This window comes from Methylobacterium sp. Leaf111 (assembly GCF_001423285.1).
Lineage (GTDB): Bacteria > Pseudomonadota > Alphaproteobacteria > Rhizobiales > Beijerinckiaceae > Methylobacterium.
In genome coordinates this window covers 60,110-115,715 of the sequence record NZ_LMNE01000023.1, presented here as the reverse complement: position 1 = coordinate 115,715, position 55,606 = coordinate 60,110, and the positions used below count along the sequence as shown (strand labels likewise).

Here is a 55,606-nt window from a genome sequence, read left to right as displayed (position 1 = left end):
TCGTCCTGCTGGTGCTGGTGGCGACGGGCCTCGCCGTGGTCTTCGCGACCCGCGGCGCCATGGCGGGCAACCGGGAGGTGGTGGAGGTCCTGCACTTCGTCGGCGCCAACGACGACTTCATCGCCCGGGCCTTCCAGCGCCGGTTCTTCGGCCTCGGCCTGCGCGGCGGCATCATCGGCTCGGGGGCGGCCATCGCGGCCTTCGCGCTGGCCGGGCTGGTGGCGCGCAACTGGCGCTCCGGCCCGGCCGGCGAGGAGATCGAGGCCCTGTTCGGCACCTTCCATATCGGCTGGCGCGGCTACGCCGCCGTGCTCCTCATCGGCGTGATCGCATCGGTGGTGACCGGTATCGTCTCGCGTCTCACCGTGCGACGGTTCCTGGCCTGAGGGGCGTGGGCCGGCGACAGGCGCGCACGCCCTGTCACCGAAGCCGACGATCCCGTTAACCCTCCATGAACCTTTCCGGGCGGAGATACTTGCCTCGTGAACGCCCCAATCGGGGCTACTCTCTGGGGGAATGACGAGGCGGATGTCAGCCAGCGGCACCATGAGGCCCTCCGAGGCTTTCGGATGGGCCTGGACCGACGCCGCATCCCGCGCGCCCGCCCCGGCACGCCGGCAGCCGGATTCGGCCGCTCCTGGAACCAGGGCGCGAAGCGGGCTCGGCCCGACCGCCAAGGCCACCCTCGGCCTCGCGGCCACCGGCGCCGTCGCACTCTTCTGCGGCTTCCTGACCTTCGTGGCCTGCCTGGAGCGGGACGAGCGCGTGCCGCAGGGTCGGGCCGACGGCATCGTGGCGCTCACGGGCGGGGCGCAGCGCATTGGCGACGCCATCGACCTCCTGGCCAACGGCTATGGCCGGCGCCTGCTGATCACCGGCGTCAACGAGCGCACCAGTCGCGACGAGATCGCCCGCCTCAACCCGACGCAGCGGCACTGGATCGACTGCTGCGTCGACCTCGACTATCGGGCGCGCAACACCATCGGCAACGCCATCGAGACCCGGCGCTGGATGCGCCAGCACCGCTTCAGCACGGTGACGGTGGTGACCTCGAACTACCACATGCCCCGCACGATGGTGGAACTCGACCACGCCCTCATGGGTGCCGACCGCGTCGTGCCCCATCCGGTGATCGCGGAGGGCTTCGATGCCGACCGCTGGTGGCATCACCCCTCCTCCGCCAAGCTGCTCGCCTCGGAATACCTGAAATTCCTCGTGGCCTGGGTCCGGACCCGCTTCGAGCACGATCCGGAGCGTTCACGGGCCGCCATCCTGATCGGACGCGGCAAGCCGATCAAGATGGTCGCCGAACCGCTGCTGCTGCGCGGGCAGGAATAGGTCGAGCCCCGCCTGGAGCCCAAGGCCTCACAGCCCCTTGCACTGGCTCCGGATCATCCCGGCGAATTCCTTCTCGGATATCTGGACCTGGTTGAGACGATCCGTGCGCTCGGCCCCCGAGAGGCAGCGGCCATAGACGCTGGCCACTCGGCGCATGGTCTCCACGTGCCGGCGCCAGACGCGACACTGGTCGGCCGCCTCGCTGCCGGCCTGTTCGAGCTGGTCGATCGCCTGTCGCTGCATGGAATTCGCCACGAGGACATCGCGGGCGCAAGCGGTATCGGTGGCGCCACGCTGTTGTGCGCGCGCAGGCGGGGCGGCGAGCAGGAGCGCGACCACCACGGGCGCGCAGGGCAGGATCCGCATGATCATGCGGCCTGCGAGGCCGAGGTGTGGGTGAGCAGCGCGTAGAGGGCACTGGCGTCGCGGGCGGCGCGGATGCGCTCGAGGATGCCGGGCTCGCGCAGGAGGCGTGCGACCTGGGCCAGGGCCTTCAGGTGGTCAGCACCGGCGCCCTCGGGCGCCAGGAGCAGGAAGGCGATGTCGACAGGTTGGCCGTCGAGGGCATCGAAATCCACCGGCTTCTCCAGCCGGGCGACGAGGCCGAACAGCCGGTCGAGGCCGGGCAGCTTGCCATGCGGGATGGCGACGCCGTCGCCGATGCCGGTGGACCCCAGGCGCTCGCGCTGCAGCAGGGTCTCGAACACCTCGCGCTCGTCCAGGGCCGGAAGCTGACGCACCGCGTGCGCGCTGAGCTCCTGCAGCATCGATTTCTTGGCGCGGACACGCAGGGACGGCACCACGGAATCCGGAGAGAGGAATTCCAGCACTGGCATGAAGGACCGTCGCCCCGTCGGCGGCGGCCGATCCGGCCGCCACTCCATGAAAGGTCGGGCCACCCAGGCGGCCCTTGAACTCAATCGAGCGGGTTCAGGCTCTGTTCCCGACCCGCGCCTACGAGGCTGTCTCGGCCGGATCGACCCAGCCGATGGCCCCGTCCGTGCGGCGGTATACGACGTTGATGCGTCCGGTGCCAGCGTGAACGAACACGATGACCGGCGCGCCCGTGAGGTCGAGGGCGGTGACCGCCTCGCTGACCGAGTGGCGCTTCAGGGTCTTGGTGCTCTCCGCCACCACCGGCGGGTGCGCCGCCTCCCCGTCGTCGCCATCCTCGTCGAGGTCGATGGCGTCGGCCTCGCTCGGGGCGGCGAACACCGCGTAGGCCGCTTGCACCGTCGCGCCGTCATGGCCGGCCGCGCCATGGTCCTTCAGCCTGTGCTTGTAGCGCCGAAGGCGCTTTTCCAGGCGGTCCGCCGTCTGCTCGAAGCTCGCATGGGCGTCGTGGGCGGCGCCGGAGGCCTCCAGGGTCAGGCCGGAGACGAGGTGGAGCACGCAATCGGTGCGGTAGGCGGTCCCGTCCCGCCGGAGGGTGACGTGGCCGGAGCAGGTCCCGCTCATGTGGCTGTCGAGATATTTCGAGAGCGTAGCAGCCATTCGCTCCTCGACCCGCCCCCGAAGGGCTTCGCCAAGGTCCAGGCCGTGGCCCGTCACGCGCAATGACCCCATGATCCCTCCGATTTTCGTTGTGGACACGCCCTGGGTAAGGCGCAACCTGAGTTAAGAAGCCTCTCTCGGAGAAGTCAACGCGAGGCCGGACCGAGGCGTTGTCCCGGCCGCGGATCCGTCATTCGCGGCCCGGACCCCGGCCTCGCGCGAGCCCCCGGGGCTGCGGAAGGCGGGCCGCTGTGGATCTTGCCGGCCCGCCCCGTTCGTCGCCGAAGGGGACGCCCCGCCGAGGGGTCTCACCGCCCCGCATAGGCGAAATGCTCGCGACGGCGCTCGATCGAGGAGGGAATGCGGAGGGATTCCCGGTACTTGGCGACGGTGCGGCGTGCGATGTCGATGCCCTCGTCACGCAGGCGCTGCACCAGGGCGTCGTCGGAGAGCACATCGCTTGGCGCCTCGCCGTCGACGAGCTGCTTGATGCGGTGGCGGACGGCCTCGGACGAATGCGAGGCGGTGCCGGCGGCGCCCGGGATCGCGGCGGTGAAGAAGTACTTCATCTCCAGCGTGCCGCGGCTGGTGCCGATCGACTTGTTCGAGGTGACCCGCGAGACGGTGGATTCATGCATGCCGATCGCCTCGGCCACGGTCTTCAGGTTGAGCGGGCGCAGGTGAGCGACGCCGTGCAGGAAGAAGGCGTCCTGCTGGCGCACGATCTCGGAGGCGACCTTGAGGATGGTGCGGGCCCGCTGCTCTAGGCTGCGGGTGAGCCAGTTGGCGGTCTGCAGGCATTCCGACAGGAAGGCCTTGTCGCCCTCGGCCGCCGCGCCGCGGGAGACGCGGGCATAGTAGCTCTGGTTGACCAGCACCCGCGGCAGGGCCTCGGCGTTGAGCTCCACCAGCCACGAGCCGTCGGGCGCCGCGCGCACGAACACATCGGGGATCAGCACCTCGACGGCACGGGTTCCGAAGGCGCGGCCGGGTTTCGGATCGAGCCGGCGCAGCTCGGCCAGCATGTCGACGAGATCCTCGTCGTCGACGCCGCAGAGCCGGCGCAGCGCCGCGAAATCGCGCTTGGCCACGAGGTCGAGGCGCGACACCAGGGCCTGCATGGCCGGATCGAACCGGTCTCGGTCGCGCAGCTGCAGGGCGAGGCACTCGGCGAGGTCGCGCGCGGCGATGCCGGCGGGCTCGAAGCTCTGGACAAGCTTCAGCACCCGGGCGACCCGGTCGAGGGAGGCGCCGAGGCGCTCGGCCACCGCGTCGATCGATTCGCGCAGGTAACCGGCATCGTCGACGGCATCGATGAGGAAGCCGCCGATCAGCCGGTCCAGGGGATCGCGGGTGGCGAGGTCGAGCTGGGCGCCGAGATGCTCGCGCAGGGAAACCTCGGCGGTGAGGCTCGCCTCGAAGTCCGGGGCCTCGCCGTCGAAGCTGCCGCCGGTATTGCCGTAGGGCGCCGGCGTCAGCGAGAGCATGTCCCCGGAAGCCGCCTCGCGGGCATGGGTCGGGTTCTCGTCCGAGAACACGTTGTCGAGGCGCGTGTCGAGGGCGCTCTCCATGTCGGCGCCGCTCGCCGTCAGCGTGGTGGCGATCCAGGGCTCGTCGCTCCCGTCGTAATCGCCCCCCTCGCCGTCCCCGTCGCGATCGACCGAGGATTCGGAAGGTGTCTCGGCCGGCGCGCGTTCGATCTCGCTCTCGCCGTCGGCGCGCTCCAGCAACGGATTGCGCTCGAGTTCGGCATCGACGTATGCGGCGAGGTCGAGCTGGGAGAGCTGGAGGAGCTTGATCGCCTGGAGAAGCTGAGGCGTCATCACCAGGGCTTGGCCCTGGCGCATTTCCAGCCGTTGCAGCAGACTCATGGTTGTCGCCCCGGGTGAGTCGCACCTCGGATCAGCGGCCCACGTCGCCGTGAACCGACCCTCGGCACAAATCTTGCTTCCTGTCGTCTGCCCCCAGGTCTAACGCCAACCCGATCCCGCGTCAAAGCGTGGCGGACCGGGCTTGCACGCAAATTGAGCAGGCCATGAAAGCAGCACGGGGGCGGGCACTCCAGCGGAGACCCCTGCGTCGCATCTTGGACGCTAACAAAAGCTTGGAAAATCAGCCGAAATTCCCGCATTGCACCATTGGCGTGCGGTTCGGATCGTACTGGACGCCGGCTGAAAAAATCCGTGGGCTGTGACCCGGATGCAGAGCTGACGCTGCAGGGTTCGGACGAGACCGGCCCCTAGAGGCGGAAATCCTCGCCGAGATAGAGGCGGCGGGCCTCCGGATTGGCCACGATCTCCTCGGGCGTTCCCTCGGTGAGGATGCGACCCGAATGGGCGATGTAGGCGCGATCGATGAGCCCAAGGGTCTCGCGCACGTTGTGGTCGGTGATGAGCACGCCGATCCCGCGCTGCTTCAGGTGCTTCACCAGGTCCTGGATGTCGCCGACCGCGATGGGGTCGATCCCCGCGAAGGGCTCGTCGAGAAGCATGAAGCTCGGCGAGGAAGCGAGCGCCCGGGCGATCTCGCAGCGACGGCGCTCGCCTCCGGAGAGGGCGATGGACGGCGACTTGCGCAGGCGCGCGATATCGAACTCCTCGAGCAGCGATTCGAGCTTGCGGGCGCGCTCCTTGCGGTCGGGCTCGGCCACCTCGAGCACCGCACGGATGTTGTCCTCCACGGTGAGGCCACGGAAGATCGAGGCCTCCTGCGGCAGATAGCCGATGCCGAGGCGGGCCCGCTGGTACATCGGCAGTTGGGTGATCGGCAGGCCGTCGAGGGTGATGGTGCCGCGATCGGCCGTGACGAGGCCGGTGATCATGTAGAAGATGGTGGTCTTGCCGGCGCCGTTGGGGCCGAGGAGACCGACTGCCTCGCCGTTGCGCACGGTGAGGCCGGCCTCGTGCACGACGGTGCGGGCGCCGTAGCTCTTGCGTAGGCCGCGCACGCAGAGGATGCCCGGCCCGCCGCCCTCCTCGACGATGGCGGCCGCCTCGGCCGCGCGACGACGGGCGCGCCCTCCGAACAACCGCCGGAGCAGGGAGGGCGCAGGCGGCGCGCCGGCACGATCGGAGGAGCGCTCCGCCAGGGCGGGCGCCGGCGCTGCGGCACTCAATTCGTCTGGGCCCGGGTCTTGCCGGCAGGCTTCTCGGCGGAGGCTTCGATGGGCTTGTCCGCTGCGGGCTTGTCGGCCGGCGGCTTGGCCGCGCGTCCGGCGATGGACGCCGGCGTGCAGCCCTTGCCCTTGGCCCCGTCCTCCTTCTGCGGCACGAGGAGGGCGGAGACGCGCCCGCCCGCCACCGGGTCCATGTTCGCCCGGCCGGTGTTCATGTCGTAGACGAGGCGGGAGCCGCGGGTGACGTTCTGGCACTGGCTCAGGATGACGTTGCCGGTGACCACGATGCGCTTGGCCTCCTGATCGAACACGGCGTTGTCGCCGGTGGCGATCTGGTCCTTCTGCACCACGGTCACCGGGCCGGCACATTCCACGCGCTGGATGCCGTTCTCGTTCAGGCCGGCGGCCCGCTCCGCCTGGCTGGCCGGCTCGCCGCCCGCCGCTGGCTCTTTCTTGTCCTTGCCGCGCTTGTAGCGCACCGTCATGCTGGAGCAGCGGATCGTGCTGTCGCCCTGCACGGCGACGACGTTGCCGGCGAAGACGGCCTTGTTCTCGCGGTCGAACACGTCGAGACGATCGGCGTCGATCTTGATCGGCTCCTTGCCGCCGCCGCCGAGGTTGCCCAGGGGCGAAGCGGCCTTCTCCTTGCGCGGGGCCGCGGGCGCCGTCTGTGCCGCGGCGGGCCCGGCCGCGATCACGCTCGCCAGCGCGAGCACGAGGGCCGTCAGGCACCGATGCGGGACGACGTCCTTCACCGTGGGCCGCGTCACCGGCGGCGCTCCCCGTCCTCGGGCTCGGCCGCCGTGGTCCGGATGCGCGTCGGCTTGTCGCTCAGCCCGGCGACCTGAGCCTTGTCGGCCCCGGCCTCGGACTTGTCCTGCGGATCCCCTCCCGACGGATCCCGACCGTGCAGGACCGTATGGACGTTGCCGACGAAGGAGATGACGTGGCCGCTGTCGATCACCTCCAGGGTGTCGGCCACGATGGTGCCGCTCGGCATGGAGACGGCGACGGTCTCGCTCGACCGGACGCTGCCGGCCTTGAAGTCGACGGCGGCCGTCTTCAGGCGGACCTCCTCCCCCTTGTCCGTCCAGAGCCGGATGTCGCGGTCGAGGTTCAGGGATTCGCGCGCGGAATCGAACACGCCGGAGGCAGCTTCGAGGTGGACGAGGCCGCCCTTGTCGTCGGTGTTGAGCTGGCCCTTCATGGCCTGCAATTCGATCACGCTCGGCTTGCGAACGTCCTGGAAAGCGGCGATGGCGGTGACCTCGTAGCCCCGGTCGCCCTTCCGAAAGCCGGACAGGCGGGGATTCTCCATCTTCACCTTGCTGCCCGACAGGCTGAGCTGGCCCACCGACACGTCGGGGAGGCCGGCTCCGAAGGGATTGAACAGGGTCACGACCGCGAGTGCGATGACGGCGGTTCCGGCGGCGAGGGGGATCAGCCGGCGCAGGGCGCGCACGTGGCTGCTGTGGTTGCGCGCCCGCGCATGGGCGCGGGTCCGGCGCGCATCGACGCGGCCGTCGCTCGTCTGCCCCGTCTCGATCGCCGCGCCCAGGTGCATGATCTTTCCAACATCGTGCCCCGGCGGCGGCGGCGCACGCGAGGAGCGCGCCACGGCTGGGTCGACCGCCGGATGGCCGGGGGCAGTGGCGAAGTTATGACGGGAAGCTTGAGAAAGCATCAAGCCTCCGGTTCACCCGAGGGCGGAATGGCGCAGGCGCGGGCGCGGGGATGTGCGACGGCGCACGGAGGCCGGGGACAGGAAGGCTGGCGTGACGGGGGCCCATGCGAGGGAGGCCGCCCCTAGGCATGCGCGAAGATGTCGGTGTCCGGCCAGCCGGCGAGGTCGAGCCGGGCGCGGGTCGGAAGGAAGTCGAAGCAGTTCCGCGCGAGATCCGCACGGCCCTCCCGCTCCAGCATCGCGTCGAGCCGCGCGCGCGCGGCATGCAGGTAGAGCACATCGGAGGCGGCGTAATCGACCTGGGCCTGGCTCAGGGTATCGGCGCCCCAATCCGAGGATTGCTGCTGCTTGGAAAGGTCGATGCCCACGAGTTCCCGGACCACGTCCTTCAGCCCGTGCCGGTCGGTGTAGGTGCGAGCCAGCTTCGAGGCCACCTTGGTGCAGTAGACCGGCGCCGGCATGACCCCGAGGCCCTGGAACAGCACCGCGAGGTCGAAGCGCGCGAAGTGGAAGATCTTCAGGGTGGCCGGATCGGCCAGCACGCGCATCAGCGTCTCGGGAGCCGGTCCGCCAGGGATGATCTGGACCACGTCGGCAGCGCCGTCGCCACGCGAGATCTGCACGACGCAGAGGCGGTCGCGATGCGGGTTGAGCCCGAGGGTCTCGGTGTCGATGGCGATGGCCGGGCCGGCGACGTAATCGGCGGGCAGGTCGCCGCGATGCAGGCGGATGGCGGGGGGCGGCGGCATGGACGGGGAGTTTTCGCGCTGGGATCGACGACGGGCCACGAACGGCGTTTCTCGTGTGATCCCCGGCGCCTATCACCCGGCCCGGCCCCCCGCAAGGGTGGCAGACCGCGCGGCGCGCAGGGACACCCCGCGCGCCGCGCCAGACCTTACATGTCCGTTTGGCCAGCCTCACTTCTGCTTGGCGATGACCTTGTCCTTGATGCCGTCATAGGCGTTCTGCGGGATGATCTTCTTGGACAGAAGCTCGTCCTTGCCTCGATAGGGGCGCCCCTTGATGATCGCGGCGGCGCGTGCGGCACCGATGCCCGGCAGGGCGTCGAGCTCGGCGGCGGTGGCGCTGTTGATGTCGACCAGGGCCGTCTTCGCGGCCGGCTCGACCGTCGGCGCCTTGGGCGCCGCGGGCGCGGTCGGCGCCACGGTCTTGGGAGCCGTCGAGGGCGTGGGGGCGGCCGGGCTCGGCGCCTGGGCCAGGGCGGGGCCGGCGGCGATGCAGGTCAGAACGGCGAGGGTACGCAGCAGGGATGAGGACATGGATGTCTCCCGAAAGCATCGCCCTCCGCGTAATGCGGCGGCGAGCCTGTCCCCTGAGTAGAAGTTCCAACTTGAACCGCAGATTAAAGTCCTCGCGCGTCTCCGCGCCGGGATTGATGCCGTTCGGCGGGGAGCGAATCCTCCGCGGGTCCAGGGCGGGATCCTGGCCGGCACGGCGAGGGCCGGGGATCCTTGCCGCGCCGAGGTCCGATCCGCGCCGGACCTGTCGGCCCTGCCTCTTCGAACCTCCTGCGCGGGACGCTCTAGCCAGAACCTGCGGGTGGCGTTATAGACCCGCCAGCGAATCTCCGTTTGACCACGGTACCGAGGCGGCCTTCCCCTGGAAGTCGCGCCCACGGTGCCTTTTTTGCCGTAGCAGGACTCTTCCGATGGCCGTTCCGAAGCGAAAGACCTCCCCCTCGCGTCGCGGCATGCGCCGCTCCGCCGACGCCCTCAAGGCCCCGACCTACGTCACCGACAAGGATTCGGGCGAGCTGCGTCGTCCCCATCACATCGATCTCAAGACCGGCATGTACCGGGGCCGCCAGGTCCTCAAGGTGAAGTCGACCGAGGCCTGAGTCCTCGCGGGGGCGCCGTACGGCCGCCCCGGACCGCACCGCACGCCCGAGATTCCGAGCCGAGGCCCCGCAGGGGCCCGGCTTTTTTCGTTGGCCGATCGCCACCATCCGAGGGTGATGTCAGCGTCCGTCAGGCGCGGCGCGCAGCCTCGGCGTAGCGCGCCGCGGCCGAGCGCGTGCGCTCGATGCGGGACGGCCGCAGGGTCGGCTCGGTGCTGACGATGAGCTGGGCCAGGAAGCCGGATAGGGGACGGGCCGGAACTGGCCGAAACCCGGACGCCTCGCTGCCGGAAATGACCACGAGGTCATGGCGCGCGAGGGGAACCGCTTCAGGCGGTGCACCTCCTCGGTCGTCCCGCCCCGTCTCGGCACGCTCCATGCCCTCGCTCCCAGCGCCCGGATGGCCCGTGGGAACAGAATTGGCCCGCGTTAACGGTTCGTCAACCTTTGATCCGGCGCCTCTCGCGCAGCAAGGTTACCCGTTGAGGGTCTCGGGCGATTCCCGCACACGGGAGATTTCCACCGACGCCGCGGGCCTACTTCTTGGCCAGGTCCTCGAGGCGGGACTGCATCTCGGCCATCTGGCGCTTGAGGTCGTCGAGGTCGCTTCCGGCCGGGCCGTGCTGGACCGGGGCGGGAACGCCGGCGGACTTGCCCGCCGAAGAGGGATGCGCCCCCATGCCGGAGAGCGGGCCGGTGCCGAAGGTGGTGAACATCTTCATCGCGTCGCCGAAGAAGCTCATGTTCGCCCGGACCTGCTCCTCCATCGCACTCTGGAACGCGGTGGGCGCGAAGCTCTGCGTCATCTTCTCGCGCAGGCCCTCCTGGTCCCGGGCGAAGTTCGCCATCGAGAATTCCAGGAAGCTCGGAACCATGGTGCGCATGCTGTCACCGTAGAAGCGGATCAGCTGGCGCAGGAAAGCCACCGGCAGCAGGTTGTCCTCGCCGGCCTTGTTCTCCTGCTCGAAGATGATCTGCGTCAGCACCGACCGGGTGATGTCGTCGCCCGAGCGCGCGTCGTAGACGAGGAAGTCCTCGCCGTTCTGCACCATCGTCGCCAAGTCCTCGAGGGTGACGTAGGTCGACGTCCCGGTGTGATAGAGGCGCCGGTTGGCGTATTTCTTGATGACGGTGTGGGTGGACTTACCGTTATCCGCCATTTCTGGGGGCCTCTCCCGGCGCGTTCGTAGCCGCGCGATCTTCTTACCGCGGCGCCAAGGACCGCTGCTCGATCCCGCGCCGCACAAGTGCACCTTAAGACGTTCCCGTGCCGACGAAAACAGCAATTTATCGCCCATCCCGCGGAATACCACGCAAGGGAGCGCGTCCTGTCACGGGCGGGGCCGCAAACAACCTTCGGATGCCTTGACTTCGCAGGGTCGACGGCTTTCATCCGAGGGAACGGCACAAAGGCGCCCACGCTCGATTGCATTCAGAGCGTCAAGGGAGCGCCCGCCGGAATGAGGAGAACGTCACCATGGCAGCAGAAGATATCGTCATCGTCGGTGCGGCGCGCACCGCGGTGGGTTCGTTCGGCGGCGTATTCAACACCGTCCCCGCGCACGATCTCGGCGCCGTGGCGATCAAGGCCGCCCTCGAGCGCGCCGGCGTCCCGGCCGACGACGTGGACGAGGTGATCTTCGGCCAGGTCCTCACCGCCGGCGCCGGCCAGAACCCCGCCCGCCAAGCCGCCATCAAGGCTGGCATCCCCGAGAAGGCCACCGCCTGGGGCGTCAATCAGGTCTGCGGCTCGGGCCTGCGCACGGTCGCCATCGGCATGCAGCAGATTGCCAACGGCGACGCCACCGTGATCGTGGCCGGCGGCCAGGAATCGATGTCGCTCTCCCCCCACGCGCAGTACCTGCGCGGCGGCCAGAAGATGGGCGACGTCAAGCTCGTCGACACCATGATCAAGGACGGCCTCTGGGACGCCTTCAACGGCTACCACATGGGCCAGACGGCCGAGAACGTGGCGCAGGCCTTCCAGCTGACCCGCGAGCAGCAGGACCAGTTCGCCACCGCCTCGCAGAACAAGGCCGAGGCCGCCCGCAAGGAGGGCCGCTTCAAGGAGGAGATCGCCGCCGTCACCGTGCCGGGCCGCAAGGGCGACGTCGTGGTCGATACCGACGAGTACATCCGCGACGGTGCCACCGTCGAGGCCATGGCCAAGCTCAAGCCCGCCTTCGCCAAGGACGGCACCGTCACCGCCGCCAACGCCTCCGGCCTCAACGACGGCGCGGCCGCCATCGTGCTGATGTCGGCTTCCGAGGCCGAGCGCCGGGGCATCAAGCCCCTGGCCCGGATCGTCTCCTGGGCCACGGCCGGCGTCGACCCCAAGGTGATGGGCACCGGCCCGATCCCGGCCTCGCGCAAGGCCCTGGACAAGGCCGGCTGGAAGGCGTCCGACCTCGACCTGATCGAGGCCAACGAGGCCTTCGCCGCCCAGGCGCTCGCCGTGAACAAGGACATGGGCTGGGACACCGACAAGGTGAACGTCAATGGCGGCGCCATCGCCATCGGCCACCCGATCGGGGCCTCGGGCGCCCGCGTCCTCGTCACCCTCCTGCACGAGCTGAAGCGCCGTGACGCCAAGCGCGGCCTCGCCACCCTGTGCATCGGCGGCGGCATGGGCGTCGCCCTCTGCGTCGAGCGCGTCTGAGCCCGAGCCCTGAGGGGCGCCGCATGAATTCTTGACGGCGCCGCAAATTTAAATCGGTCGCGCCCGACGTGGACCCTCCGCTAAAGCGCGACCGGCCAAAGACAATCACAAGAAACCAGATCTCGGAGGAAACCATGGCTCAGGAACGCGTCGCCCTCGTCACCGGCGGCACCCGCGGCATCGGCGCCGCCATCGCGAAGGGCCTGAAGGCCAAGGGCTACAAGGTCGCGGCCAATTACGGTGGCAACGACGAGGCGGCCAATGCCTTCAAGGACGAGACCGGCATCCCGGTCTTCAAGTTCGACGTCGGGGACTACGCGGCCTGCGAGGCCGGCATCAAGGCGGTCGAGGCCGAGGTCGGCCCGGTCGACATCCTGGTCAACAATGCCGGCATCACCCGTGACGGCCTGTTCCACAAGATGACCTTCGAGAAGTGGCAGGCGGTCATCAAGACCAACCTCGACTCCGCCTTCACGGTCACCCGGCCGGTGATCGAGGGCATGCGCAACCGGGGCTTCGGCCGCATCATCCTGATCTCGTCGATCAACGGCCAGAAGGGCCAGGTCGGCCAGACCAACTACTCGGCCGCCAAGGCCGGCGTGATCGGCTTCGCCAAGGCCCTGGCCCAGGAGAGCGCCTCCAAGGGCATCACCGTCAACGTGATCGCGCCGGGCTACATCGCCACCGACATGGTCATGGCGGTGCCGGAGGAGGTGCGCAACAAGATCATCTCGACGATCCCGGTGGGTCGCCTCGGTGAGGCCGAGGAGATCGCCCGCGCGGTGGAGTATCTCGCCGCCGACGATTCCGGTTTCATCACCGGCTCGACCCTGACGATCAACGGCGCCCAGTACATCGCCTGATCTCTAGAACCAGCGAGGGCGGCGCGCGTCGCCCCCGCTGCGGCGGGATTGGGTCCCTCTCGGGGGATACCGCTCCATCCGAGGATGCGCTTCAGCCCATGCAGGCGTCCTCGCGCTTCTTGAACGATTCGGATTTCGGTTCGTGCTCGGCCGGCCGGCCGCGACCGATGACGCCGTCTGCCCGCGCCCGCAGGTAGACGTAGATGTCGTCGATGTAGCACATCACGTTCCGGTTGTCGCCGAAGGCCGGCATCACCAGCTGCTGCGCGGAATTGACGTCCTTCTTGCCGCCCGCGACGATGCCCACGAAGGTCGCGTAATCGTCGCGCTTCAGGGCCTCAACCAGCGATGGCGCATAGGTCGAACCGGCCCCGTCGGGGCCGTGGCAGACGATGCAGTTGGCATTGTAGCGCACGTAACCGGACATGGCCGGCCAATCGACCATCTTGCCGCCCTGGGTCACGTGGTAGGTCGGCGTGCCGTCCTTGTCGACGTAACTTCCGTCGTCGACCTTGGCCGGTTGGGTCGGCCCCTCGCTCTTCAGGGTCGGATCGGGCGCGGGCGGGGTCGGATCCGCCCGGCCGGGACTGGCACCGAGGACGAGCAGGGTCGAGGCGAACAGCGTAGCAGTGGACGAACGGGACCGACGCATCCTGAAGACTCCGGGTCTGGGGCGACGAGGGTAGAAACGCCCGGAAACAACCGTCCGCAAGGGAAAACATCCTACAGTTGTGAGATCATGCGCGCCAGCGCCTCGCCATCGGGTGCGTCGCGCCGCGATACCGGTCCGTATCGCCCCTGGTCCGCGCGTCGGTGCGCCTCGTGTCGGATCCGGGATCGTCCCCGGTTGCCATCCGGCGGGTCTCCGTGGGACAGGAGCCCCCTGCCATCCGCTTCGGTCCTGCCATGCCCACCCCGACCCTCCTCGGTTTCGGCGCGATCCTGCTGTGGTCGCAACTCACGCTGCTGACCGCATTGTCCGGCGCGATACCCCCGTTCCAGCTCGCCGCCATGACCTTCGCGGTGGGCGGCCTGGTGGGCTGCGCGAGTTGGCCCCTGAGGCGCGAGGGGCTCCGAACCCTGCGCCAGCCCTGGCCGGTCTGGCTCCTCGGCGTCGGCGGCCTGTTCGGATACCACGCCCTGTACTTCGCCGCCCTGCGCCTCGCCCCACCGGCGGAGGCGGGCCTGCTCAATTATCTTTGGCCCCTCCTGATCGTGCTGCTGTCGGCCCGGCTTCCCGGGGCGGCGGGCCTGCACGCCGGCCATCTCGGCGGGGCCGCCCTCGGACTCGCCGGCGTCATGGTGCTGTTCGCCGGCCGCGGCGGGATCGACTTCGCCGCCGGAGCCCTGCCCGGCTATCTCGCGGCCCTGGCGGCCGCCTTCGTCTGGTCGGGCTATTCCGTACTCTCGTCCCGGGTCGGGGCGGTGCCGACCGATGCGGTGGCGGGCTTCTGCCTCGCCACAGCGGCTCTCAGCTTCGCCTGCCATCGCGCCTTCGAGACGACGCTGTGGCCGGCGGGCACGGTGCAGTGGGGGGCGGTCGTCGCCCTCGGCCTGGGGCCGGTAGGCGCCGCGTTCTATCTCTGGGACATTGGGGTGAAGCGGGGCGACCTGCGCCTTCTCGGGGTCGCGGCCTACGCCGCCCCGATCCTGTCGACCCTGACCCTGGTGCTCGCCGGCTATGCCGAGCCGAGCCCGGCCCTGGCGTTCGCCTGCCTCCTCATCGTCCTCGGCGCCGGGGTGGCGGTGCGGGCCTCCCGGGCCGGGGCGCGCGAGCGCCTCCGCGACAGGACCTGAACCTCACGACCTGGGCATCGGGCGCCAGTCCGGCGGCGCCATCTCGAAGCCGGCGAATTCGAAGGCCGGTGAGACCGTGCAGCCCACCAGCGTCCAGGCCCCGAGGCTGGTGGCGGTCTGCCAGTGGCCGGCCGGGACGACGATCTGCGGCTGCTGACCCCGCGCGAGGTCGGGGCCGAGATAGGCCGCGCTGGCATCGTGACCGTTGGGGCTCACCGTCAGGACGAGGGGGGCGCCCGCGTGCCAGTGCCAGATCTCAGCCGCATCCACCCGGTGCCATTCGGAGACCTCACTGAGATCGAGGAGGTAGTAGATCGCGCTGCCCACCGAGCGCCCCTCGACGGTGCGGGGATCCCGGAAGGTCTCGCGGTAATGCCCGCCCTCCGGGTGCGGCGCGAGGCCGAGGCGGGCGATCACCTCGGCGGCGGTCGGTCCCTGGGATCCGGCACTCATGGGCGAACTCCTGCAGATGGCGTCACTCGATGGCACCCTGCGGCAGGCTGAGGCCGGGGGGGGCCTTGGCGCCGGACGATCCGCTCCCCGACTCCTTGGCCACCTTCGGCCGGACCTTCTTCACCGGGGTCTTGCTCGGCTTGGCCGCCTCGTTCCCGGCGGCCACCGGCGCACGCGTCACGGCTGGAGCCTCCCCGCATTCCCGAAACCCGAGCTGCGCCAGACTCTTTCCGGTGTCGGAGACGATGTTGAGCGTGTCGGGCAGGGGCGCCGGCACGGCATCCCAGCGGACCGGGGCGCCGAGCAGCGCCCCGAGGGCCGCCGGGCTGCCGCCGCGCCGCAGGGCGAACAGGTCAGGGCCGTATGCCGTGGCGGCCTTGCCGGCGATGACGACCTCCAGGACCCGGGTCGTCTCCGGCGTGAGCGGGCGCAGCGGATTCTCGACGACGACGGCCCCCGTGCGGGTCACCCAGACCACAAAGTCCTTCTGTCCCTCGTAGACCGCCGCCCGGGCCTCGCACTGCACGGTCAGGCCGGGCAGGTTAGCGGCTGGCATCGGCGCGGGAGCGGCGACGGGCGCGGGAGTGGCGACGGGCTCGGGGTCGGTGGGGGTGGTCGCGGGGGCCTCGGCCGCCGGTTTCACCGCAGGTTTGGGCGCGGGCTTGGGTTTGGGCTTCGGGGCAAGCCGGCGCGGGGTCGGCGCCGCGGCCGGCCGCTCGGTTTCGGGAGCCGGCTCGGACACCTGAGCCTGGGCCGCTCCCGCCACGATCAGGGCAACCAGGGACAGGGAGGCCAGCGACAGGAAGGCCGCGGGCTGGAGGGTCGGCCACCGGCGCGTGCGGGAGCACACCATCAGCGAAGCTCTCGTTCTCGATGCGGGTCTGGACGGGGCAGCGACGGCAACTTACGGGCCGGGTCCTCGTCCGAAACCCCGAGCGGCCGCTCCGGCTCGATGTCCAGAACGGTCGCGCTGCGATCGATGGGACTGGGGCGCAGCGGCTCGAGGCTGCGGATCAGCAGATCCTCGCCATCGGCCTCATCCACGAGGTCTTCCTCGCGCGCCATGCGCAGTTCGGGCCGACGCCCCCTTCTGAGCTGAAGGGCCACGAGGAAGCCGGAGAACAGGAGGACGCCCAGGGCCCCCAGGATCAGGAGTGTTTCCATGCCGGGTCCAGCGTTAGCCCAGGACGCGCCGCGTTGCATCCTCTCCCGGCACGTTCGCGGACCGCCGCCCCACGCCGGAACGGTCCTTGCGTCGTCGGGCGACGATGTCAGAAGGAACGGCTCGACCCCGGCTCGATATCCCCGGTTCCGGGGCGGTCAGGCATGAGCCGTGCAGACAGGGACTGCGCAGGGATGGACCATGCGACCCCGGGGATGGCCCTCTTTCCGTGTCGATGGCCGGGGATTTCGCGCAGTTCCGACGCATCGGCGGCGTCCGCATGCCGTATGACGCCCTAGCCCGCTCCCGAACCTCAAGGTCGATCGATGCGCATGCATGACCTCAATCCGGCCGATGCCGCCCACGACCCCGGCCCTGATCCGCAGGGGGCGGAGAGCCTGGAGCGCGACCTCCTGCGGCTGATCGAGGAATCCCGCGAGCAGGCGGCGGAGGATCCGTTCCGCAATCCCGTGCTCGCGGTCACGCTCGCCATCACCCGGCGCTTCGACCGGGGTGAGATCGGCGAGGACGACCTGGACGACCTGTTTCCCCGGCTGCGATCCCAGTCCCTGGCGTCCCGCGCCGAGCGCCTGCGCGCCTATGTGGGGCTGGACCGGGACGCGGTGTCGGCGCCCGACAGCCGGATGGCCGCCCGTCTCGTGGCGGCGGTCCCCGCGCGCCAGGGCGATTTCGAGACCTTCCGGGACCTCGTGGGCCGCACGGGCTTCGCCGTGGTCTTCACCGCCCATCCGACCTTCGGGATGCCGCGCGCCGTCGCCGCCCTGATCGCCCAGGCGGCGAGCCAGGCCGAGGGCGCCGCCCGCGCGCCGCTGGTCGCGCGCGCGGCCGCCCTCTCGACCCGGCCCGACCCGAACATCAGCCTCGACGACGAGTTCGAGCAGGCCTGCATCGCGGCCAATCACGGCCGCACCGCCGTCGACGGCTTCAACGCCATGCTCCTCGATGCGGCCCGGGCGCGCTGGCCCGACCGCTGGACGGAGCTCGTCCCGAAACCCTTCTCGATCGCGAGCTGGGTCGGGTGCGACACCGACGGGCGCACCGATATCGGCTGGTGGGACACCCTGCGCTATCGCCTCGAATCCAAGCGGATGCAGCTCGATCGGGTCATGCGCCACCTCCCCCAGGTGCCCGCGACCCAGGTGGTGCGCGACCTCACGGGGAACGCCCTCGCCGCCGTGAACCGCCAGCTCGCCGTCGCGCCCCGGCTCGGAACCAAGCCGTCCCTGGAGGCGGTGCATCGCTTCGCCCTCGCCCTGATCATCGAGCGCGAACGGGCCCAGACCGATGCCAGCGCGATCCTGGCCGGACTCGCGGGCGCCCTCGGGGCGGCCGAATCCGAGGCCGACCAGCGCAGCATCGCCCTGCTGCGGTCCGGCATCGCCACCCACGGTCTCTCGAACGCCCTGCCGCATTTCCGGCTGAACGCCAGCCAGATCCACAACGCGGTGCGGCGCGTCACCGATCTCGAGGGTGAACCCACGGACGCCGCCCAGCGCCGTTCGCACCTCGCCACCATCCACGCGCTGCTCAACGACGTGCAGGCGGTGGACGTGGATTTCGGCGCGCTCGCCGCCGAGCGGGCCTCGGCCGCCCGGCTGATGATGACGATCACCCAGATCCTCAAGCACGTGGACGGCACCCACCCGGTCCGCTTCCTGATCGCCGAGACCGAGACCGGCTACACGCTGCTGGCCGCCCTCTGGCTGGCGCGGCACTACGGCATCGCCGACAGGGTCGAGATCACGCCGCTGTTCGAGACGGCCAGCGCCCTCGAACAGGGCATCCGGGTCCTCGACGATGCGCTCCGCAACCCGCATTGGCGGCAATATCTCAAGCGCATCGGCCGACTGACGGTACAGTTCGGCTACTCCGATTCCGGGCGCTATGTCGGCCAGCTCGCGGCGAGCTTCTGGATCGAGCGCCTGCGCCTGCGCATCACCGAGCTGATGGTGCAGAACGATCTCACGGGCGTGGAACTCGCGATCTTCGACACCCACGGCGAATCCATCGGCCGGGGCGCGCATCCCAGCTCCCTGCGCGACCGCCTCGCCTATCTCGCCCCGGAGGATTCGCGTCGGCGCAACCGGAATGCCGGGATCCGGGTACGCCTCGAATCGAGCTTCCAGGGCTCGGACGGCTACCTGATGTTCGGCACCCTGCCCCTGGCCGAGGCCACGGTGGAGCGCATCGCCGAGCACGTCTTCGCCTTCGACACCGACGACGACGACAGCTTCGCCGACTATGTCCTCTCCGATCCCGCCAACGGGGCCGACGAGACCGACGACCCGATCTACGCCGAGCCGGATTTCGCCGCCGAGTTCTTCACCGTGGTGCGCCAGGACATGGAGGCGCTGGTGGACGATCCCGGCTACGCCGCCCTGCTGGGGACCTTCGGTCCGAGCCTCCTCGACCGCACGGGCTCCCGGCCCGTCGCCCGCCAGACCGATGGCGGCGGCCCGACCATGATCACCCATCCGCGCCAGATGCGGGCGATTCCCAACAACGCGATCCTGCAGCAGCTCGGCTTCCTGGCCAATTCCCTGCACGGCGTCGGCCGGGCGGCCGGCCGGACCCCGGACCTATTCCGTGACATGCGCCGGGATTCCGTACGCTTCTCCCGGGCCTTCCGACTCGTGCAGCACGCGGCCAGCGTCTCCGACCTCGACGTGCTGCGCGCGTATATCGACACGCTCGACCCGGCGGTGTGGCTGGAGCGGGCCCGGCGCACCCAGCGCGACGGCCGGCGCGAGGAACTCGTGGTGATCGCCAACGCCCTCGACCGGCTGCGGCTCGCCCCCGACCTGCGCCACCTCTTCGGCCGCCTCACCTGCGACTGGCTCAACCTGCAGGTCGCCGCTCCCGACCTCGGCCGGATGTCGGCCCGCCTGACCCTGCTGCACGCGATCCGCCTCGCGCTGATCCACCGGATCTGGTTCCTGGCCGTGCACATTCCGGGTTTCCGACCGCAATCGGGCGTGAGCCGCGAAGCGCTGATCGAGCGCTTCCTGCGCCTCGACATCGACGGCTGCCTCACGCTGCTGGAGGACATCTTCCCGATCACCCCGGATCCGACCCTCGGCCTGAACTTCGGCGAACCGGCGGGCCCGCGCGACGTCGGTACCTACGAGGCCGAGCACAAGACGCTGTTCGAGCCGATCCGGCGCAGCTTCCAGCGGGTGCGCGAGATCTCGGGCCTGATCCAGCACGAGGTGGGCGCGTTCGGATGAGGCCGAGCCTCGCGGCCCCGGCGCGCCGAGGCCGCCGGGTTACGCCGGCGGCTCCTCAAGTTCAGGGGCCGAACGCCGATCCGTCCGGCGCGGCGTCCGAGCCCGGCGCGCCCATCGTCATCGCGGCCGCCGCGGCCGCCAATCCCCAGCGGACTAGGTCCTCCGCCTCTCCGGCCGTTCCCGCCTCGGCGTAGCAGCGCAGTTCGGGCGCGTTGCCGGAGGCGCGGAAGTGGATGGTGCGTCCGCCATCGAGCTCCATCCTCACGCCGTCCTGCTCGTCGATGGCGCGCGGCTCACCGATCGGCCGAACGAAATCCCGCCGATACGTCTCCTCGCAGAGTTGCCGCAGGAAGGCGCCGCTCTTCTCGGCCGGCGTATTGGGCAGGCGGTCGCTGGCGGTCTCGCCCACGGAGAGGGATGCGACGAGGTCCGCGAGCGACAGTCCGGCTTTGCGCGCCGCGGCCAGGGTCGCCAGAATCGGCAGCATCGCATCGCGGGTCGGCAGCGCGGGCAGGGTTCGGCCATCGAGGGTCACGTCCGAACCGAGCAGGAAGCCACCATTCGCCTCAAAGCCGACAACGGCGTCGGCGCCCTCCGTCTCCGCCTGGGCCATGCCGGCGATGACGTAGGGCGAGCCGACCCTGGTGCGCAGCACCTGCCGGAACCCGCCCGCATGCTCGATGGCCGAGCCCGCCGTGACCGGCACGACGACGGTATCGACGCCGAGATACCGCGCCGTGATCAGCCCGAGAACATCCCCCCGCAGGATTCGTCCGGCGGCATCCGCGACCAGTGGCCGGTCCGCGTCGCCATCCGTCGTCACCAGGGCGTCGAAATCGCCCGACGCCGTGGCATCGCGGATGAAGGCGATGTCCTCAGGGCGATGGGCCTCCGTGTCGATGGGAACGAAGCGGTCCGCGCGCCCGATCGAGGTCACGTCCGCGCCCAACGCCGTCAGCAGTTCCACGAGCAGGTCGCGCGCCACGGAGCTCTGCTGGTAGACCGCGATCCTGAGGCCGGCCAGGATATCGGACGGGAACGTTCCGCAATAGCGCTGACGGTAACGGTCCGTCGCGCCGGGCTCCGGCGCAGCGGGATCGGCCGCCGCCATGGCGCCTTCCGTGGTGATGTCGCCGAGGGCCGCCAGGATCGCAGCCTCATCGGTCTTGGTGATCTCACCGTCGGGCCGGTAGAATTTCAGACCGTTCCGGTCCTCCGGAATGTGGCTGCCGGTGACCATCACGGCACAGACGCCGCGCCGAAGCGCTTCCAGAGCCAGGGCCGGCGTCGGCAGCGCGCCGCAATCGATGGCCGTGAAGCCGGCGCCCGTGGCGGCGGCCGCCACCGTGGCGGCGATGCCGGGGCTGCTGTCGCGCAGGTCTCGCCCGATCACGACGGTGCGACCGGTGCCGGTCGTCTCGGCGACGGAGCGGAAGAAGGCCCTCGCATAGGCGTAGCTCGGCCAGCCCACCAGGTCGGTGACCAGCCCACGCAGACCGCTCGTCCCGAACTTCAAGCTGCTCATGAGAACTCCCATCACAGGGGCGCGACGCGGCGCCGGCAAGACGACAGCGCTGCTTCTAGGAGAAGTGGTTCCCCGTCTCAATCGCGTGCCGATTCGTGGAGGCCAGGGGCGCGATCCCCGAGGGGGTGCCGGTGTCTATACCGGCACGACCGTGAGCAGCGTGCCTTCCACCCCCGTCACCCGCACCCGGGCGCCCATGGGCGCATCCGGGCCGGTGACGCGCCAGAGGGTGTCGTTGACGCGGATCCGACCCTCGCCGGCGACGATCGGTGCCACGAGGGAATAGTCCCGCCCGACGAGGCCCTGGGCGCCCTGGTTCAGGGCGCTCGGACCGTCCTTGTTCCGGCGGCTTGCGACCACCGCGAAGGCCACCGACAGGACGGCGAACAGCAGCAGCTGTCCCTGCCAGGGCATCGGCACGAGGAGACTTTGCAGCCCCGTGACCACGGCTGCGAGACCGAGCCAGAGCAGGAACACTCCCGAGGCGACGAGTTCGGTTCCCATCAGCACGAGGCCGACCAGGATCCAGGTCCAGGCCGGGCCGATCGCGTCGACGAACGACGCGATCATCGCGCCGACCCGCCGACATTCGGAGGCAGGCCCGCGCTCTTCCGGGCAGGAGCCCCCTCGCCAAAGACGCTGCGGGTGATCTCGGCGATGCCGCCCAGGGTGCCCGCGAGGGCCGCCGCCTCGATCGGGACCACCACCACGCGCTGGTTCGGCGCGGTGGCGATGGCCTTGACCGCCTCGACATACTTCTCGGCCACGAGGAAATTCGCTGCCGCGAGGTCGCCCTTGGCGATGGCCTCGCTGACGAGCTGGGTCGCCCGCGCGTCGGCCTCCGCTCCGCGCTCCCGCGCCTCCGCATCGCGAAAGGCCGCCTCCTTGCGCCCTTCAGCCTCCAGGATCGCCGATTGCTTGCGCCCCTCCGCACGCAGGATCTCGGCTTGCCGGTGCCCCTCCGCCTCCAGCACAGAGGCGCGCTTCTCGCGCTCGGCCTTCATCTGCCGCGCCATCGCGCCGGCGAGGTCGGCGGGCGGCACGATGTCCTTGATCTCGATGCGGGTCATCTTCACGCCCCAGGGTGAGGCGGCGGCATCCATCACCCGCAGCAGGCGCTCGTTGATCTCGTCGCGGTGGGACAGGAGCTGGTCGAGATCCATGGAGCCGACCACCGTGCGGATGTTGGTCCTCGTCAGAGTCATCATCGCGACCTCGAGGTTGGAGACCTCGTAGGAGGCCCGGGCTGCATCGAGCACCTGGTAGAACACCACGGCATCGATCCGCACCCCGGCATTGTCGCGGGTGAAGGCCTCTTGGCTCGGCACGTCGATGACCTGCTCCATCACGTTCACCCGCCGGCCGATTCGCTCGACGTAGGGGGCGATGAGGCCGAGGCCGGATTCCAGGCTGCGGTGGTACTTGCCGAACCGCTCCACGGTGTAGACGTGCCCCTGCGGGACGATGTTGATGCCGATCCCGAGGGTCACGACGACGAGCGCCACGAGCACCACCGCCGCGACGCTCACGCCCACAGAGAAATCCATGCCCCGTTCCCCTGACGATCCCGCCGGCATTGAGACCGGCCGGATCGTGCGACGCAAGGGTGTCCGGTGCGTCCTGGGCGCGGAGGCGACCAAGGTCAGGGTGTCAGCGTCCCCAGACTCCGAGGCGCTCGGCGCGGGCATGGTCCTCGGCGGCCACGAGGTCGGGCGTCGCCTCGGGTGAGGCGCGGCCGCCGCCGTTGAATAGCACCACCTCGGAGAGGTCGCGCCCGTCCACCGCGCACAGGCGGGCCTCGCTGCCGGCCACCGGCTGGCAGGTCACGGTACGGCCGGCCAGGTAGCGGGTGAGTTCGTCAGCCTGTCCGCCGCGCACCCACTCCACCCCGAAGAGGCGCACGAGCTTGCCGCCGACCCGCAGGGTCGCGGTATCGATGACCTCCACCGGACCACGGATCTCGTTGGCCGAGGCCGGTTTCGGAGGCGTTTCCTCCGGCAGAGCGGGACTCATGTCGGGCGCGCTCTGCGGCGCCGCTGTGGACGAGGCCTGCGGCGGGGATTGAGCCGGTCCCCCCGTATCGGGCGAAGCGGTCTCCTGCGGCGTCCGCCCTCCGAAGACGGCGAGGAGGGCCACGAGCGCAGCGGCGCCGAGTCCGATCGGGAGGGCGCGCCGGGATAGGGCATCGCGCATCACGTTGCGGTCGCGGGCGACTTCGCCAAGACGCGAGGCGCTGTCGGCGAGGCGACCGCGGGCATAGCCGCCGACGCGCTGCGCCCCCTCTCGGACGCGGCCGGCGACGAGGCCGGCCCGGCTCGGTTCCGCGGGGTCGGCCGCGGGTCCCGGCGCGACCGCCTCAGCCGGCGAAGACGCGACCCGGCTGCGCCGGAGCGTCGCGAAGCGACTGGACAGGGAGGTGGCAAGGGCACGGCTTCGGGTGGCCGAGCGCGTGACCAGGGACCGTGCCAGAACCGACTGCGCCTCGACGAACCGCGCCGTCGCCATTCGGAAATCCTCCGTCGGAACGGGTTCCGGCGCGGACTCGGGTTCCTGCGCGGGAATCGGCCGGAACAGGGCGGGGTGCCGGTCTCGGAGCTCCGCGAGGAGGGCCGGCAAATCCATCGGAACCAGGGCCCCGTCCGCCTCGGTGACGTGACGCGGTGCGCCCGTCCGATCGATCACGCGGTAGCCGGGCGGCTCCAGGCTCGGCGCGAGGGCCGCTTCCGCCAGGAGCGCGAGCGTGCGCTCTGCCACCGGATAGGCGCCTGCCTGCGTGACGGCTCGGGCGATACGCAGGCGCAAGGCTTCACGCTCCGAGGCCGCCCCGTCCCGTCGCGCCTCACCCAGTCCCGGCGAGGGTGGATTTCGATCATCCAAGATGCGCAGAACTCCGGGTATGACGCACCGATCGCGACGGGCCGGCCTCAGGCACCGCGCTGCGCATTCGCTATAGCGCTCTGCGGCCCCGCACCATAGCGGCGCAGCACGCGGCTCGACTCGGCGACGATCAGCGGGCGCTCCCCGGCGAAGCTGATGGTCAGAGTGAGTTCGGATACGCCCTGCGAACGCACGCCGCGCCCCGGGTTGTCGGCGCGGAAATTGAAGGTGGTGTGGACGATGCAGGTCGCGCTCGCCGCGTTGCAGGCCGTTCGGGTCGCTCCGCCCTGTGCCTCGTAGTGACGCTCGGGCCAGCGCCGGACGAAGCGGCGCTTCTCGGCGATGAGGGCCGCCAGTGACAGGGTGCGGCCGTGGAAACGGACCCGCTCGGCGTAGAATCGCGGCGCGTTCACCACCATCGCGTCCCCGGAGGCCGAGACGTTGTCCAGGTACCGGTCGGTCAGGCGCGTCGCGGCGGCGGCCCATTCGGGGAAGCGTGCGTCCGAGGCCGCCGCCGGTGATGCCATCGGGGTGGGCGTGTCGGCTAGGCGCGGGCGGATATGCAGGCGCTCCGGCGCGGCGCGTCCCTCGCGGGTCGCCGCACGGCGGCCGTCGGCGGATCCTGCCACGCGCCGCCGGTGCGCGGCCATCGGCGTCCGCTCGGCGCTCGCCGCGTCCTGAGCCGACGAGCCATCCGCCTGCGCCTTGGCCGTCGCAGGCGTCTCGGCTACGGGCTTCTCGGACGCCGGCTTCTCGGACGCAGATTTTTCGAGCGACAGCTTCTCACCGACGGCCTTGTCCGCGCCGGGTTGCACCGCCTGTCGAGCCGGCGGATCGACCCAACCTGGGCGCGTCTGGGCCTGCGCCGTTCCTACGGATAGAGCCGCGCTCATCAGCGCGACGGACGAGGCGAAGCCAAGTCGGATGAGACCGGTTCCGTTGGAGCTTGGACCGTGGCGCATGGCATCATCACCGGGGTCGCGGCCGGGGTTTCGGAAAAGCGCGTGCGGGACCGATCGACCGGAATGAAACGTCGGGTGCGGCCGCTAAGTTTCCCTGAATGCGCACGCAACGGTTCGGCCCAGGTTCGGAAGTGTGGACGGGTGCGAGGATTGCGGGGATGCGTCGCGCACGGACCCAGGCGCCGCGGCACCGACTCTTGTGCCGAGGGGCTCTTGTCATTGCCAAGCCTGAACCCACCTTGTGGATCGGGTCCGGGCCCCTCTGGCGGTCGAGGCGTTGACCGTGATGTCGGACCCTTCCATGCTTTTGCGCTGACGCGGCGCGAACGCACCGGAGGGTGTCGAGCCTCATGGTCCCTCGTTGTCTCCCGTTCCCACATCGTCAGCCTGATCCGTGCCAGACCGGAGCCCCCCGATGAGCGCGCCCTCCCGCAAGGCGCTTCTCCTCGTCAATCCGAAGGCCCGCAACGGCAGCTTTTCCCTCGACGAGGTCCGCGACGTCCTCCGCGCCGGAGGGATCGAACCCTTCGAGCCGCCGGGTGACGCCGACTGCACCGCGGTCATCAAGCGTCACGCGCAGGGTTGCGATCTCGTCATCCTCGGTGGCGGTGACGGCACCCTCAACGCGGCCGCGCCCGCTCTGGTCGAGACGGGATTGCCTCTGGGCATCCTGCCCCTCGGCACGGCCAACGATCTCGCCCGCTCCCTCGGCCTGCCCGTCGACCCGGTGGAGGCCGCTCGCCTCATCACCAGCGCGGAGGCACGCCCGGCCGATCTCGGCTGTGTCAACGGGCACTACTACTTCAACGTCGCTAGCATCGGCTTCTCGGCGGACCTCGCGGGCGACCTCACGGCGGAATCGAAGAAGACCTGGGGCACCCTCGGCTACGGCATCGCGGCGGTCCGCGTGCTTCGGCGGATGCGGCCCTTCACCGTCTACATCGAGCATGACGGTCAGACCGAGACGGTGCGCACCATCCAGGTCTCGGTGGGCAACGGACGTCACTACGGCGGCGGCATGACCGTCGAGGAGACGGCCACCGTCGACGACGGCAAGCTCGACTTCTACAGCCTGGAGGTCGCCCATTGGTGGCGGCTGCTGATGCTCCTGCCGGCTCTGCGCAAGGGCACCCAGGGCAAGGCGGCCGACGTGCGGGCCTTCAGCACCACCGAGATCGTGGTGAAGACCAAGAAGCCGCGCCCCGTGAACACCGATGGCGAATTGTCGACCTACACCCCCGCTCATTTCAAGGTGGTGCCGAAGGCGGTGCGGATCTTCAGCCCGGCCCCGGCCGAACGGCCAGGCGTGGCCGCGAGCAGCCCCGGCCCGACGGCCTGACCGAGCCGAACGGGGCCGGGACCGGCCCCGCCCCTCTCCATCCCCGCTCCCGGCGCGACGCCGTCCGGGGGAGCGGCCCTGACTGACTCGACGAGGCCACCGTGGACAGCCTGCTTCAACTCGCCAGCGACCCCACCGCCTGGGCGGCCCTCGCCACCCTGGTGGTGATGGAGGTCGTGCTCGGCATCGACAACCTCATCTTCATCTCGATCCTGACCAACAAGCTTCCGCCCGAGCACCAGCAGAAGGCACGGCGCATCGGCATCGGCCTCGCGCTGATCCTGCGCCTCGGCCTCCTCGCCACCATCGCGTACATCGTCGCCCTGACGCAGCCCGTCTTCGAGGTGTTCGGCAAGGGCTTTTCCTGGCGCGATCTGATCCTCATCGCCGGCGGCCTGTTCCTGCTGTGGAAGGCCACGAAGGAGATCCATCACACCGTCGATCCGGAGCCGGAGACGCTCGGGAGCAACGCTGTGCGGCTCGGCTTCACCGCAGCCATCGGCCAGATCCTCGTCCTCGATCTCGTATTTTCCATCGACAGCATCATCACGGCGGTGGGCATGACGGAGCACGTGCCCATCATGGTGATCGCCGTCGTCACCGCCGTGACCGTGATGCTGCTGGCTGCCGACCCGTTGTCACGCTTCATCGCCGCCAACCCGACGGTCGTGATGTTGGCGCTGGGCTTCCTCATCATGATCGGCATGACCCTGATCGCCGAAGGCTTCGGTGCTCACGTGTCGAAGGGGTACATCTACACTGCCATGGCCTTCTCGGCGGGCGTGGAGGGGCTGAACATGCTGGCCCGACGCCGCAGGCGTGCCCAGACTGGAACGATCACCAAATCTTGAGGAAACGTCGTTAACGTTTCACGGGAAAACCCTCAAGGAGGCTCGGCCGGGGTGATCGGCCGGGCCTCCCTCCGGCGGGCGGCGCGTTCTCAGAGATCGATCATGCTCGCGATGAACAGGCGCGGCTGACCGCGATAGCAGAAGCCCGCCTGGCAGCAGGTCTAATAGCTGCGGTCGAACAGGTTGTGGACGGTGGCCTGCAGTTTCATGCCCTGCAGCTTCGGATCGATCCGTGCGAAATCGTAGCCGAGTACCGCATCGAACAGAGTCACGGTGGCGTTGCGGAAGCTGCTTGGCACGTCGTTGGCCGGGCTGCTGCCAGCGTCGCGCACGCCGCCGCCGACCCCGAGACCGTAGAGGTCGAGACCCGGGGGTTAGCACGGAGGTCGCGCGCATCTTGAAGGGGTTGCCGGGAATGCCCGAAAAGGCGAGCCTGACCGTCTCCGGGCTGCCCGGGCTCCGGGTCGTTCGGATGTCCACGTGGCTCTAGGCAGCCAGGATGTTGAAGCCGGGTCCGAGATTAGCGACGGCCTCCGGTTCCGCGCCGCGCGCCTGCGCCTCTCCGACGGCGGCCTAGACGACCAACGGATTGACGGGGTCGGGCCGCAGCACGTTGGTCTGGGTGATGTCGAAGATGGCGGTGTTCAGGACGACGTTGGTGCCCGGCACGTTGAACTTGATGCCGCCATCTGCTGGACTTCCGTCGACTGGAACGGTGTGCCGTCGCGATCGAGCCCAAGTGTGAGGCGAAGGAGGGCGCGAAGCTCACAGAGGGCATGAGTTCGTCGGTGAGCAGGGTGCGCTGCACGGGACCGGTGGCAACGTGCGCCTCGATCTGGTTGTCGACCGCGAACGCGTCGAGCACGTTGGTAATCCGGCCCGTGGAGCGCAGGGCCCGGGTGAGATCGTCGCTCAGGGCGTCGATCTGGGTCTAGCTTAGGTCAGCGTCGATCTGCTGGTTGCGGAAGTTCTGCCAGAAGATCGGGTCGGGGCCGAAGCGATGCTCGAAGGCATAACCGATCCGGTACTGCTCAGTGATGAAGTTCTGGAACGCCGGGGCGCCGGTCAAACACTACAGGATCGGCTCACGGGCGGCGGCCTCCTCGCGGGCACAGACGGCTTGGTCGGGAGCCGGACCGCCGGCGGCCCTGAGCTTGCCGAGTTCGACGCGAGCCTTCTCCAGATCGGCCCGAAAGCCGGCGTCGCCCTGAAGGGCGGCGAAGACGGCGCTCGCAGCCGTGCGCCCGGCCTCGATATCGCTCGCCCAGTGCAGACCGCAGACGACACGGCTCTCGCCGTAGGAGCGGGCACGGACGAAGAACTGCGTCGCCTTCTCGGGCATCAGGGCCGCCATGATCGCCGCGTAGGTCCAGGCCTGGGTCGCATGGCTCGACGGGAAGCTGAAGGCATTGCCGAGGTCGGAGGTCCGCATCACGCAGATCTCCGCGTCGTTGCCGACGAAGGGGCGCAGGCGGCGGTAATGCAGCTTCGGACCACGAGTGGCCTGGGCGATGTCGAGGCGCGCGCGTTCCAGAAGGGTCATCAGGGCAGGCGCCCGGGACTGCTCGATACGCTGGCCGATGACGCAGGCGAAGTCGTCAAGGATCGCCGAGGCGCCATCGGCCACATCGGTGGTGGCCAGGGTCCAGCGCGGCGTTCCCTTGAGGGCCCGAGTTGCGACGAACGCGGCTTTGTCCGCCGACTCGGCCGCCGACTGGCCCCGCGGCGGGGCTCCGAGGATCGCGACGGTGTCGGGCGCCTGTGCCTCGGAGAGGTAGGGTGCCCGGGCTGCCTTGCCGGGTGTCAGGGGCGTGACACCGACGGCGGGGGCCGAGGCCGGTTTCTGCGCAGTCTCCTCCGCCCGAACCGCCGTAGGGGCAATCCCCACCGGCAGGGCGGCCAGAAACATCAGGGTCGGGAGCAGGCGGGCCATCGGCGTCTCGGCGTCAGAGGTCGGCACAGAGTGAGTGCCATCGGAGTATAGGGCTTCTATACAACAGGCCTATGGCACGGCTCGTCTGAACGCTGACGAAATCGCTTTCGATGTTTCTTTCGGGCTCCCGGAAAACGTCGGAAGAGGCGAATGACCGGACTTGGTCGTCCTGCATCGACACAGGCGATCGACGCGCCGGGAGAGCGCCGCGTCGCGGAAACCGGGCAATGCAGGCGCCGGACCGACGCGACGACCGATCAGAGCTTCGTCGCAGTCCGGCCGGCGAGGTTGCGCGCTGCGGATTCGAGACCGACGTGGTCGTGACCTCCGCTGAGGGCGTAGGCCGAGTGACCGGCGGTCCAGTAGGCGGTCTCGCCGTCGCCGGGGCTCGTGACCTCGCTCGGAGCGACGTGGCCGTCGAGGCTGCGGGTGGCAAACAGGGAGACTTCGCCGAGCTTGCCGGCGTCAATCACCACCTCGATGCCGGTGCCGTTGCGGGCCGGCACGATCTGCACGTCGCGCACCGTCCAGTCCGCCGGCAGGTCGGGCAACGCGATGCCGGTAGCTGCGGCAATGCCGGCGCGATCATAAGCCTGGGCCTGATCGCCCCGCTGCGCGGCGATGCGGGCGCGGACCTGCGCCGCCTCGCGGGCGTGGCGGGCATCGGCGACCAGGGCCGGATCGACGGGGGAGGCGAACGTGTCCGGCACGCCGAGGAAAGGCCCGTCGGAATGGGCCAGCCAGCCGGTGCCAACGAGGAGCGCGATCACCGCGGCGCGCCGCAGGCGGTCACCGAACCGGCGCCAGGCCAGGGTCCGGTCGAGGCGCCGTGCGGCGGCCCGGTTGCGCTCCGGTCCGGGGCCGGGAAGAATGGCGAAGGCCTGCCGGAGCGCGTCCCGGTCGTGCAGCTCGGCCATGATCTGCGCGGCGGTCTCGGGATTGCGCGCCAGGTGCGCCTCCACGTCGAGGCGGCGCAGGCCATCGAGCTGCCCATCCACGAAGGCGGTGAGGTCATTCTCGGTGATCGGATCGATCATCGCGGTCTGGTCCATGGCGTCGGCTCCGGTCGGATACAGGGGGCGCGTCCCCGGACGAGGAGTCCCGGCCGCGCTGAGAACGGATCGGCCTGCCTATGGCGCTCCGTCCCGGTCTTCGAAAACGTCTCAGGTGTCGCCGACGGCGCGGCCCGTTCGGTGCGATGCGTCGTCCTCGTCCTGGGCGACGAGGCGCAGGCGCGGCCGCTCGGCCGCGAGGCGCTGGCGCCGCTCGGCGACACCGCTCCCCTGGCGCTCACCTTCCTCGAAGGCCCGCAGGGCGGCGCGGCCCCGGCCGAGGCGCGACATCAGCGTGCCGATGGGGATGCCGAGGACGGCCGCCGCATCGGCATAGGCCATACCTTCCAGGGTAACGAGGTGAAGGGCGGCGCGCTGCTCTTCCGGCAGCGTGAGGAAGGCGCGCCGGATCTGCGCGAGGCGGACTTGCGCCTCCTGGGCCGGGGGCGCCATCTCCTCGCTCATCTGCACGAGGGTATCGGCGTGGCGGGCCTCGACCCGCTTCCGGCGCTGCTCGTCGATGAAGACGTTGTGCAGCACCGTCATCATCCAGGTGCGCAGGTTGGTGTTCGGCCGCGCCGCCTGGCCCGATTCCAGGGCCCGCACCAGCGCATCGTGCACGAGGTCATCGGCCCGCAGCGTGTCGCGCGTCAGGGCCCGCGCGTAGCGCCGGAGCGGCACGAGCAGGTCGACGATGGCAGCGGGGCCGGGCCGGTTCGGTTCGGTCGTCATAAGAGCATCAACGCACGAACCGCTGCTCTTAATCCAGCCGCGGCGTGTGGACGCGCATCAACGGTAGGTCGCCTCGAGATCGAGGGTGCAGGTTCGGCCGATCTGCTCGTAATTCTCGGCGATCCAGGCCTGAGCCGCACCATGGCCCTTGTCTCGCAGGCGCTCGAACACCCGCCAGCGGGCATCGAGGCGCGAGGAGGCCTGGTACTCGTCGAGGGCGCCCGTGCCGTCGATGCGGTGGACGTACTGCGACTGGTACTCGCCCCGGCCGAGCACGCCCTCGGCGATGAGGTGGTCGACGAAGTCGATCGCGCGCAGTTCGCGCATGAGGTTGGCGTTGAAGGTGATCTCGTTGAGCCGGTCCTGGATCTCCTGCGGCGTGCGCGGGGTCTCGCGGCGCTCCACCGGGTTGATCTGCACCAGGACGATGTCGCGGGTCTCGGCCCCGCGATAGAGGGGATAGAGCGGCGGGTTGCCGAGATAGCCGCCATCCCAGTAGGGCACGCCGTCGATCTCCACCGCCTGGAACACGGTCGGCAGGCAGGCAGAGGCCATGAGGTGATCGACGTTCAGCGCCTCGCGCTCGAACACCGCGAGCTTGCCCGTCCAGACATTGGTGGCGGAGACGAACACCGCAGCGGTCTCAGCGGCGCGCAGGCGCTCGAAATCCACCTGGGCGGCGAGCACCTTGCGGAGCGGATTGTAGTTCAGCGGGTTCGAGGTGTAGGGGCTGGTCTTCAGGGCCCGGCTCCAGAACTCCGCGATCGGATTGTTCGACCAGAACTCGAACAGACCGCTGAAGGCGCGGCGCTGAGCCGGCCAGAAGTCGCCATCGAGGCTGACCTCGCGCCAGAACCGCTCCAGGGCCCGGCGAGCGCCCCCGGGCCCGTCCTCGAGCCAGCCATCGACCATCACGACGGCATTCATCGCCCCGGCGCTCGCCCCGGTGATCGCCTCGAAACCGAGGCGCCCGTCCTCGATCAGCGCATCGAGCACGCCCCAGGTGAAGGCGCCGTGCGCGCCGCCGCCCTGAAGGGCGAGGGCGACGGTCTTCTCCGCATGCGGACCCGCCATCACACGGGTCTTGGCGGCGGGCTGCATCCGCAGGTCCCGTTCGACCGGGACGTCGATGAGCGAATCGACCGTCGGCTGCTGATGCGGATCAAGCATGCGGATCTCCCAACGTTTATGCTGCAGCGCAATATATGATGCCGCAAGGCCACAAACAGGCGGGAAGATGCAGTGGTTCCCTGTCCGTGACGCAGCCCTGCCACCCGGACCGGTCCGGAAACTCGACATCGCCGCCCGGATGGGACATGGGAGAAGCCGAATACGATCAGCGTGTTCGCTGTGCCATCCGGAATGCCCGGTGACGCAGCGGACTTGACGCCCGCCCGCCGTCATCTCAGCTAAACGATCGAGGGCGTAGAGTTTGCGGCATCGGAACGCCGCCCCCGGTCCGGACCGGCCCGATCGGAGGCTCCCGGTCGGCGGCGGACGTTCCTCGGAGCGCACAGTCAACGATGGACATCATGGACGCGACCCCCGTCAACCCGATCAGCGGCACCGGCCCCGAGATCGCAGGCCCGAGCCCACGCCACCGCACGGTCGGCGTCACCATCGGATCCGGTGAGGGCGCGGTCACGGTAGGCGGCGGTGCACCGATCGTCGTCCAGTCGATGACCAACACCGACACCGCCGACATCGACGGCACCGTGGCCCAGGTGGCCCAGCTCGCCCGGGCCGGCTCGGAGCTCGTGCGCATCACCGTCGACCGGGACGAGGCGGCTGCCGCCGTGCCGAAGATCCGCGAGCGTCTGGACCGCATCGGCGTGCACGTGCCGCTGGTGGGCGACTTCCACTACATCGGCCACAAGCTCCTGTCCGACCATCCGGCCTGCGCCGAGGCGCTGGCCAAGTACCGGATCAACCCGGGCAATGTCGGCTTCAAGGAGAAGAAGGACACGCAGTTCTCGACCATCATCGAGCAGGCGATCCGCTACGATAAGACCGTCCGGATCGGCGCGAACTGGGGCTCCCTCGACGAGGCGCTGCTCACGCACCTGATGGACGAGAACGCCCGCTCGGCCCGGCCAATCGACGCCCGCGCGGTGATGCGCGAGGCCATGGTGCAATCGGCCCTCAGCTCGGCCGAGCGCGCGGTGGAACTCGGCCTGTCCCAGGACAAGATCATCCTGTCGGCCAAGGTCTCGGCGGTGCAGGATCTCATCGCGGTCTATCGCGAGGTGGCGCGCCGCTCCGACTTCGCCATCCATCTGGGTCTCACCGAGGCCGGCATGGGCTCGAAGGGCCTGGTGGCCGCCTCCGCCGCCATCGGCGTGCTGCTGCAGGAAGGCATCGGCGACACCATCCGCTACTCGCTGACCCCCGAGCCGGGCGGCGACCGCACCGTGGAGGTGAAGGCCGCGCAGGAACTCCTGCAGACCATGGGCTTCCGCACCTTCGTGCCCCTCGTCGCCGCCTGCCCGGGCTGCGGCCGCACCACCTCGACCACGTTTCAGGAACTCGCCCGCGACATCCAGAGCTGGATCGTCAACTCGATGCCGGAATGGAAGAAGGCCTATCCGGGCGTCGAGGGGCTCAACGTCGCGGTGATGGGCTGCATCGTGAACGGCCCCGGCGAATCGAAGCACGCCGACATCGGCATCTCCCTGCCGGGCACCGGCGAAACCCCCACGGCGCCGGTCTTCATCGACGGCAAGAAGGCCATGACCCTGCGCGGACCGACCCTCGCCAAGGATTTCGAGACCGTGGTGACCGACTACATCGAGCGGCGCTTCGGCACGGGTACCCGCACCGCCGCCGAGTAGCCTCCTGACGCGCAGCTACCGGACGCGATCCGGACTCGAACCCCGATGAGCGGCAACCGCGCCCAGGTTGCCGTTCTCGCGTGCTGCGCCGCATGATAGCGTGAACGCGACCGTCCCCTGCCGCCCGACCCCGTCGGGACGGCCCCGGCGTTCTCGCGCGCGACCAAACCCGCGCCGCGAGACGTTGGGCTCGCCACGAGCCTCGATCGAGCCGAATGACGCAAACCGCCCCTTCGAGCGCGCCCGCCGCCAAACCCGACGGCGCCGGTGCACCTCCGGCCGCCGAGGCCTCGCCCGAGACCGCCCGGGCCCACGGCCCGGCGGGCCTGTGGACGCTGGTCCTCGGTTCCGTCGGGGTTGTCTACGGCGACATCGGGACGAGCCCGCTCTACGCCTTCCGCGAGGCCCTGGTCTCGGCGCGGGCCGACGGCATCCTGCTGCGCGAGGAGGTGCTGGGCGTCGCCTCGCTGATCCTGTGGGCCCTCGTCCTCATCGTCACCATCAAGTACGTCGTCATCCTGCTGCGGATGGACAACAACGGCGAAGGCGGCATCCTCTCGCTGATGGCACTGGCCCGCACGGCGCTCGGCGGCTCCCGCGTGGTGTTCATGTTCGGTCTGCTTGGCGCCTCGCTGTTCTACGGCGACGCCATCATCACGCCGGCAATCTCGGTGCTCTCGGCGGTGGAGGGCCTGAAGCTCGTCACCCCGGCCTTCGATTCGTACGTGCTGCCGATCACCATCGCGATCATCGTGCCGCTGTTCCTCATCCAGGTGCGCGGCACCAGCAAGGTGGCCTCCTTCTTCGGCCCCGTGATGGTGGTGTGGTTCGCCGCGATGGCGCTCGCCGCCCTGCCCCACATCGCTGCCAACACCGACGTGTTCTGGGCCCTCAACCCGTACTACGCGGTGCATTACCTCCTCGGGCACGGCACCGGCGCCCTGGTGGCGCTCGGCGCGGTGTTCCTGGCGGTGACGGGGGCCGAGGCCCTGTTCGCCGATCTCGGCCATTTCGGCCGCCGCCCGATCCAGATCGCCTGGCTCGGCCTGGTCGGTCCCTGCCTCGTGCTGAACTATTTCGGCCAGGCGGCCCTGGTGCTGTCGAAGCCCGACACCACCGATCCGTTCTTCCAGCTCGTGCCCGAATGGGGCCTGCTGCCGATAGTGCTGCTCGCCACCGCCGCCACCGTCACGGCGAGCCAGGCCGTCATCACCGGCGCCTTCTCGCTGTCGCGCCAGGCGATCCAGCTCGGCCTGCTGCCGCGCCTGGAGATCCGCCACACCTCCGAATCGCATTCGGGCCAGATCTACCTGCCGCAGATCAACGCGCTGCTGATGGTCGGCGTGGTGATCCTGGCGGTTCTGTTCCGCTCCTCGGCGGCCCTGGCCTCTGCCTACGGCATCGCCGTGACGGGCACGATGCTGATCACCGCCAGCCTCGCCTTCCTGGTGCTGTGGAAGACCTGGAAATGGTCGCCCTGGGCCGCCGGCCTCGCAATCCTGCCCTTCGCGGCGGTGGAGTTCCTGTTCCTCCTGTCGAACATGCTGAAGGTGTTCGAGGGCGGCTACGTACCCCTGCTGTTCGCCGGTGCCCTGATCGTCATGATGTGGACCTGGGTGCGCGGCGTCGGGATCCTGATCAACAAGACGCGCAAGACCGACGTACCGCTCACCGAGCTCGTCAGCATGCTGGAGAAGAGCCCGCCGCATCACGTCCGCGGCACCGCGGTGTTCCTGACCAGCGACCCCTACATCGCCCCGGCCGCCCTGCTGCACAACCTGAAGCACAACAAGGTGCTGCACGAGAAGAACGTGGTGCTCACCGTGGAGACCGTGGACACGCCCCGCGCCGCCGAGGTCGACCGTATTCACATCGAGCCGATCGGCCCGCACTTCCACAAGGTGGTGATGAAGTTCGGCTACATGGAGACGCCGAACATCCCCCGGACCCTGACGCTGCTGCGCAAGCAGGGCTTCAAGTTCGACATCATGGCGACGTCGTTCTTCCTGTCCCGCCGCTCGATCCGCCCGGCCGCCCATTCGGGCATGCCCCTGTGGCAGGACCGAATCTTCATCACCCTGGCCAAGAACGCCAACGACGCCACGGACTTCTTCCAGATCCCCACCGGCCGCGTGGTCGAGGTCGGGACCCAGGTGACCGTGTAGGGACCGTGCCGAAGGCGGCCTCCCGGTCCGAAGGGCCGCGACGGGCGGGTTTTCCGACATTCGGGCGAAGCGCCCACCGCAGTGAGCGGATCAGGTGGCTTCGGAGGGCGGCACCTGGCTCATGCAACGGCGGATGGCTGCGGCGCCGTCGTCTCCGCCGGTCGGCCCGGCGCGGTCTCGCGGATTCCACCACGAAGCGCCAGATCGATGGGCCCGTCGAGCACGGGCAACGGCGCAGCCAGCCGAGGCGCGGGACGCGCGTAATAGGACCTGAGCAACGGTGTCCGATCGCGCAGGTGCGCTTCGACGCGATCGTTCAGGCGTCCGACCGGACCCGTCAGCGCATCGAAGCCCCCAGTGAGGGCACGGACGATCGCACGCGTGCACGCCTTTGCGAGATGGGCGACCGGCCGAACCATGCTCATCGCGACCTGCGGTAAAGAGAAGGTGCGATTTCAGATAGGGTGGCGGCCCCGTTAATCTCCGCGACCGAAAGCGGCACGCAAGGCGCCGGAACCGAGGTCCGTCGGGAATCGGCCCACGGCTCGCGGCGGTTCCTTGGGGGCCGGCTCACGGCCTTGGCAGGTTGAGGACGGGCGGCGGGATCAGCGGCTCAGGAGCCAGGGCGGCCGGCGTCAGGGCGACGCGGCTGTGGGCGGCCTTCGGTGCCCTGGCCGCGGGTGCGGGCTTCTCGTCGACGGTGGCCCGCACCGTACGGATCGGGGCCGCACGATGGTCCGACACCGAGGCGGCCGGGGTCGCGCGGGCAGCCGCGGTCTGGACCGGGGCGGGGATGGGGGCGGCCGCGGGGGAAACCGGAGCCGCGACCACGGGCATCGTCGGCGCCGCGGGGGCCTCGGCCGAGGCGAAGGCGAGCGCGGGCGACGTGGCCTGCTCCACGGCGCCGGGCTTGCGCTTCTCGTAGAAGGCGTTGCCGCCGGCCACCGCCACGTAGTGCATGTTGTTGTAGGGGAAGCGCAGGCCGGCCGTGTGGAAGTACATCGCTCGCCCGACCTTCGGGTGGCGCTGGCCATCGAGGACGGCATCGGTCACCTCGGCGACCTTCTGCAGGCTCTTGTCGTCCATCTTCTTCGTCAGGACACCGGGGGCGAATTGCCGGGGCTGGCCAACCACCGAGCAGATCCCGCCATTCGGAAAGGCGGCGGCCTCGAGCCGGTTCATGACCACCGTGCCGACGGCGAGCAGGCCTTCGGCGTCGCTGCGATTCGACTCGAAGTACATCGCCCGACCGAGACAGTCGCGCTCTTCATCGGTGACGGACACCGGCTTGGCTGCGAGCGTCGAACCCGTCATTTTGGGTGCACCCGCATAGGTATTGCAACCACCGAGACCAGGAACCGCCAGGAGGAGACCAAGTAGAGGCAGCGTCGTCGCCGATCGGGTTTCCTGCATGCCGTCTCGCTCCACTCCCTCAAGCGTATCCATATGGCTTGACCACCAAATGGGTTCGTTTCTGGGCAGGGGCGGCGATTTCGAGGCGGCGGGTCAGGCCTCGCGGTCGTAGCGGAAGGCATCCGCCACCCGCGGCATCCCAATCCGATCGTAGAAGCTGACGGCCCCGGGGGCGGCCGTCAGCAGGAGCGAGGCCTGCGGCCCGACTGCCGCTCGGGTGGCGGCGAGGAGGCCGCGGCCGATCCCGAGCCCCTGCGCGGAGCGGCTCACCGCGAGGTCCGAGAGATAGGCGCAGAACACGAAATCCGTGAGCGTGCGCGCGACGCCGACGAGGTCGTCGTCCCGCCGGGCGGTGACGACGAGATCGGCCTGCGCCAGCATCCGGGCCAGGCGCGGCAGGTCGTCGGTCGGGCGGCGCACGGCGAGTCCGGACTCGATCAGGACGCGGCGGAACTCCGCCGCGTCGAGGTCCGGCTCGATGCCGTAGGCGACCGCCGGTACGCTCAGGCCGTCAGCGTCCCGTGGCAGTGCTTGTACTTCTTGCCCGAGCCGCAGGGACAAGGTTCGTTGCGCCCGACGCGGCCCCAGGTGGAGGAATCGTCCGGGTTGCGCTCGAGAACGGCGGTGTCCGTGGCCATCTCGCGTGCGGCGTAGCCGTAGGCGGGACCCGCGCCGCCGTCGCTACCCGTACCGGTGCCCGCCATCTCGTTCTCACCGGTGACGGGATCGAGGTGCTGGGCGAACATCGGGGGCAGGCCGGGTGGGGCGAAGGGGTTGTCGGCGCCCTCCACGGGCGGCTCCTCGTACATGATCTCGATGCGCGAGAGCTGCTGCGTCACCTGCTCGCGCAGGGCGGCGACCAGGCTGTTGAACAGCTCGAACGCCTCGGACTTGTACTCGTTGAGGGGATCGCGCTGGGCGACGCCGCGCCAGCCCACCACCTGGCGCAGGTGGTCGAGGGTGACGAGATGCTCGCGCCAGAGGTGGTCGAGAGTCTGCAGGAGCACCTGCTTCTCGACATAGGTCATCACCTCGGGCGTATTCTTCTCGGTGCGCCCGCCATAGGCCTCGTCAGCGGCCTGGCGCAGGCGGTCGCGCATCTCCTCATCGGCGATGCCCTCCTCCTTGGCCCAGTCCTCCACCGGAACGTCGAGGTTGAGCACCGTCTGGACCCGCTCGCGCAGGCCCTCGATGTCCCACTGCTCGGCGTAGGCGTTCTCGGGCACGTGCACCGCCACGAGGTCGTCGACGACGCCGTGGCGCATCTCGTCCACGGTCTCGCGCACGCTGTCCTGGCCCATGAAGTCGCGGCGCTGCTCGAACACGACCTTGCGCTGGTCGTTCATGACGTTGTCGTACTTGAGCACGTTCTTGCGCATGTCGAAGTTGCGCGCCTCGACCTTCTGCTGCGCCTTCTCGATGGCCTTGTTGATCCAGGGATGGATGATCGCCTCGCCCTGCTCCAGGCCGAGGCGGGTCAGCATGCCGTCCATGCGGTCGGACCCGAAGATCCGCATCAGGTCGTCTTGGAGCGACAGGTAGAACTTCGAGCGGCCGGGATCGCCCTGGCGACCGGAGCGGCCACGCAGCTGGTTGTCGATTCGGCGGGATTCGTGGCGCTCGGTGCCGATGATGTAGAGGCCGCCCGGCAGGGCGACCTTGCGGCCCGCAGCCGGGTCGGCCGCCTCGCCCGAGGCCAGCACCTTGTCGCGGTTCTCAGCGATCTCGGCCTTGATCGCCTCGATCTTCGCGTTGCGCTCCGGCCCCTCGGGCACGCTGGCAAGCTCCTTCTCCACGCGCATCTCGACGTTGCCGCCGAGCTTGATGTCGGTGCCGCGCCCGGCCATGTTGGTAGCGATGGTGATGGCGCCGGGCACGCCGGCCTCGGCGACGATGTAGGCCTCCTGCTCGTGGAAGCGGGCGTTGAGCACGGCGAAGCGCTTCGTCACCCGGCCTTCGCGGGCAGCGGCGTAGACGTCCGTGAGGGCGTTGGGGTCCGAGTAGTCGAGCTGGCGGAAGCCTGCCTTGACCAGCATCTCGGCCAGGTGCTGCGACTTCTCGATCGAGCCGGTGCCGACCAGGATCGGCTGGTGGCGCGCATGCGCCTTCTCGATCTCGGCGATGATGCCGTCGTACTTCTCGGCCACCGTCCGGTAGACCTCGTCGTCCTCGTCGACGCGCTCGACCTCTTTGTTGGTCGGGATGTCGACGACCTCAAGCTTGTAGATCTCGGCGAACTCGTCGGCCTCGGTGGAGGCCGTACCGGTCATGCCGGCGAGCTTGGAATAGAGGCGGAAGTAGTTCTGGAAGGTGATCGAGGCCAGCGTCTGGTTCTCGGGCTGGATCGTCACCCGCTCCTTGGCCTCGAGCGCCTGGTGCAGGCCTTCCGAGTAGCGCCGGCCCTGCATCATGCGGCCGGTGAACTCGTCGATGATCACCACCTCGTCGTTCTTGACGATGTAGTCCTTGTCCAGGGTGAACAGGGTGTGGGCGCGCAGGGCCAAGTTCACGTGGTGGACGAGGCTGACGTTGTGCGCGTCGTAGAGGTCGCCCTCCTTGAGGAGATCAGCCCCGCGCAGGAGGTCCTCGACGAACTCGTTGCCGCTCTCGGTCAGCGAGACCGTGCGCTGCTTCTCGTCGAGATCGTAATGCTCCCGCTCGAGATGCGGCATCAGCGCGTCGACCGAGACGTAGAGCTCGGAGCGGTCGTCGACCGGGCCGGAGATGATCAGCGGGGTCCGGGCCTCGTCGATCAGGATCGAATCGACCTCGTCGACGATCGCGAAGTTGTGCCCGCGCTGGGACAGCTGGCTGAGCTCGTACTTCATGTTGTCGCGCAGGTAGTCGAACCCGAACTCGTTGTTCGTGCCGTAGGTGATGTCGGCGGCGTAGGCCTCCTTCCGCTGGCCGTCGTCGAGCCCGTGCACGATGGTGCCGACGGTGAGGCCGAGGAAGCGGTAGACCCGGCCCATCCACTCCGCGTCGCGGGCGGCCAGGTAGTCGTTCACCGTGACCACGTGGACGCCCAGCCCCGAGAGGGCATTGAGGTAGACCGGCAGGGTCGCCACCAGGGTCTTGCCCTCGCCGGTGCGCATCTCGGCGATTCCGCTCTCGTGGAGCACCATGCCGCCGATGAGCTGCACGTCGAAGTGGCGCTGGCCGAGCACGCGCTTGGCCGCCTCGCGCACGGTGGCGAAGGCGGGCACGAGGATGTCATCGAGCGTCTTGCCGGCGGCGAGCTCGGCCTTCAGCATGTCGGTGCGGGCGCGGAGCTGGTCGTCCGAGAGCGCGGCGACCTGCGGCTCCAGGGCGTTGATCTCGGCCACACGGGGACGATAGCCCTTCACGCGCCGGTCGTTGGACGAGCCGAAAATCTTCTTGGCGAGGGCACCGAGCATCGTGAACCTACGGTCGATCGAAAAGTCTGAAGGCGAATGTTGGCCGGGCTTATAGAGGTAAACACGGGCCGGCGCATCCGAAAGAGCCGGCCCGCGTCCACACCGGGGTATCGGGTGGGGCCGGATCGGCGCGGGGCAAGCGGAGGACGCCGAGTGGCCGCATGCCCGGAGGGGCGCTGAGCTGGCTTTGACCCGGCCAACGCGGACGCGCCGCGTTTCGATCCGGGGCGTGATTCGCCCGCGCGAACCCCGTGGGCCGGATTCGGCGCCGGGGTGCCGCGGCCCCGGTTCTCATGGTCTCAGTCCTCATACGAAGGATCCGGGCGCGCGTGTCCGGGCCGCTCGCGGGATCTCCCCGCATCGTGATCGCCCGACGCACCCGTCGCCGCGACGGGAGAGGGAACGGCGTGAGGGTGCGTCGCGTGCGCGGCGAACGGGCGCCTGGATTCGGCCGCTCGACGCTGCGGCCGTGCTTGCCATCGGGGGGTGCACGCGCCACCTGATGACGCGGCCAATCCGCGGCCCCCGGCCGCACCTCGCTCGACCGCCCCCTGCGACGACCTCCGACCGGCCCCGTGCCGGGACGTGGGCGGCGCTCCCAAGGACGCCTCCATGACGATGATCAAGTCCCTTTCGCGCTCCGGACTCCTGCGCACGGGCCTCCTGCGCACAGGCGCCGTCGCCCTGGCGCTCGGCCTGCCGCTGGCCTCGGCCCGGGCACAGGCGCCGGCCGCCCCGGCACCGGCCGCAGCACCCGTCGCTCCCGAGACCGTGGTGGCGAAGGTGAACGGGGCGCCGATCACCGTGGGAGACCTCGCCATCGCGGCCGAAGATCCCGCCCTCTCTCTGCCCGGCGTCGACGACGCCCAGAAGAAAGCTCTCCTCGTCGACTACATGATCGACCTCAAGGTCGGGGCCCAGGCGGCCGAAGCCGCCAAGATCGGTGATTCGCCGGATTTCCAGCGCAAGCTCGCCTACTTCAAGGACAAGCTCCTCCTCGACGAGTACCTGGAGCGCGAGGCCAAGAAGGCGGCGACGCCGGAGGCGGCCAAGGCCCTCTACGACCAGACCGTCAAGGCGATGAAGCCCGAGGAGGAGGCCCACGCCCGCCACATCCTCGTGGAGAGCGAGGACGAGGCCAAGAAGATCGCGGCGCGGATCAAGGGCGGCGAGGACTTCGCCCGGGTCGCGGCCGAGGTGTCGAAGGATCCCGGTTCGAAGACCGAGGGCGGCGACCTCGGCTGGTTTACCAAGGAGCGCATGGTCGCTCCCTTCGCCGAGGCCGCCTTCAAGATGAGCCCGGGGCAGGTGTCCGATCCGGTCAAGACCCAGTTCGGCTGGCACGTGATCAAGCTCGAGGAGAAGCGCACCAAGCCGGTCCCGACCTTCGATGAGATGAAGGAGCAGGTGGACCAGTACCTGACCCGCAAGGCGCAGCAGGACCTGATCCTGAAACTGCGCGAGGGGGCCAAGATCGAGCGCACGGCGGCCGCTCCGGCCGTGGCGCCCGCCCCGGCTCAGAAGGCGCCGTAACCCGCCTCAGGCGACTCGCCCTGCCTCAGGCGACTTGCCCTGCCTCAGGCGACTTGCCCTGCCTCAGGCGACTTGCCCTGCCTCAGGCGACTCGGAGCAGCGGGTGCGGTGCGGGCTCGGTCCGCCCGCGCCCGTTGTGCTTGGCTTGGTAGAGCGCTGCATCCGCCCGGCTGAGTAGGGCATCGAGCCGGCGTCCCGACGCCACGGCGGCGGAGCCCTCCTCCGGCACCGCCAGACCGATGCTGACGCCGATCGCAAGGTGCGGCAATTCCGGCACGGCGATCCGGGCCACGGCGCGACGCAGGAACTCGGCCTTGGTCAAGGCCTCCTCCGGGGTGAGTCCGCGCAGGAGGCAGGCGAATTCCTCGCCGCCCATCCGACCGAAGATCGCGGAGCCCGGCAGCAGCGCCGACACGGCGTGGCAAAATCCGACGAGGACGCCATCGCCCACCGCGTGGCCGTGCCGGTCGTTGATGCGCTTGAAGTGGTCGAGGTCGAACAGGAGCAGGGTGATGGTACCGCCCTCCCCCAGCGCAGCCTCGGCCCGGGCCACGAAGGCGCGCCGGCTGAGGATGCCGGTGAGCGCGTCGGTGTCGGCAGCGAGGCGCTGCAGGCGCTCCGCGCGCTCCTTCGTCAGCGACATGAACACGAAGGCGATCGCCAGGGTGAAGAGCATGCCGGCGAGGCACAGGATGGTCAGCCAGGGCGTCTGCAGCGGATTCGGTTTGGTCTGCGGCGGCGCGACGAGTGCGAGGGGCACGCGGATCCAGTAGGCGAAGGTGTAGATCAGCAGCAGGGCAACGCCGGGATAGCGCGACACCAGAGGTTCGGCCCGGGCCCGCCAGATCTCGCGAGCGGCCAGCAGGCAGAAACCTCCCGCGAGGCTCGAGGCCAGCATCACCCGGGCGGGAACCGAGGCGAAGAACGCCGGGACCAGGCAACTCGTCCCCCAGAGCGCGATCGCCACTGCGATCGGTGCGAAGCGGGCGCGCCGTCCCTCGAACGCGCGGGTCCCGGTCCAGATCAGGCCGTAGGCCCCGATCATCACGCCGTTGGCGACCCCGATCGAGACCCAGTCCGGAATCATCCCGCGCAGGGACAGCAGGGCCGAGGCCATCGCTCCGGTGATGTGGGCGATGCCCCAGATCGCCAGGGCGTGGACGTGGCGGGCCTGGCTCCAGGACAGCAGAAACAGGCTGCCGACCAGAAAGGTCAGGATCACGGTCACGAGCAGAAGGGTCGAGGCATCGAGCAGCATCGATCGGTTCCGCCCCCTCGCTCGTTCAATGATCCAGAAGCCGCTCGCCCCTTCGGGACGGCGGACCAGCGTCCGAAGCTATTCTATACGATCATGGTTACCCAGATCTGGACGTCCGAGGCCCGTCGACGACCTCCGCGGATGGCGGGTCGTCACGGCTCCACCTTGCGCAGACCGGGACCGAGCGGCGTGATCCGGAGGGCGGTGATCCGGTTGCGGGCCTTGCGCAGGACCTGGAAGCGGAAGCCGTGGAAGTTGAAAGCTGTCCCGGTGTCGGGAATCGCCCGGGCCTCGTGGATGACGAGCCCCGCGATGGTGGTGGCCTCGTCGTCGGGCAGGTCCCAGTCCATGGCCCGGTTGAGGTCGCGGATCGGCACGCTGCCGTCGGCATGCACCGAGCCGTCGCCCTGGGCCCGCACCCCGGAGACGGTGACGTCGTGCTCGTCGGCGATGTCGCCCACGATCTCTTCGAGGATATCTTCCAGGGTCACGAGGCCCATCACCTCGCCGTACTCGTCGACCACCAGGGCGAAGTGGGTCTTCTTGGCGAGGAAGGCCTTGAGCTGGTTGCGCAGGGAGGTGGTGTCCGGCACGAACCAGGTCTCCAACGCCAGGGCCTCGACCTTGAGACCGGCGGCGTCGCCGCCAGCGGCGTCCAGCGCCCGGAGGAGATCCTTGGCGTGCAGCACGCCCACGATGTTCTCCGTCGTGCCGCGCCAGAGGGGCATGCGCGTGTAGGGCGAGGCCAGCACTGCGCGCACGATCTCCTCCGAGGGCAGGTCGACATCGATGGTGCGCATCTTGGTGCGGTGGACCATCACCTCCGAGACGGTGAGGTCCGACAGGTCGAGGAGACCGCCGAGCATGTCGCGCTCGGCCTTGGCCACGCCACCCTCGCGATGGAGCAGGGCGACCTGGCCGCGGATCTCGTCGGTGGCCGACAGGATGGTCTGGCGCTCGCCGATCCGGACGCCGAAGGGACGGAGCATGCCGCGCACCAGGGCCTCGATGGCGAGCGCCGCCGGCCCGAGCAGGGCCACCGCGAAGGCCACCGGCCGGGCCATGACCAGGGCGGCGCTGTCCGGCTTGTTGATCGCGAGGGTCTTGGGCAGCACCTCGGCGAAGATGATGACCAGGACCGACATCACCCCGGTGGCGTAGAGGATGCCGCTCTTGCCGAAGAGGGTGGTGAGCACGCCGGTGGTGAAGGCCGAGGCGCCGATCGCCACGATGTTGTAGCCGATGAGCATGGCGCCGATGAAGCGCTCGCGGCTCGCCATGATGGCGTTGACGAGGCGCGCGCGCGCATCGCCGGCATTCTCCAGGGCCAGCATGCGGGCCCGGGAGGCCGCCGTGAAGGCGGTCTCGGCGCCGGCGAAGAAGGCCGAGAGCAGGAGCGAGATGACCACGATGCTCGCGGCCAGCCAGAGATCGGTATGGGGTTCCATGCGTGCGCTGCCGGAGGATGTCGTCAGGTCGAGCCGGTACTTACCACGGCGCGGGCCGGGCCGTTCACGCCCCGTCGGTCCCGGCGATGAGTTCCTTGATGCGTCCGGCGAGCGACTCCATCACGAAGGGCTTGGTCAGCACCTGCATGCCGGGCGCGAGGTATCCGTTGCCCAGCACGGCGTTCTCGGCGTAGCCGGTGATGAACAGCACCTTCAGGCCAGGGCGTACGACCCGGCCTGCATCGGCCATCTGGCGGCCGTTCATGCCGCCGGGCAGGCCGACATCCGTCACCAGGAGGTCGAGCCACACGTCCGATTCGAGCACCTTGAGGCCCGCCGCCCCGTCCGCCGCCTCGATGGCGGTGTAGCCGAGATCCTCCAGCACCTCGGTCGCGAGCATCCGCACGGTGGGCTCGTCGTCGACGATGAGAACGGTCTGGCCCTGCTCGGCCCGGGGTGCGTTGCCGAGGTCGGCCTCCCCGTAGTGGCGGGGCAGGTAGAGGCATACCGTCGTGCCCTGGCCGACCTCCGAAGAGATCCGCACCTGGCCGCCCGACTGACGGGCGAAGCCGTAGAGCATCGACAGGCCGAGGCCGGTCCCCTCGCCCAGGGGCTTCGTCGTGAAGAACGGATCGAAGGCGCGGGCGATCACCTCCGGCGTCATGCCGGTGCCGGTATCGGTGACGCACAGGGAGAGGAATTGCCCCGGCTCCAGGTCCCGCTCGCGGGCCGCGCGGAGATCGAGCCACTTGTTGGCCGTCTCGATGGTGATGCGGCCGCCCTCCGGCATGGCATCGCGGGCGTTGATGCAGAGGTTGAGGAGGGCGTTCTCGAGCTGGTTCGGATCGACCAGGGCGGTCCAGAGACCGGCTGCGCCGACCACCTCGATGGTCACCGCCGGCCCGACCGTGCGGCGCACCAGCTCCTCCATGCCGGCGATGAGGCCGTTCACGCTGGTGGGCCTGGGGTCGAGGGTCTGCCGGCGCGAGAAGGCGAGGAGGCGGTGCGTCAGGGCGGCGGCACGCTTGGCCGCGCCCTGCGCCGCGTTGATGTAGCGATCGAGGTCTGTGTGATCCGTCCCTGCGCCATGCGGACCTGAAGCAGTTCGAGGCTGCCGGAGATCCCCGTGAGCAGGTTGTTGAAGTCGTGGGCCAGTCCGCCGGTGAGCTGGCCCACCGCTTCCATCTTCTGCGCCTGGCGCAGGGCCTTCTCGGTCCGGCGCTGGTCGGTGATGTCCCGTCCGATGACGGTGAAGGTCTCTCCGTCGGGAGCCGCCGTCCACATCACCGTGCGCCGGTCACCCGCCTTCGTGAAGACGCGGTCGACGAAGCCGGTCACGGTCTCGCCCCGCGCGAGACGGCGGACCACCTCGGCCGTCTCGGCATGGTCGGCCGGATCGATCAACGCCGCGAAGGGCCGGCCGAGCAGGGCGTCCTCGTCCCAGCCGAGGGTGCGGCCCCAGGCCGGGTTGATGGTCTTCAGGTAGCCGTCGAGCCCGGCGGTCCCCATCAGGTCGGTGGTGGTCTCCCAGATGCGGTCGCGCTCGCGGGTGCGGCTCTCGACCTGGCGCTCCAGGCTGCTGTTCAGGCGCGCCAGTTCGGCGCTCGTGACCTTCTGGTCGTCGATGTCGGTGCTGGTGCCGACCCAGCGCAGGATGGTGCCGTCGGCCGCCCGGATCGGCTCGGCCCGCACCAGGAACCAGCGATAGGCGTCGTCGTCGCGGCGGATGCGGAACTCGTCGGCGTAGGGCCGGCCGTCTTCGAGGCAGGCCTCCCAGGCCTCCACCGCCGCGCGGTCCGCGGGGTGGACGAGGGCGGCCCAGGCCGCGCCGCGGACCCCGTCGAGGGCGGGGCCGCAATAGGCGGCGCAGGCGGCGTTGAACCAATCAAGGGCACCGGTGGCGGAGACCGCCCAGACGTGGATCGGGACCGCCTGTGCGAAGGCGTGGAACTGCGCGTCGCTCGCCCGTCGCGCGGAGGTCGCGCGGCTGCGCTCGGTGGCCGCCCGCACGCGCTCGGCGACGTTGCGCATGAAGGCAAGCTCTTCGGGCGACCAGGACCGGGCGGTGGCATGGTTCAGATAGAGAAGCGCGACGAAGCCGCCGTGCTCAGTCAGCGGCATGTTGACGAAAGAGTGCGCGTTGATCGCCTTCAAGGCCTCGGCGCCGGAGGCGGTGCGCGAGTCGGCGTCGGCATCGCTGCAGATCACGGTCTCGCCGCGCTTCAGATCCTCGATGTAGGAGCCGTAATCGCGAAAGTGCAGGGTCCCGGCAAGGCTCCGGATGCCGGGGGCGTTCCAGTCGCGCTCGATCAGGATGGTCTCCGCCACGGCGTCGATGGTGCCGTAGCCGGCCCGGCTGACGCCGAGGGTGGTTCCGAGGATTTCCGCGGCCCCGTACGCGATGGCGGCGGTGTCGTCGAGGTCGCGCAGGCGGTCTCCGAGTTCGGCCACCGCGATCCGCCGGGCCTCGGCGGCGCGGCGCTCCTCGACGTCGATGGCGAGGACGAAGAAGCCCTCCACCGCGCCGGCCTCGGTCCGGCGCGGGATGTACTGGATGGCGCAGGCTCGGAGGCGAGCGTGGCCGTCCGGCAGGACGCCGTCGCGGGCGATGGTCTCGCCGGCCAGCGCCCGGTCCATGTCGGAGCGGTGCTGCGCGAAGATCTCGGGGCCGAGCACCTCGCGGGCGGGGCGACCGACCAGGGTGTCGACGCCGCGCCCGAACCAGGTCTTGTAGGCGCGGTTGTTGAACCGGTGGGTTTAGTCGCGGTCGAGATAGGCCACGAGCACCGGCAGCGCGTCGGTGATGAGGCGCAGCTCCGCCTCGCGCTGTGCCGCCGTATCGCCGCGCAGGCGGGCGAGCTCGGCCTCCAGCGCGGCGATACGGCGATGCAGGTCCTCGGTCCTGGGATCGCTCAGGCGGCGCTCAGTTCGGCATCCAGGAAGGCGCGGACCTCGGCGCCGTCGATGCCGGGCGCAATGAAGCTCTGGCCGATGCCGCGCGCCAGGATGAAGGTCAGCGCGCCGTCGCGGACCTTCTTGTCCTGCGCCATCGCCGCCACGAGGGCGTCGGCGTCGCCGCAGCCGCCGGGCACCGCCTGGAGCCGGGTCGGCAGGCCGGCGAGCCCGAGGTGGTTGGCGACGCGGCCCGCGTCCTGGCCCGGGCACAGGCCGAGGCGGGCGGAGAAGCGGAAGGCCAGCGCCAGCCCGATCGCCACCGCCTCGCCGTGGACGAGGCGGGCGGACTCGTAGCCGGTCAGGCGCTCCAGGGCGTGCGCGAAGGTGTGGCCGAGGTTGAGCAGGGCCCGCTCGCCGTCCTCGCGCTCGTCGCGCACCACCACGCCGGCCTTGGAGCGGCAGCAGATCGCCACCGCCTCGTCGCGCTCCGGCCCGCCCGCGAAGATGCCGGCCCAGTGCGCCTCGCACCAGTCGAAGAAGGCGGCGTCGTTGATGAGGCCGTACTTGGCCACCTCGGCGTAGCCCGCCCGCATCTCCCGCTCCGACAGGGTGTCGAGGGTGGCGGTGTCGGCGAGCACCAGGCGGGGCTGGTGGAAGGCGCCGATGAGGTTCTTGCCGTGGGGCGAGTTGATCCCGGTCTTGCCACCGACCGAGGAATCGACCTGGGCAAGGAGGCTCGTGGGCGCCTGCACGAAGCGCACGCCGCGGCGCAGGGTGGCGGCCGCGAAGCCCGCGAGGTCGCCGACGACGCCGCCGCCGAGGGCCACCACGAGGTCGTTGCGCTCGACCTTGTGGGCGAGGAGCCCGTCGCAGACCGCCGCATAGGTGGCATAGGATTTCGAGGCCTCGCCCGGGGCGACGGTCACGAGGCCCGAGCGCAGGCCCGCCGCCGCGAGGCCGTCCTGCAGGCGCGCGCCGTAGAGGGCGGCCACGTTGGTGTCGGAGACGATCACCGCCGCCTTCGCCCCGAGGGCGGCCACGTGCCGGCCGGCCTCGTCGAGGAGGCCGCGTCCGATCAGGATGTCGTAGGCGCGCCCCTGGTCGAGGGGAACGGCCACGGTGAGGCGGTCGGTCACTGGGCTGCGATCCCGGTCTGCGAGGGGCGGTTCAGGTAGGCGTCGAGTGCTTCCATGACGTCCTGCACGACCCGGTCGTGGGCGACGTCGCGGGAGATCACCTCCACGTCGGCCGTGGCGTAGACCGGATGGCGCTGGGCCATGAGCTGGCGCAGGGTCTCCTCCGGGTCCTCGGTCTGGAGCAGCGGGCGCCCGCCGCGCTTGCGCACCCGGCGCATCAGCACGTCGAGCTCGGCCTTGAGCCAGATCGAGACGCCGCCCTCGGCGATGCGGGCGCGGGTGGTTTCGCGCATGAAGGCGCCGCCGCCGGTGGCGAGCACCAGGGGCCCCTCGCGCATCAGGCGGGCGATGACCCGCTCCTCGCCATCGCGAAAGCTCGGCTCGCCGTAGATCGCGAAGATGTCCGGGATCGTCAGTTTGGCCGCCGTCTCGATCTCGTTGTCGGCGTCCTTGAACATCAGGCCGAGGCGCGTGGCCAGGCGCCGGCCGACGGTGCTCTTGCCGGCGCCCATGAGGCCGACGAGCACGATCGACCGGTGACCGAGGGCCCGGCGCAGGCGCAGTTCGATCGGCTCGCCGGCGGCGGCGGCCGGCGGTTCACCCGGGGGCGGGACGCCGCCCTGAGGAGGGACTTCGGTCATCAGGGACATCTACACATCGTTGGGCGGGTCTTAGCGCGTTTTACGGTGGGGGCGAAGCACCCGGGACGGCGCGCGCACCGGAATGCCGCGCCGCCTGTGGCCGCGAAGTCATTGCCTTCGGCGTCGGCCCGTGATGCAACCCCAAGCTTGTCGTCAGCCACATCCGGCACCTGAAGCCGTCTGGCCCCCGAGGCGCGCTCACGTTCCCAGCGCCGCACGATCGAGGTTCGTCCGAGTGCCGACCCTGTTCCGTTTCCTCGCCACCCTCGCCATCCTGGCCGGGCTCGCCTTCGCGGGGATGTTCGCGCTGGCGACCTTCGTGGTGCCGACGCCGCGCGAGATGAGCGTGACCATCCCCGCCTCGAAGCTCCAGCCGCCGAACCGGTGACGCGGGCACCAACCCCTCCTCCGAACCGGGCCGCCAAGATTCCTGCGGCCGAGATGCCTGCGGGCGAGATCCCCGCGGGCGAAATGTCCGCGGGCGACGTCCTGATCCGCGATTACCTCGATATGCTCGCCGCCGAGCGGGGCGCGGCCGCCAACACCCTCGCGGCCTACCGGCGCGACCTCGCCGACTACCTCTCCGCCCTGGCGCGGGGCGGGCACGACCCCGTCGCGATGGAGGCGGCTCCCGTGCGGGCCTACCTCGCCGACCTCGAGACGCGCGGCCTCTCGGCCGCCTCGGCGGCCCGACGCCTGTCCTGCATCCGGGGCTTCCACCGCTTCCTCTACGCCGAGGGCTTGGCCGAGGACGATCCCAGCGCCCCGATCGGCGGCCCGCGCCGGGTCCGGGCCCTGCCCAAGGTGCTCTCGGTGGCGGAGGTCGACCGGCTGCTGGCGGTGGCGCGCCAAGGGGCGACCGGCCAAGGGACGACAGAAGATGGCGCGGCCGGTGATGGGGCGGCGGCGCGTGCGCGGGGCACGCGCCTGCTTTGCCTGATCGAGCTCCTCTACGCGACGGGCCTGCGCGTCTCGGAACTCGTCGCCCTGCCCCGGGCGGCGGCCTCCACGAAGGAGCGCTACCTGGTGGTCAAGGGCAAGGGCGGACGCGAGCGGCTGGTGCCCCTCACGGAGATCGCCCGGAGCGCCATGCGCGACCACCTCGCCCACCTGCGCGCCGATGGCCCCTGGCTGTTCCCCGCCGACAGCGAGAGCGGGCACCTGACCCGGCAGTCGTTCGCCCGCGATCTGAAGACGGTGGCGACGGCGGCCGGCCTCCGGGCGGACCGGGTCAGCCCGCACGTGCTGCGCCACGCCTTCGCGAGCCACCTCCTGCAGAACGGCGCGGACCTGCGCATCGTCCAGGAGCTTCTCGGCCACGCCGACATCTCGACGACGCAGATCTACACCCACGTCCTCGACGAGCGCCTGAAGAGCATGGTCCGCGACCTGCATCCGCTGATGGACGCGTGAGACCCGGCGGCGGCACGGGGCCGTCGCCGGACACCCCAGGCCTGGCTGACGACCCGGAAGGGCGCCTCAGCCCTCCGCCTCCTCATGCAGGGTGTCCTCGATATAGAGCTGCGCCAGCAGCACCTTGGCCACCGCCATCAGCGGCAGAGCCAGGGCGATGCCCCACAGGCCGAAGATCACGCCGAGCACGAGCTGCCCGGCGAAGATCGTGGCCGGGGGGATGTCGAGGGCCTGCTTCTGGATGAAGGGCGTCAGCCCGTAGCTCTCCAGGGTCTGCACCGCCAGGTAGACGCCGAGGGCCCCGAGGAGCGCGGTGGTTCCCGAGGCCAGGGAGGCCAGCAGGATCACGACGCCGGCGATCAGCGGTCCGATGGTCGGGATGAAGGCGAGCAGCCCGGCCTGGAGGCCGAGGATGAGGGCGCCGCCGATGCCCAGGAAGGCGAGGCCCGCCCAGGTGCAGACGAAGATCACCGCCATGGTGATGAGCTGGCCGAACAGCCAGTGGCGCAAGGTCTCGCCCATGCCGTCGAGGAGGGCGGTGGCGCGGTCCCGGTGCGCCGGCGGCACGAAGCGCACTAGCCCGTCCCGGTAGGCGCCCGGATCCGCCGCCACCGAGAGGCCGAGGAAGATGATGACGAGGGCGTTGCCCAGCGCGCTGAACAGGCCGATCACCACGGTGGCCGCCGGCCCGAGCACGCTGCCGGCATCCGATAGCAGTGAGCCGGGGCTCTTCATCGCCCCCGAGGCGAGGCCCGCGAGGCCGCCCGACTTCTGGCCGGAGGCCACGGAATCGTCGTTGCGCTGAGGGCCCGAATCCCCTCCGCCGCCGGATTTCGCATCACCGCCGCCGGGGGCGACGGCCTTGCTCTCGCTGTCCTTGCTCTCGCCGCCCTTGTTTTCACCGCTCTTGTTTTCGCCGCCCTTGCCCGGGGCGATCTCGGGCACGTCGATGCCGTAATCCTTCAGCCGGTCGCGCACGGTGCCGGCCTGGGACGCCACGGTCTGGCCGAGGTCCCGCCCCTGCTGCACGATCGTGGCGCCCCCGAAGGCGATGAGGGCGAGGGTCAGGCCGGCGAGCACGAGGCTGACGAGGCTGAGGCGCAGGCCCCGGCTTCCCGGCAGGACCTTGCCGAGAAGCCGCGTCAGGCCGTCGAGGAAGACGCCGAGCAGGATGCCGGCGAAGACGAGGAGCAGCGTCGAGGCCGCCATCCAGGCGAGCGCCAGGACGGCGATGAAGGCCACGACGGCGATGCCGGAGACGGCGAGGGACCAGCGGCGCGGGCGCGGGCCGGCGGGCTCCTCGCTGAGGAAGGGAATGGCCATGAACGGTGTGAGCTCCTGGCATGCCGGGTCTGGCACGCGGATTTCGGAGGGGTCTCCGGGCAGGCCCGGCCGCGCTGCGCCCGGCCCATCCTGCGGGAGGATGTCGCCAGTTCAGCTTGGGTTCCGCCGCTTGGTGCCGTGACCGGCCGGCATCCGCGCACCGCTAGCGCGGGGCGCCGGCTTCCTGATCCCAGCGCGCGGCGGCGTGGTCGTCGGCCTCCGTCGCCTCGACCCAGCCGCCCGTGGTGCCGTCGGCGAGGTGCTCGCGCTTCCAGAACGGGGCCCGCGTCTTGAGGTAATCCATCAGGAAACTCGCGGCCTCGAAGGCGGCGATCCGGTGGCTGGACGCGGTGACCACGAGGACGATGCCCTCCCCCGGGGCGACGAGGCCGTGGCGATGGATCACGCACACGCCCTGGAGCGGCCAGCGCGCGCGGGCGGTCTCGACCACCCGGCCGATCTCCGCCTCGGCCATCCCGGGATAGTGCTCGAGCTCGAGTCCCGTGAGGCGACCGCCCTCGTCGCGGCACAGGCCCGTGAAGGTGACGATGGCTCCGGCGCTGCCGCCGAGATCGCGGGTGAGCCGGGCGATCTCGGCGCTCGCGTCGAAGGGTGCGCTCTGGATGCTGACATCGGACATGGGCTTCCCCGGGCTGGCCTCGGAACGGCGGGTGGGAACAGAGCGGGCGGGTACAAGGAGAGTGAAGGAGGGAGGTGGAAACAGGCGGTCGAAACCAGGGGTCGGGAACCGGGGCTTGGGCGGACCGCGTTCGGGCGGTACACCCTTGACGAGGCCCGGCGAACCTGCCCTCACGGGCACGGGCGCTCTATGCCCCCGAACGCCCGGCGACACCACCGGGATGCGAAGGACATTTTCGCTGTGACCCCAGAGCTGATCCTGCCCCATGACGGCGTCCTGCCGGTGTTCTCGGCCCGTCCGGTCTGGTGCGGCCGCGCGAGCACGGTGATCGGCGACGCCACCCTCGGCGCCCAGGCCTGGCTCGGCGACCACAGCGTGATCCGCGCCGACGGCGACCGGATCGTCATCGGCGAGCGCTTCTGGCTCGGCCACCGCTCCACCGTCCACATCGCCACCAACACCTATCCGACCCTGATCGGCGACCGGGTGACGGTGGGCCGCAATGCCGTGGTGCATGCCTGCACCGTCGGCTCGGACGTGGTGATCGAGGACGACGCCATCGTGCTCGACGGGGCGAGCGTGGAGAGTGGCGTGCTGATCGAGGCGGGGGCCACCGTCTTCCCGCGGGCGCACCTCGCCGCCGGCTTCGCCTATGCGGGCAGCCCCGCCAAGCCGGTGCGGGCGATCAGCCTGCCGGAGATCGCCGAGCAGGCGGAGCGCCTGCGCGAGGCCTCCGGCGACCTGCCGGCCCCGCCGGCCGCCGATGAGCCGGAACACGATCCCAGCGTCTACGTCGCCCGCACCGCGCGCCTGCGCGGCCGGATCGCCCTCGGGGCCGGCTCCACGGTGCTGTTCTCCTGCGACCTCCACGCCGAGGTCGGTCCCATCGTAGTCGGAGCCAACACCAACATCCAGGACAATACGGTCATCCGGACCCGGGGTGAGGGCGTCGTCCTGGGACGCGACACCACGGTCGGGCACAATGTCCGCCTGTCCGACTGCCGCATCGGCGCGCGCGGCCTCATCGGCATCGGCTGCGTCGTCGCCCCCGGCACCGTGATCGCCGACGACGTGCTGCTGGCCGCCGGCGCCACCACCGACCCGGGCCAGCTCCTGGAGGGCGGCCATCTCTGGGGCGGGCGCCCGGCCCGCATCCTCGGGCCCCTCGATGCCGAGAAGCGCGCCATGATGGCCCGGGTGATCGAGGGCTATGTGGCCCACGGCGTGGCCTATCGGCAGGCGGAAGCGGCGCTGCCATAGCCCCTCCAGGCCCAGAAGATCGGCACGGTGGCAGGTATTACCGCGCTGCTCAGGCCGCCGCGACAAGATCGGCGACCGGTCTCATCCCTGCATCACATGGAAAATGGGTACAGGGACGCATCGAAATTTTTGGGAACGCCTTGCACCGAGCCGACGTTGTTCGGCCCTAGTTGCAGTGGTGCAAGGAGTTCTTCATGAAAGCCGTCTCGCTCGCCCTCGCCAGTACGTTCGCCCTGACCACGATCGCTTTCGCTGCCGGCAGTGGTCCGGGATCCGCGAACAACGCACCGGGACAGGAGATGCAGCAGAACGGGTCTCAGTACGGCTCCCCCGGTGCCTCGGGTTACGCGCCCGGCCAGGAGAAGGGCGCGACCACGGGCTCGACCAGCCACTCGGGCATGGGGTCCCATGAAACCGGGGCCGGCACCGCGTCGGGCAGCACCGGCATGAAGTCCGGCGCCGGCAGCCGCTGACTCTGAAATCAGGAAGGGCCCGGGACGTGCCCCTTTTCGTGTCCTGGCGATCGTGGGCACCGCTCAGGCGGCGCGCACGGTGGCCAGGAAGCGCTGGACCTCGGCGCTGAGGTGCTCGGACTGGCGCGAGAGCTCGGAGGMGGCGCCCAGCACCTGGGCGGCGGCCGCGCCGGTCTCTTCGGCCGCGCCCGCCACGCCCGCGATGTTGGCCGTCACCGCCCCCGTGCCCATCGCCGCCTGCGCCACGTTTCGTACGATCTCCTGGGTGGCCGCCCCCTGCTCCTCCACCGCCGCCGAGATCGAGGTGGCGACACCGCTGATCTCGCGGATGCGCGCCGCGATCCCGTCGATGNACGATCTCCTGGGTGGCCGCCCCCTGCTCCTCCACCGCCGCCGAGATCGAGGTGGCGACACCGCTGATCTCGCGGATGCGCGCCGCGATCCCGTCGATGGCCGCCACCGCCTGGCCCGTCGAGCCCTGGATCTGGCTGATGTGCTCGCCGATCTCCTGCGTGGCCCGCGCCGTCTGGTTGGCCWGCTCYTTGACCTCGGCGGCCACCACCGCGAAGCCYCGGCCCGCCTCGCCGGCCCGCGCCGCCTCGATGGTGGCGTTCAGCGCCAGCAGGTTGGTCTGCCCGGCGATCGAGGTGATCATCGTGACCACGTCGCCGATGCGCGCCACGGCCGTGTTCAGGGTCTGCACGAAGGTGGCGGTCTGAGCGGCCTCSGCCACGGCGGTCTGGGCCATGGCGGCCGAGCTGCCGACCTGGCGGCCGATCTCCTGCACCGAGGAGCCGAGTTCCTCGGCCGCGGCCGCCACGGTGTTGACGTTGGCAG

At 70.1% G+C, this 55,606-nt stretch carries 52 protein-coding genes and 3 pseudogenes (1 of these 55 only partly in view); 16 read left to right on the top strand and 39 right to left on the bottom strand.

Going from position 1 to position 55,606, the window contains the following annotated elements:
* Positions 1–386, top strand: the end of a protein-coding gene (locus ASF41_RS13565) for a cell division protein FtsX (protein WP_407067283.1). The gene continues 631 nt to the left of window position 1, outside the view; only the last 386 of its 1,017 coding nucleotides appear in the window; the start codon falls outside the window, past its left edge; its stop codon occupies positions 384–386.
* Positions 387–528: 142 nt separating this feature from the next.
* Complete coding sequence (locus ASF41_RS13560) at positions 529–1,338, top strand: YdcF family protein (protein ID WP_056211650.1); 810 nt, start codon at positions 529–531, stop codon at positions 1,336–1,338.
* 27 nt (positions 1,339–1,365) lie between these two features.
* Here ASF41_RS13560 and ASF41_RS13555 read toward each other — a convergent pair whose 3' ends face one another.
* The 9 genes from ASF41_RS13555 to ASF41_RS13515 all read right to left on the bottom strand — a co-directional run bounded on the left by ASF41_RS13555 (position 1,366) and on the right by ASF41_RS13515 (position 8,911).
* Positions 1,366–1,710: a hypothetical protein gene (locus ASF41_RS13555; RefSeq protein ID WP_407067282.1), complete on the bottom strand. Its 345-nt coding sequence runs from the start codon at positions 1,708–1,710 to the stop codon at positions 1,366–1,368.
* Positions 1,707–2,174, bottom strand: a complete 468-nt coding sequence (gene ptsN / locus ASF41_RS13550; protein WP_055946855.1) for a PTS IIA-like nitrogen regulatory protein PtsN — start codon at positions 2,172–2,174, stop codon at positions 1,707–1,709. The genes ASF41_RS13555 and ptsN overlap by 4 nt, the downstream gene beginning before the upstream one ends.
* Before the next feature lie 118 nt (positions 2,175–2,292).
* Positions 2,293–2,904: a ribosome hibernation-promoting factor, HPF/YfiA family gene (gene hpf, locus ASF41_RS13545; RefSeq protein ID WP_056276123.1), complete on the bottom strand. Its 612-nt coding sequence runs from the start codon at positions 2,902–2,904 to the stop codon at positions 2,293–2,295.
* A gap of 236 nt (positions 2,905–3,140) precedes the next feature.
* The gene (gene rpoN, locus ASF41_RS13540; RefSeq protein WP_082487469.1) at positions 3,141–4,703 is read right to left on the bottom strand and encodes an RNA polymerase factor sigma-54; all 1,563 of its coding nucleotides are present in this window, start codon (positions 4,701–4,703) and stop codon (positions 3,141–3,143) included.
* Positions 4,704–5,071: 368 nt separating this feature from the next.
* Entirely contained in the window at positions 5,072–5,860 is a 789-nt protein-coding gene (lptB, locus tag ASF41_RS13535) for an LPS export ABC transporter ATP-binding protein (protein ID WP_243214809.1), read from the bottom strand.
* Between the two features lie 83 nt (positions 5,861–5,943).
* Complete coding sequence (locus ASF41_RS13530) at positions 5,944–6,675, bottom strand: LptA/OstA family protein (protein WP_407067291.1); 732 nt, start codon at positions 6,673–6,675, stop codon at positions 5,944–5,946.
* Between the two features lie 38 nt (positions 6,676–6,713).
* Positions 6,714–7,511 (bottom strand): hypothetical protein, encoded by a 798-nt coding sequence (locus tag ASF41_RS13525; RefSeq protein WP_056493977.1) that lies wholly within the window; start codon positions 7,509–7,511, stop codon positions 6,714–6,716.
* A 242-nt stretch (positions 7,512–7,753) separates the two neighbouring features.
* A complete protein-coding gene (locus ASF41_RS13520; RefSeq protein WP_056493973.1) occupies positions 7,754–8,380 on the bottom strand; it encodes a ribonuclease D in 627 nt (208 codons plus the stop codon).
* 168 nt (positions 8,381–8,548) lie between these two features.
* Positions 8,549–8,911: a helix-hairpin-helix domain-containing protein gene (locus ASF41_RS13515; RefSeq protein ID WP_056276128.1), complete on the bottom strand. Its 363-nt coding sequence runs from the start codon at positions 8,909–8,911 to the stop codon at positions 8,549–8,551.
* Positions 8,912–9,300: 389 nt separating this feature from the next.
* On the opposite strand from ASF41_RS13515, the gene rpmF reads away from it, so the two are divergent.
* The gene (gene rpmF / locus ASF41_RS13510; RefSeq protein WP_055946842.1) at positions 9,301–9,489 is read left to right on the top strand and encodes a 50S ribosomal protein L32; all 189 of its coding nucleotides are present in this window, start codon (positions 9,301–9,303) and stop codon (positions 9,487–9,489) included.
* A gap of 130 nt (positions 9,490–9,619) precedes the next feature.
* Here rpmF and ASF41_RS13505 read toward each other — a convergent pair whose 3' ends face one another.
* Both ASF41_RS13505 and phaR read right to left on the bottom strand, forming a co-directional pair.
* Complete coding sequence (locus tag ASF41_RS13505) at positions 9,620–9,868, bottom strand: hypothetical protein (RefSeq protein WP_056493970.1); 249 nt, start codon at positions 9,866–9,868, stop codon at positions 9,620–9,622.
* A gap of 157 nt (positions 9,869–10,025) precedes the next feature.
* Positions 10,026–10,649, bottom strand: a complete 624-nt coding sequence (gene phaR, locus ASF41_RS13500) for a polyhydroxyalkanoate synthesis repressor PhaR (RefSeq protein WP_056211634.1) — start codon at positions 10,647–10,649, stop codon at positions 10,026–10,028.
* A 317-nt stretch (positions 10,650–10,966) separates the two neighbouring features.
* Here phaR and ASF41_RS13495 point away from each other — a divergent pair, with 317 nt between their 5' ends.
* On the top strand, positions 10,967–12,148 hold the full coding sequence (locus tag ASF41_RS13495; RefSeq protein ID WP_056276136.1) for an acetyl-CoA C-acetyltransferase: 1,182 nt from the start codon (positions 10,967–10,969) through the stop codon (positions 12,146–12,148).
* A 134-nt stretch (positions 12,149–12,282) separates the two neighbouring features.
* Complete coding sequence (phbB, locus tag ASF41_RS13490) at positions 12,283–13,011, top strand: acetoacetyl-CoA reductase (protein WP_056211631.1); 729 nt, start codon at positions 12,283–12,285, stop codon at positions 13,009–13,011.
* 91 nt (positions 13,012–13,102) lie between these two features.
* On the opposite strand, the gene ASF41_RS13485 is transcribed toward phbB, so the two are convergent.
* Positions 13,103–13,663, bottom strand: coding sequence for a c-type cytochrome, methanol metabolism-related (locus tag ASF41_RS13485; RefSeq protein ID WP_056493967.1), 561 nt, complete (start codon positions 13,661–13,663; stop codon positions 13,103–13,105).
* A 254-nt stretch (positions 13,664–13,917) separates the two neighbouring features.
* Between ASF41_RS13485 and ASF41_RS13480 the strand changes: the two genes are divergently transcribed.
* Entirely contained in the window at positions 13,918–14,808 is an 891-nt protein-coding gene (locus ASF41_RS13480) for a DMT family transporter (RefSeq protein ID WP_056493964.1), read from the top strand.
* A gap of 3 nt (positions 14,809–14,811) precedes the next feature.
* On the opposite strand, the gene ASF41_RS13475 is transcribed toward ASF41_RS13480, so the two are convergent.
* From ASF41_RS13475 to ASF41_RS13465, 3 genes are read right to left on the bottom strand one after another with little or no spacing between them, the layout of a single operon-like run.
* The gene (locus ASF41_RS13475) at positions 14,812–15,261 is read right to left on the bottom strand and encodes a cupin domain-containing protein (RefSeq protein WP_056493962.1); all 450 of its coding nucleotides are present in this window, start codon (positions 15,259–15,261) and stop codon (positions 14,812–14,814) included.
* Between the two features lie 22 nt (positions 15,262–15,283).
* The gene (locus ASF41_RS13470) at positions 15,284–16,114 is read right to left on the bottom strand and encodes a hypothetical protein (protein ID WP_156653289.1); all 831 of its coding nucleotides are present in this window, start codon (positions 16,112–16,114) and stop codon (positions 15,284–15,286) included.
* Positions 16,114–16,425, bottom strand: coding sequence for a hypothetical protein (locus tag ASF41_RS13465; RefSeq protein ID WP_056493959.1), 312 nt, complete (start codon positions 16,423–16,425; stop codon positions 16,114–16,116). The genes ASF41_RS13470 and ASF41_RS13465 overlap by 1 nt, the downstream gene beginning before the upstream one ends.
* A 330-nt stretch (positions 16,426–16,755) precedes the next feature.
* On the opposite strand from ASF41_RS13465, the gene ASF41_RS13460 reads away from it, so the two are divergent.
* Positions 16,756–19,671, top strand: a complete 2,916-nt coding sequence (locus ASF41_RS13460) for a phosphoenolpyruvate carboxylase (RefSeq protein ID WP_056494205.1) — start codon at positions 16,756–16,758, stop codon at positions 19,669–19,671.
* 61 nt (positions 19,672–19,732) lie between these two features.
* Here the strand turns inward: ASF41_RS13460 and ASF41_RS13455 are convergent, their stop codons facing one another.
* The 5 genes from ASF41_RS13455 to ASF41_RS13435 form a co-directional block, all read right to left on the bottom strand.
* Entirely contained in the window at positions 19,733–21,196 is a 1,464-nt protein-coding gene (locus ASF41_RS13455) for a phosphomannomutase (RefSeq protein WP_056493956.1), read from the bottom strand.
* A 135-nt stretch (positions 21,197–21,331) separates the two neighbouring features.
* Positions 21,332–21,766 (bottom strand): NfeD family protein, encoded by a 435-nt coding sequence (locus ASF41_RS13450; protein WP_056211621.1) that lies wholly within the window; start codon positions 21,764–21,766, stop codon positions 21,332–21,334.
* Positions 21,763–22,743, bottom strand: a complete 981-nt coding sequence (locus ASF41_RS13445) for an SPFH domain-containing protein (RefSeq protein WP_056493953.1) — start codon at positions 22,741–22,743, stop codon at positions 21,763–21,765. Before ASF41_RS13445 ends, ASF41_RS13450 begins: the two co-directional genes overlap by 4 nt.
* A gap of 103 nt (positions 22,744–22,846) precedes the next feature.
* Positions 22,847–23,998, bottom strand: coding sequence for a hypothetical protein (locus ASF41_RS13440; RefSeq protein WP_056493950.1), 1,152 nt, complete (start codon positions 23,996–23,998; stop codon positions 22,847–22,849).
* Between the two features lie 122 nt (positions 23,999–24,120).
* Positions 24,121–24,888: a hypothetical protein gene (locus ASF41_RS13435; protein ID WP_244479652.1), complete on the bottom strand. Its 768-nt coding sequence runs from the start codon at positions 24,886–24,888 to the stop codon at positions 24,121–24,123.
* 562 nt (positions 24,889–25,450) lie between these two features.
* Between ASF41_RS13435 and ASF41_RS13430 the strand changes: the two genes are divergently transcribed.
* Positions 25,451–26,374, top strand: a complete 924-nt coding sequence (locus ASF41_RS13430; protein ID WP_056352011.1) for a lipid kinase — start codon at positions 25,451–25,453, stop codon at positions 26,372–26,374.
* 101 nt (positions 26,375–26,475) lie between these two features.
* Positions 26,476–27,225, top strand: a complete 750-nt coding sequence (locus ASF41_RS13425) for a TerC family protein (protein WP_056493947.1) — start codon at positions 26,476–26,478, stop codon at positions 27,223–27,225.
* Positions 27,226–27,386: 161 nt separating this feature from the next.
* On the opposite strand, the gene ASF41_RS24875 is transcribed toward ASF41_RS13425, so the two are convergent.
* From ASF41_RS24875 to ASF41_RS13405, 6 genes are all read right to left on the bottom strand, one after another.
* The gene (locus ASF41_RS24875) at positions 27,387–27,557 is read right to left on the bottom strand and encodes a TonB-dependent receptor (RefSeq protein ID WP_156653288.1); all 171 of its coding nucleotides are present in this window, start codon (positions 27,555–27,557) and stop codon (positions 27,387–27,389) included.
* 599 nt (positions 27,558–28,156) lie between these two features.
* On the bottom strand, positions 28,157–28,294 hold the full coding sequence (locus ASF41_RS24870; RefSeq protein WP_156653287.1) for a hypothetical protein: 138 nt from the start codon (positions 28,292–28,294) through the stop codon (positions 28,157–28,159).
* 3 nt (positions 28,295–28,297) lie between these two features.
* On the bottom strand, positions 28,298–29,158 hold the full coding sequence (locus ASF41_RS13420) for a phosphatase PAP2 family protein (protein ID WP_056493944.1): 861 nt from the start codon (positions 29,156–29,158) through the stop codon (positions 28,298–28,300).
* Positions 29,159–29,415: 257 nt separating this feature from the next.
* Entirely contained in the window at positions 29,416–30,210 is a 795-nt protein-coding gene (locus ASF41_RS13415) for an anti-sigma factor (RefSeq protein ID WP_244472684.1), read from the bottom strand.
* 111 nt (positions 30,211–30,321) lie between these two features.
* A complete protein-coding gene (locus ASF41_RS13410) occupies positions 30,322–30,942 on the bottom strand; it encodes a sigma-70 family RNA polymerase sigma factor (protein ID WP_056276178.1) in 621 nt (206 codons plus the stop codon).
* A 57-nt stretch (positions 30,943–30,999) separates the two neighbouring features.
* On the bottom strand, positions 31,000–32,112 hold the full coding sequence (locus ASF41_RS13405) for a patatin-like phospholipase family protein (protein ID WP_056493937.1): 1,113 nt from the start codon (positions 32,110–32,112) through the stop codon (positions 31,000–31,002).
* Positions 32,113–32,465: 353 nt separating this feature from the next.
* Between ASF41_RS13405 and ispG the strand changes: the two genes are divergently transcribed.
* Positions 32,466–33,773, top strand: coding sequence for a flavodoxin-dependent (E)-4-hydroxy-3-methylbut-2-enyl-diphosphate synthase (gene ispG, locus ASF41_RS13400; protein WP_056351993.1), 1,308 nt, complete (start codon positions 32,466–32,468; stop codon positions 33,771–33,773).
* Between the two features lie 215 nt (positions 33,774–33,988).
* Complete coding sequence (locus tag ASF41_RS13395; protein WP_056493934.1) at positions 33,989–35,938, top strand: potassium transporter Kup; 1,950 nt, start codon at positions 33,989–33,991, stop codon at positions 35,936–35,938.
* A 570-nt stretch (positions 35,939–36,508) separates the two neighbouring features.
* On the opposite strand, the gene ASF41_RS13390 is transcribed toward ASF41_RS13395, so the two are convergent.
* The 3 genes from ASF41_RS13390 to secA form a co-directional block, all read right to left on the bottom strand.
* Entirely contained in the window at positions 36,509–37,252 is a 744-nt protein-coding gene (locus ASF41_RS13390; RefSeq protein ID WP_244479651.1) for a cell wall hydrolase, read from the bottom strand.
* 192 nt (positions 37,253–37,444) lie between these two features.
* Positions 37,445–37,906, bottom strand: a complete 462-nt coding sequence (locus tag ASF41_RS13385; protein WP_407067290.1) for a GNAT family N-acetyltransferase — start codon at positions 37,904–37,906, stop codon at positions 37,445–37,447.
* Positions 37,855–40,749 carry a preprotein translocase subunit SecA gene (secA, locus tag ASF41_RS13380; protein ID WP_056493921.1) on the bottom strand — a complete coding sequence of 965 codons (2,895 nt, stop codon included), beginning with the start codon at positions 40,747–40,749 and terminating at the stop codon, positions 37,855–37,857. Before secA ends, ASF41_RS13385 begins: the two co-directional genes overlap by 52 nt.
* Before the next feature lie 612 nt (positions 40,750–41,361).
* Here secA and ASF41_RS13375 point away from each other — a divergent pair.
* The gene (locus tag ASF41_RS13375; protein WP_056493917.1) at positions 41,362–42,282 is read left to right on the top strand and encodes a peptidylprolyl isomerase; all 921 of its coding nucleotides are present in this window, start codon (positions 41,362–41,364) and stop codon (positions 42,280–42,282) included.
* 82 nt (positions 42,283–42,364) lie between these two features.
* Here ASF41_RS13375 and ASF41_RS13370 read toward each other — a convergent pair whose 3' ends face one another.
* The 6 genes and pseudogenes from ASF41_RS13370 to ASF41_RS13350 all read right to left on the bottom strand — a co-directional run bounded on the left by ASF41_RS13370 (position 42,365) and on the right by ASF41_RS13350 (position 49,660).
* Positions 42,365–43,540 carry a diguanylate cyclase gene (locus ASF41_RS13370; RefSeq protein WP_056493914.1) on the bottom strand — a complete coding sequence of 392 codons (1,176 nt, stop codon included), beginning with the start codon at positions 43,538–43,540 and terminating at the stop codon, positions 42,365–42,367.
* A gap of 152 nt (positions 43,541–43,692) precedes the next feature.
* A complete protein-coding gene (locus ASF41_RS13365) occupies positions 43,693–44,988 on the bottom strand; it encodes an HlyC/CorC family transporter (RefSeq protein WP_056276201.1) in 1,296 nt (431 codons plus the stop codon).
* Between the two features lie 64 nt (positions 44,989–45,052).
* Positions 45,053–46,983 (bottom strand): annotated as a pseudogene (locus tag ASF41_RS26125) (PAS domain S-box protein); the annotation flags it as partial.
* Between the two features lie 69 nt (positions 46,984–47,052).
* Positions 47,053–47,688 (bottom strand): annotated as a pseudogene (locus tag ASF41_RS26625) (PAS domain-containing protein); the annotation flags it as partial.
* Between the two features lie 212 nt (positions 47,689–47,900).
* Complete coding sequence (gene aroB / locus ASF41_RS13355; protein WP_056493911.1) at positions 47,901–49,019, bottom strand: 3-dehydroquinate synthase; 1,119 nt, start codon at positions 49,017–49,019, stop codon at positions 47,901–47,903.
* Positions 49,016–49,660: a shikimate kinase gene (locus ASF41_RS13350; protein WP_056211803.1), complete on the bottom strand. Its 645-nt coding sequence runs from the start codon at positions 49,658–49,660 to the stop codon at positions 49,016–49,018. Before ASF41_RS13350 ends, aroB begins: the two co-directional genes overlap by 4 nt.
* Before the next feature lie 235 nt (positions 49,661–49,895).
* On the opposite strand from ASF41_RS13350, the gene ASF41_RS13345 reads away from it, so the two are divergent.
* Both ASF41_RS13345 and ASF41_RS13340 read left to right on the top strand, forming a co-directional pair.
* Positions 49,896–50,048, top strand: a complete 153-nt coding sequence (locus ASF41_RS13345; protein WP_055946764.1) for a hypothetical protein — start codon at positions 49,896–49,898, stop codon at positions 50,046–50,048.
* Between the two features lie 83 nt (positions 50,049–50,131).
* Positions 50,132–51,073: a site-specific tyrosine recombinase XerD gene (locus ASF41_RS13340; protein WP_056494199.1), complete on the top strand. Its 942-nt coding sequence runs from the start codon at positions 50,132–50,134 to the stop codon at positions 51,071–51,073.
* 66 nt (positions 51,074–51,139) lie between these two features.
* Here ASF41_RS13340 and ASF41_RS13335 read toward each other — a convergent pair whose 3' ends face one another.
* Entirely contained in the window at positions 51,140–52,396 is a 1,257-nt protein-coding gene (locus ASF41_RS13335; protein WP_056493908.1) for an AI-2E family transporter, read from the bottom strand.
* Positions 52,397–52,559: 163 nt separating this feature from the next.
* Entirely contained in the window at positions 52,560–53,036 is a 477-nt protein-coding gene (locus tag ASF41_RS13330; RefSeq protein WP_056211581.1) for a molybdenum cofactor biosynthesis protein MoaE, read from the bottom strand.
* Between the two features lie 240 nt (positions 53,037–53,276).
* On the opposite strand from ASF41_RS13330, the gene ASF41_RS13325 reads away from it, so the two are divergent.
* Both ASF41_RS13325 and ASF41_RS13320 read left to right on the top strand, forming a co-directional pair.
* Positions 53,277–54,296 carry a gamma carbonic anhydrase family protein gene (locus tag ASF41_RS13325; RefSeq protein ID WP_056493905.1) on the top strand — a complete coding sequence of 340 codons (1,020 nt, stop codon included), beginning with the start codon at positions 53,277–53,279 and terminating at the stop codon, positions 54,294–54,296.
* A gap of 194 nt (positions 54,297–54,490) precedes the next feature.
* Positions 54,491–54,769, top strand: coding sequence for a hypothetical protein (locus tag ASF41_RS13320; protein ID WP_056493901.1), 279 nt, complete (start codon positions 54,491–54,493; stop codon positions 54,767–54,769).
* Between the two features lie 63 nt (positions 54,770–54,832).
* On the opposite strand, the pseudogene ASF41_RS26120 reads toward ASF41_RS13320, so the two are convergent.
* Positions 54,833–55,121, bottom strand: a pseudogene (locus ASF41_RS26120) (methyl-accepting chemotaxis protein); the annotation flags it as partial.
* A 1-nt stretch (position 55,122) separates the two neighbouring features.
* Positions 55,123–55,606: methyl-accepting chemotaxis protein (locus ASF41_RS26115; RefSeq protein ID WP_244479660.1), on the bottom strand; the 484-nt coding region annotated here is incomplete at both ends.

Coding starts and splice junctions, on each gene's coding strand:
- ASF41_RS13515 (WP_056276128.1), bottom strand. CDS start 8,911: ATGTCCTCATCCCTGCTGCGTACCCTCGCCGTTCTGACCTGCATCGCC.
- ASF41_RS13395 (WP_056493934.1), top strand. CDS start 33,989: ATGACGCAAACCGCCCCTTCGAGCGCGCCCGCCGCCAAACCCGACGGC.
- rpmF (WP_055946842.1), top strand. CDS start 9,301: ATGGCCGTTCCGAAGCGAAAGACCTCCCCCTCGCGTCGCGGCATGCGC.
- ASF41_RS13555 (WP_407067282.1), bottom strand. CDS start 1,710: ATGATCATGCGGATCCTGCCCTGCGCGCCCGTGGTGGTCGCGCTCCTG.
- ASF41_RS13415 (WP_244472684.1), bottom strand. CDS start 30,210: ATGGACCAGACCGCGATGATCGATCCGATCACCGAGAATGACCTCACC.
- hpf (WP_056276123.1), bottom strand. CDS start 2,904: ATGGGGTCATTGCGCGTGACGGGCCACGGCCTGGACCTTGGCGAAGCC.
- ASF41_RS13455 (WP_056493956.1), bottom strand. CDS start 21,196: ATGAGCAGCTTGAAGTTCGGGACGAGCGGTCTGCGTGGGCTGGTCACC.
- ASF41_RS13520 (WP_056493973.1), bottom strand. CDS start 8,380: ATGCCGCCGCCCCCCGCCATCCGCCTGCATCGCGGCGACCTGCCCGCC.
- ASF41_RS13370 (WP_056493914.1), bottom strand. CDS start 43,540: ATGCTGCTCGATGCCTCGACCCTTCTGCTCGTGACCGTGATCCTGACC.
- ASF41_RS13450 (WP_056211621.1), bottom strand. CDS start 21,766: ATGATCGCGTCGTTCGTCGACGCGATCGGCCCGGCCTGGACCTGGATC.
- phaR (WP_056211634.1), bottom strand. CDS start 10,649: ATGGCGGATAACGGTAAGTCCACCCACACCGTCATCAAGAAATACGCC.
- phbB (WP_056211631.1), top strand. CDS start 12,283: ATGGCTCAGGAACGCGTCGCCCTCGTCACCGGCGGCACCCGCGGCATC.
- ASF41_RS13340 (WP_056494199.1), top strand. CDS start 50,132: ATGTCCGCGGGCGACGTCCTGATCCGCGATTACCTCGATATGCTCGCC.
- ASF41_RS13485 (WP_056493967.1), bottom strand. CDS start 13,663: ATGCGTCGGTCCCGTTCGTCCACTGCTACGCTGTTCGCCTCGACCCTG.
- ASF41_RS13505 (WP_056493970.1), bottom strand. CDS start 9,868: ATGGAGCGTGCCGAGACGGGGCGGGACGACCGAGGAGGTGCACCGCCT.
- ptsN (WP_055946855.1), bottom strand. CDS start 2,174: ATGCCAGTGCTGGAATTCCTCTCTCCGGATTCCGTGGTGCCGTCCCTG.
- ASF41_RS13445 (WP_056493953.1), bottom strand. CDS start 22,743: ATGGATTTCTCTGTGGGCGTGAGCGTCGCGGCGGTGGTGCTCGTGGCG.
- ASF41_RS13495 (WP_056276136.1), top strand. CDS start 10,967: ATGGCAGCAGAAGATATCGTCATCGTCGGTGCGGCGCGCACCGCGGTG.
- ASF41_RS13405 (WP_056493937.1), bottom strand. CDS start 32,112: ATGCTTGATCCGCATCAGCAGCCGACGGTCGATTCGCTCATCGACGTC.
- ASF41_RS13420 (WP_056493944.1), bottom strand. CDS start 29,158: ATGGCCCGCCTGCTCCCGACCCTGATGTTTCTGGCCGCCCTGCCGGTG.
- ASF41_RS13460 (WP_056494205.1), top strand. CDS start 16,756: ATGCATGACCTCAATCCGGCCGATGCCGCCCACGACCCCGGCCCTGAT.
- ASF41_RS13350 (WP_056211803.1), bottom strand. CDS start 49,660: ATGACCGAAGTCCCTCCTCAGGGCGGCGTCCCGCCCCCGGGTGAACCG.
- ASF41_RS13330 (WP_056211581.1), bottom strand. CDS start 53,036: ATGTCCGATGTCAGCATCCAGAGCGCACCCTTCGACGCGAGCGCCGAG.
- ASF41_RS13365 (WP_056276201.1), bottom strand. CDS start 44,988: ATGGAACCCCATACCGATCTCTGGCTGGCCGCGAGCATCGTGGTCATC.
- ASF41_RS13410 (WP_056276178.1), bottom strand. CDS start 30,942: ATGACGACCGAACCGAACCGGCCCGGCCCCGCTGCCATCGTCGACCTG.
- ASF41_RS13430 (WP_056352011.1), top strand. CDS start 25,451: ATGAGCGCGCCCTCCCGCAAGGCGCTTCTCCTCGTCAATCCGAAGGCC.
- ASF41_RS13480 (WP_056493964.1), top strand. CDS start 13,918: ATGCCCACCCCGACCCTCCTCGGTTTCGGCGCGATCCTGCTGTGGTCG.
- ASF41_RS13390 (WP_244479651.1), bottom strand. CDS start 37,252: ATGACGGGTTCGACGCTCGCAGCCAAGCCGGTGTCCGTCACCGATGAA.
- ASF41_RS13320 (WP_056493901.1), top strand. CDS start 54,491: ATGAAAGCCGTCTCGCTCGCCCTCGCCAGTACGTTCGCCCTGACCACG.
- ispG (WP_056351993.1), top strand. CDS start 32,466: ATGGACATCATGGACGCGACCCCCGTCAACCCGATCAGCGGCACCGGC.
- ASF41_RS13470 (WP_156653289.1), bottom strand. CDS start 16,114: ATGGTGTGCTCCCGCACGCGCCGGTGGCCGACCCTCCAGCCCGCGGCC.
- ASF41_RS13475 (WP_056493962.1), bottom strand. CDS start 15,261: ATGAGTGCCGGATCCCAGGGACCGACCGCCGCCGAGGTGATCGCCCGC.
- ASF41_RS13375 (WP_056493917.1), top strand. CDS start 41,362: ATGACGATGATCAAGTCCCTTTCGCGCTCCGGACTCCTGCGCACGGGC.
- secA (WP_056493921.1), bottom strand. CDS start 40,749: ATGCTCGGTGCCCTCGCCAAGAAGATTTTCGGCTCGTCCAACGACCGG.
- ASF41_RS13335 (WP_056493908.1), bottom strand. CDS start 52,396: ATGGCCATTCCCTTCCTCAGCGAGGAGCCCGCCGGCCCGCGCCCGCGC.
- ASF41_RS13465 (WP_056493959.1), bottom strand. CDS start 16,425: ATGGAAACACTCCTGATCCTGGGGGCCCTGGGCGTCCTCCTGTTCTCC.
- ASF41_RS13525 (WP_056493977.1), bottom strand. CDS start 7,511: ATGCACCTGGGCGCGGCGATCGAGACGGGGCAGACGAGCGACGGCCGC.
- rpoN (WP_082487469.1), bottom strand. CDS start 4,703: ATGAGTCTGCTGCAACGGCTGGAAATGCGCCAGGGCCAAGCCCTGGTG.
- ASF41_RS13560 (WP_056211650.1), top strand. CDS start 529: ATGTCAGCCAGCGGCACCATGAGGCCCTCCGAGGCTTTCGGATGGGCC.